Below are 57671 nucleotides of genomic sequence, written 5' to 3'. Positions count from 1 at the left end.
GCTAAAAGTTATACCTATATATATAATAGGTAGGAATACAGATAAATCTGCAATTTTAAGAAAGATAATATTAAAATAACTCAAAAATGCATTAGCAAGGCTGATATTTAAAAAAAATAGATACTTTTGTTGCAGAAAAATAGAGCAATGGCAAAGAATTTAGTAATAGTGGAGTCACCTGCAAAGGCGAAAACGATAGAGAAATTTCTGGGAAGTGATTTTCAAGTAGAATCAAGTTACGGACATATCGCAGACTTACCATCAAAGGAAATAGGTGTAGATGTTGAGAATGGTTTTAAACCTAAGTACGAAGTTTCTCCAGATAAAAAAGCTTTAGTAAGTAAACTGAAAACACTATCTAAGAATGCCGAAATGGTTTGGTTAGCAAGTGATGAGGACCGCGAGGGAGAAGCTATTTCATGGCACTTGGCGGAAGAATTAAAACTAGATGTTAAAAAAACCAAGCGAATTGTTTTTCACGAAATTACAAAATCAGCGATTCTTAAAGCAATCGAGAATCCAAGAGAAATTGATTATAACTTAGTAAATGCACAACAAGCACGACGTGTTTTAGACCGTTTAGTAGGGTACGAATTATCTCCGGTTTTATGGAGAAAAATCAAAGGCGGACTTTCTGCCGGACGTGTACAATCAGTTTCTGTTCGTTTGATTGTTGAGAGAGAACGCGAAATTCAAAACTTTAATGCAGTTGCAAGTTATTCTATCGTAGCAGAATTTGTGAATGAGGCAGGAAAAACTTTCAAAGCCAAATTACCAAAGAACTTCAATACTAAAAAAGAAGCCGAAGATTTTTTAAATAAAAATATCGGATCACAATATAAGGTAGCAGATTTAGAAACTAAACCTACCAAAAAATCTCCAACAGCACCTTTTACAACTTCTACCTTGCAACAAGAAGCAGCGAGAAAATTGTATTTGCCAGTTGGAATCACAATGCAGCTTGCACAGCGTTTGTATGAAGCCGGACTTATTACTTATATGAGAACGGATAGTGTGAATCTTTCCGCTGAAGCAATGAGTGCTGCAGAAGCTGAAATCATAAAATCATACGGAAAAGAATTTTCTAAGCCTCGAACTTTTGCAAACAAAAGTAAAGGAGCACAAGAAGCGCACGAAGCAATTCGTCCGACAGATATGTCGCGTCATACCGTAAATATCGATCGTGATCAGGCTCGTTTATATGATTTGATCTGGAAAAGAACATTGGCATCTCAAATGAGCGATGCGCAATTAGAAAGAACAAACGTAAAAATTGAAGCGAATAATCACAGTGAGATTTTTACAGCTTCTGGAGAAGTTTTACTTTTTGAAGGATTCCTGAAAGTGTACTTAGAAGGTCATGATGACGATGAAGAAGAACAAGAAGGAATGTTGCCTGCGTTAAAAGTAAACGAAAAGCTGGTTAATAACTATATTACAGCTACAGAACGATATTCAAGACCTCCGGCTCGTTATACAGAAGCTTCATTGGTGAAAAAATTAGAAGAATTAGGAATTGGTCGTCCGTCTACATACGCACCAACTATTTCGACTATCATCAACAGAAATTATGTTGAGAAAGGAACTCTTGAAGGTCAGGAACGTAATTATACACAACTTACTTTGCAAGCCAATAAAGTAGGAGAGAAGTTACTTAAAGAAAATACAGGTTCTGATAAAGGAAAATTGGTTCCTACAGATATCGGGACAATTGTTACAGATTTCTTAGTGAAGAATTTCGGAAATATTCTGGACTATAATTTTACTGCAAAAGTAGAGCAGGATTTTGATGAGATTGCCGAAGGAAATATTGACTGGGCAATTATGATGCAGGAATTCTATAATAAGTTTCACCCGAATGTAAAAGAGGTTGAAGCAAATGCAGAACGCGAAAGCGGAGAAAGAATTTTAGGAAAAGATGCTGACGGAAGACAAGTTTCTGTTCGTTTAGGAAAATTTGGACCAATGGCTCAAATTGGAGAAGCGGATGATGAAGATAAAAAATTCGCAAGTTTAATGTCTGATCAAAATATTGGAAACATTACCCTGGAAGAAGCTTTGAATTTATTTTTATTGCCTAAAAACTTAGGGGAATATAAAGGAGAAGAAGTAGAAGTTAGCAATGGTCGTTACGGTCCTTATGTACGTCACGGAAGTGTATTTATTTCTTTGCCAAAAGGAGAAGATCCATTAAGTCTTTCAAAAGAAAGAGCACAAGAGCTAATTGACGAAAAAGCAATTGCCGATGCGCCAATCGCGGTTTATAAAGGAGAAGGAGTTCAGAAAGGTGTGGGGCGTTTTGGTCCGTTCATCAAATGGAATGGTCTTTTTGTAAATGTCAGCAAAAAATACAATTTCGATAATTTATCGCAACAAGATGTTGAAGAACTGATCGAAGATAAATTACAAAAAAACATAGACAAAGTACTTCACAATTGGGAAGACGAAGGGATTTTGGTTGAGAAAGCGCGTTGGGGACGCTCGGTTATTACAAAAGGTAAAATCAAAATTGAATTAAGTAAAGATGTTGATGCGACAAAATTGACATTGGCAGAAGTTCAGGAAATGATTGCTAAAAAAACACCGGCAAAGAAAACTCCAGCAAAAAAAGCGACAACAACTAAGAAAGCTCCAGCTAAAAAAACAGCTGCTAAAAAGAAATAATAAATGGAATTTGATTTTCTAGAACCAGTTAACGACGGAATTTTAAAATTCATTAGTTCGTTGTCTTCACAAGAATTGGGCAGTAAAATAGTTTTGCATACTCAAGATCAGTTTCCGGATATTAGCAAAATAAATATTGCTATAGTTGGTGTTTTAGAAGACCGCCGTAGCAGTGATATGATTAATGAGGTTAGTCTTACGGCAGTTCGTAAAAAGATTTATAGTATGTTTCCGGGAAATTGGGATGCTTCAATTGCAGATTTAGGAGATATACTTGCTGGAGACTCTGTAGAAGATACTTATTTTGCACTTAAAAAAGTAACTTCCACATTAATTAAGAATAAAGTGATTCCGATAGTCCTGGGAGGTTCTCAAGATTTGACCTATGCTTTGTATCGCGCTTACGATGATTTGGAGCAGATGGTAAACATGGTTTCGGTAGATAATAAATTTGATTTTGGTAAAGAAAACGAAACGGTTTCGGCTAATTCTTTTTTAACTAAAATCATAATAGATGAGCCTAATAACCTCTTCAATTATTGTAATATAGGATATCAGACTTATTACAATTCGCAGGAAGAAATTGATTTGATCGAAAAACTATTCTTTGATGCCTATCGTTTGGGCGAAATATCAAATAATATAGCACTGGCAGAACCTGTTTTTAGAGATGCTGATTTGGTAAGTATTGATTTGAACTCGGTAAAGTCTTCGGCTTCAGGGAATATGAAATCTTTTGAGCCAAATGGTTTTAACGGAAAAGAGATTTGTTCTTTGGCGCGATATGCTGGAATTAGTGATAAAGTTTCCTCTTTTGGAGTTTTTAATCACAATAGTACAGTACAGGAATCAGGTATTATTGCTCAAATCGTTTGGTATTTTATAGAAGGGTATCATTATCGATCTAAAGAATATCCGTTTGGAAGCAGAACAAATTATTTAAAATATATTGTTCCGCTCGAAGAAGAAGAATTGATTTTTTATAAAAGTGATAAAACGGAACGTTGGTGGATAGAAATTCCTTACGAATCGAACGGTCACAATAAATTAAAAAGAAATACGTTATTACCGTGTTCCTACGACGAATACCTCTCCGCTTGCAACCAAGAATTGCCGGAAAGATGGTGGAAAGCACAAAGAAAAAATGCTTTATGAAGTAAAGCTTTACAATAAATTTTACGGTTTTTATGTTATAGAAAAATCATTAAGAATTATTAGTAGGGCAATGTTTACAAAATATAAAATTTAACGTTTTACGTCGATTTTTTGAATCAGTTTATCGATGAAATATTTTTTTTTTATTTTATTTAACATTATTTTTGAACGGTAAAATAAATTTCGCAACTAGTATTGTTTTTTAGATAAATAATAAATACGTTTACGAACTTATAATAATGAATAGATAATCCAAATTTATATGAAGAAGTTTATTGCATTTGCAGCAATGTTAACACTGGTAATTGGCTGTGGTAAGTCAGGAGACAAAGGTGAATTGGTTGGTGTTACAGGAGGGAAATGGCATCCTGAAAAACCTTATGGAATGACCTTGGTTCCAGGTGGATCTTTTATAATGGGTAAGGCTGATGCTGATTTAGCTAACGTGGAGGATGCTCCGACTAAAACAGTAACTGTTCGTTCGTTTTATATGGATGAAACCGAAATCACAAATAGCGAATATCGCCAGTTTGTAGAGTGGGTAAAAGACTCTACAATGAGAGTTCGTCTTGCTATTTTGGCTGATGAAACCGGGCAAAAAGCTACAGGTGATTCTAAAGGTAAAAAAGGCGGTAGTATCGCTGATTATGCATTTAATGATTCTGAGCCGGACAAAATGACGGCTTATGATAAATATATGTATGATAACTACTATAGTGTAGGGACAAAAGATGATCCTTATGCTGGAAGAAAATTAAACAAAAAAGTTAAGTTGATTAAAGATACTAAAGCTTACCCAGATGAGTATTATACTGAGGTAATGGATTCTATGTATTTGCCAATTGAAGAATCATATAATGGTTTAAGAACAATTGATGTAAATAAATTGAAATTCCGTTATTCTTGGATGGATATTCAGGCTGCTGCAAAAGCCAAAGTAGGAAAAAGAAAAGACTTCGTTAAAACGGAACAAGTTAGTGTTTATCCAGATACAACAGTTTGGATTAAAGATTTTGCTTATTCATATAATGAGCCAATGCACAATGATTATTTCTGGCACAAAGCTTATGGGGATTATCCTGTAGTTGGTGTGACTTGGAAACAAGCTAAAGCATTTTGTGCTTGGAGAACTTTAAATAAAAACAGCTATATCAAATCTAAGAAAAAAGGACGTGATTTAGTTAATGCTTTCAGATTGCCAACAGAGGCAGAATGGGAGTATGCTGCAAGAGGTGGACTTGAGTCTGCTACTTATCCTTGGGGAGGTCCTTATACTAAAAGTGACAGAGGTTGTTTCTTAGCAAACTTTAAACCTAATAGAGGAGATTATGCTGCTGATGAAGCTTTATACACTGTTGAAGCTAAATCTTATGAGCCAAATGGATATGGATTGTATAACATGGCAGGAAACGTTTCAGAATGGACGGATTCAGCTTACAACCCAAATGCATACGAATACGTTTCTACAATGAACCCTAACGTAATTGATGGAAATAATCAAAGAAAAGTTGTTCGTGGAGGATCTTGGAAAGATGTTGCTTACTTCCTACAAGTAAGTACTCGTGATCACGAATATGCGGATTCTGCAAGAAGTTATATTGGTTTCAGAACTGTACAAGATTACATGGGAACTCAAACAACCGGAAGCGGAAAAAAGAAAAGTAAATTATAATTAATATCAATAACCAAATCGAATCTATTTAAAATTAAAACCTAAAAAAAAGTATTATGGCATTATTAAGTAAAAAAGCAATGAATTTCGCTTATGGTATGGGAGCGGCAGTAGTAATTATTGGAGCATTATTCAAAATTACTCACTTTGAAATTGGACCATTAACAGGTACATTGATGCTTTCAATCGGATTAGTAACTGAGGCGTTAATCTTTGCACTTTCTGCTTTTGAACCAGTAGATGATGAGTTAGATTGGACTCTTGTTTACCCTGAATTGGCTAACGGTCAAGCTAGAAAAAAAGCGGATAAAGTTGAAACTCCATCTGATGCCCAAGGTTTATTGTCTCAAAAATTAGACACTATGTTGAAAGAAGCTAAAATTGACGGAGAATTAATGTCAAGTTTAGGAAACTCTATCAAAAATTTCGAAGGTGCTGCAAAAGCAATTTCTCCAACAGTAGATTCTATTGCAGGACAAAAGAAATATGCTGAAGAAATGTCTATGGCTGCTGCACAAATGGAATCATTAAACAGCTTATACAAAGTACAATTAGAGAGTGCTTCAAGAAATGCACAAGCAAACAGCGAAATTGCTGAAAATGCTTCTAAATTAAAAGAACAAATGCAATCAATGACTGCAAACATTGCTTCTTTGAACAGTGTTTACGGTGGTATGCTTTCTGCAATGAGTAACAAAGGATAATTAGTTTTTAACTATTGTATTAAATTTATTAATAAGAACTAATTAGAAAAAAATGGCAGGAGGAAAATTAACCCCTAGACAGAAGATGATTAACCTGATGTATCTGGTTTTCATCGCAATGTTAGCAATGAATATGTCAAAAGAAGTTTTATCAGCTTTTGGCTTAATGAATGAAAAATTTGAAAGCGCTAATACCTCTTCAGAGCAGACAAATGCAGGTTTATTGACATCTTTAGATCAAAAAGCTGCTGAAGCAAAAGGAGAATTCGCAACTGCTGCAGTTACAGCTCACAAAGTTGAAACAATTTCAAAAGAATTTTATGCATACATCGGATCTTTGAAAGGTGATGTTTTAAAAGGATTTGAAACTGATAAAGAAACTGGCAAATTACCTTATGAGTCTATGGACAAAGGTGATAATATCGACAACTGGTTTACTGGTGAAGGATATACTGCAAAAGGAAATGATGTCATTTCTCATATTGAGAAATATAAAGCAGATATGAAGGCTGCTTTGACAGATTCGAAGAATAAATATGGTACTATTATAGCTGAAATTGAAAAGAAATTTGACGTTTCAGACGTAAAAAACAAAGAAGGTTTAAAAGATAAATATTTAGCTTACCACTTTAAAGGTTTCCCGGCTGTTGCTTCATTAGCTAAACTTTCAGCTTGGCAAAATGACGTTCAAAAAGCGGAATCTGATGTTTACAGTGCTGCTTTAGGAAAAGCTGCAGTTGCTGCTGCTTCTTATAGCAATTACCAGGCAATTGTTGTTTTGGATAAAAATGCTTACTTCCAAGGAGAGAAAGTTACAGGTAAGGTAGTTTTAGGTCGTTATGACGAAAACACAAAACCAACTTCATTCCAAGGTCCTGGACAAATTGTTAACGGACAAGCTGTTATCTCATTAACTGCTGGAGCTGTTGGAGAGCAAAACATTAATGGACAATTTACTTTCTTAGAAGATGGTAAAAACATTCCACTTAAATTTGCTGGAAAATATATTGTAGTACCAAGACCAAATTCAGCTACAATTTCTGCAGATAAAATGAATGTTGTTTATAGAGGTGTTGTTAACCCAATCTCTGTATCATTCGCTGGTGTTGCTGATAACAAAGTTGTTGCTAGTGCTCCGGGATTATCTTCGGCTGGAAAAGCAGGAAAATATAACATGAACCCAGGTTCAGGTACTGAAGCTACTATTTCTGTAACTGGTACATTGCCAAACGGTGATAAAGTAACAGATAAGAAAACATTTAGAATTAAAGGTATTCCTGGGCCAACAGGAACAATTAGAGGTGAAATGGGTGTTGTTACAGGACCTAGATCTAACTTAGAGATTGCTACTATTGGTGCTAAATTACTTGATTTTGATTTTGAAGTTGGTTTAGATGTTGTTGGATTTAACTTGAAAATTGCTGGACAACCTACAGTTGTTGTTAACGGTAACAAATTAAATGCACAATGTAAACAAGTTCTTTCAAGAGCAGGTAAAGGAGATCAGGTTACTATTTCTGAAATTAAAACTAAACTTGTTGGAGCTGGTAGTTATTTATTACCAAGGACTGCACCGGTAATTTACGAAATAAAATAATATAGTAGGTAAAACTACGCTCAATATCTCATAATGATATCATGATGAAAGTAAGAAATTTTTTAATAGCTATTGTTTCTATCGCTGGAAGCTTTGCTTCTAATGCGCAATCTAATTTGCTTAATGCGAAAACACCTGCTCAGATAGGACTTAAGACTCCTGCGCAACTTATCTCAGACAATGATAAGCCATTGGCTTATGGTTATGTAGACGATAGAGATGTCTTGATGGGAAAAACTACTTGGGAAATCATTGATTTGAATGAAAAAATCAACTTCCCATTATACTTCCCAATAGATACAGCTAATATTGGTTCAGATAGACGTCCATTATATGACGTTTTGACGAAAGCTGTTAAAAACGGTAAAATAACTGAAGTTTATAGCGACAGTTATTTCAATACTAAAAAATCTATGAAAGACATCGAAGGTGCATTATCACGTATTGATACAACAGATGCTGGTAGAGAATTGATCAATCAATACCCGGATGACTACAAAACTCACGTTGTGAAGAAAAAAGTAGTTACAGGTACTGGAAAAAAGAAAGTTGTTACTTATGTTGATGAAACAGTTGGTGCAACAAGAACAGTTCCGTCTGAGTATATCTTGAAACAAGACCTTACTGCTGCAGATGTTACACAATATAAAATTAAAGGATACTGGTATTTTGACAAACGTCAAAGTGAATTGAAATATCGTTTACTTGGAATTTGTCCGGTAACTCCAGATGTATACACAATGAATAGTGACGAAAAGGACTATATTGAATTATTCTGGGTTTTCTTCCCTAATTCGAGAGAAGTGTTGCATGAAGCAAAAGCTTTTAACGATAATAATTCAGCACTTCCAATTTCATTTGATCAAATATTAAACTCTAGACGTTTTAATGCAGTAGTTTACAAAGAAGAAAACTTGTATGGAGACAGAGCAATTAGTGATTATATGAAAGATAACGCTCAAAATCAGCTGTTAGAATCTGAAAGAGTAAAAGAGAAGATTCGTAACTTCGAACAAGATATGTGGAATTATTAAGTATCTTATTACATTATACCAAAAACTCTTACTACATTTGTAGTAAGAGTTTTTTTTTGCCCCCCAAAAATTTCTACTATCTAATAAAAACTATTTTTTGATTCTGGATTAACCGGAATTTCTTTTGTAACCTGCTTTGGTAATTTATATAATCTATTATGTTTTTTTAATTATTGTAAGAAAATTACAATAAATGATATGAGTTTACGTTTAATAGTTTTAATAATATCATTATGAAAGGAATAAGTTTTTTAATCGCTATTGTTTGGGGTATAGGAAGTTTAAGTGCTAATGCGCAATCGAATTTACTTAATGCAAAAACTGCGGATCAAATTGGACAAAAGAATGCTGCTCAGCTTATTGCAGACAATGATAAGCCATTGGCTTATGGTTATATTGATGACAGAGATGTTTTAATGGGAAAGACGGTTTGGGAAATCATTGATTTAAATGAAAAAATCAACTTTCCGTATTATTTTCCGGTTGATACAGCTAATATTGGTGCTGATAGGCGTTCACTTTATGATGTTTTAACCAAAGCTATGAGAAATGGCAGGATTACGGAAGTATATTCTGATAGTTATTTTAACACGAAAAAAACATTGAAGGATATTCAGGGATCTTTATCGCGCATTGATACAACAGATGCTGGTAGGGAATTAATCAATCAGTATCCGGATGACTATAAAACTCATGTTGTCAAGAAAAAAGTAGTTACCGGGACAGGAAAGAAGAAGGTTGTTACTTATGTTGATCAAATAGTTGGGGCAACAAGAACAGTTCCTGCGGAATATATCCTGAAGCAAGATTTAACAGCAGCCGATGTTACACAATATAAAATAAAAGGTTATTGGTATTTTGATAAACGTCAAGGCGATCTAAAATATCGTTTGTTAGGGATTTGTCCTGTGACTCCGGATGTTTACACAATGAATAGTGATGAAAAGGATTATATTGAGTTGTTTTGGGTTTTCTTTCCGAATGCCCGAGAAGTACTAAACGAAGCAACAGCATTTAATGAGAGTAATTCGGCACGACCAATTTCATTTGATCAGATTTTAAACTCGAGACGCTTTAATTCTATTATTTATAAAGAAGAAAACATGTATGGAGATCGTGAGATTAAAGATTACATGAAAGATAATGCACAAAATCAGTTGTTAGAATCTGAAAGAGTAAAAGAGAAGATTCGTAACTTCGAAGAGGATATGTGGAACTACTAATTATTCAAATTACATTATAACAAAAACTCTTAGTACCTTTGTGTGCTAGGAGTTTTTTTATACTTTACCCTTTATACATGTTAGATTATTTAATTGTCGGATCTGGATTGGCTGGAATTTCATTTGCTGAAATTGCCCTTAAAAATAATAAATCTATTTTAGTAGTAGATAATATGTCCCAAGTATCCTCGAGAGTGGCTGGTGGATTTTATAATCCGGTTATTTTAAAAAGATTTAGCGAGGTGTGGAATGCACAGGAACAGTTAATTTTAATGGATGAGTTCTACGATCGTATTGAAGAAAAATTGCATAGAAAATTTAATTACAAGCTTCCAATACTAAGGAAGTTTTTCTCAATAGAAGAACAAAACAATTGGTTTGCAGCTTCGGATAAAATAAATCTTGCGCCTTTTTTATCGACTAAATTAATTTCTAAGAAATATAGCGGTATCGACTCTCCATATGATTATGGCGAAGTCCTGCATACTGGTTATGTTGATACAATGTTGTTACTAGATACCTATAGAGATTATTTGAAAAAGAATAATCTGATTTTAGAACAGTCATTTGACTGGGCTTATATTGAATTTTTGGATTTTGGAATTCAATATAAAAATATTCAGGCGCGTAATATTATTTTCGCAGAAGGTTTTGGATTGCATAAGAATCCTTTTTTTAATTATTTACCTTTAGATGGTACCAAAGGGGAAATGTTCATAATAAAAGCTCCTGATCTGGACTTAGATGTTATTATAAATACAAGCGTTTTTATATTACCATTGGGAAATGATTTGTTTAAAGTTGGTGCTACATATAACTGGCAAGATAAAACCGATTTACCTACCGAAGAAGGAAAGCAAGAACTAATAGACCGAATTAAAGAAATTGTAGCCTGCGATTTTGAGATTGTAGAGCATTATGGCGGAGTCCGTCCTACGGTAAAAGACAGAAGACCTTTGATAGGAACTCACGAAGAGTTCAAATCGCTTCATATTCTTAACGGATTAGGAACCAGAGGTGTAATGCTTGGGCCTGCAATGGCAAAAGCCTTATATGATTATATCGAAGATGAAATCCCTTTAACTCGTGAAATTGATATTAAAAGATTCCATAAAAAATACTTGAAGAGTCTTACTTCTGACCGGCCTTAGGATCGTAAGAAACAAACATGTTAATGTATAAGTTTCTCGAAAGTCTCAGAACAAACGGAAACAATACAATTAAAGCAATCACGATTGCTATAAATGATTCTTCGATAGTAGTTTTAAAAAAGACAAATGAAACAATAAATGCAGCAATTCCTACGGCAACATTTAATCCGTAACTTACATACATTGCACCGTAAAAGAATGAAGGTTCAATTTGATATTTTAATCCACAATGGCTGCAATTTTCGTTCATTTTTAGAACTTTAGACAAATGAAGTGGGTTTTTGTCCAAATACATGCTTTCATTTTGACATTTTGGACAACTTCCTGTTAAAATACTATTTAGTTTCGATCCTTTTTTTAACATTTGCAAAAAATTAAATTACCCATTGATTTGGGAGTGTAAATTTACACAATCAATTAGTTATAAAATAACATTACATGCTTAATATACACAATTTATCGGTTTCTTTTGGTGGTACTTATTTATTCGAAGAAGTAACTTTTCGTTTAGGTGCCGGAGATCGTGTTGGACTTGTCGGGAAAAATGGTGCTGGAAAATCAACTATGCTTAAAATGCTGGCAAGAGATTTTGCTCCTGATTCCGGAGTTATTTCTCAGGAGAAAGATATCCGAATGGGTTTTTTACGTCAGGATATTGATTTTGAACGTGGAAGAACTGTATTAGAAGAAGCTTATGAAGCCTTCACCGAAATAAAAATTGTAGAAAAAAAACTAGAAGAAATCAATCATCAATTGGTTACCAGAACCGATTATGAAAGTGAAGAATACGGACAAATCATCGAAGATTTATCTGATTATACACATCGTTTTGATCTTCTTGGAGGTTACAATTATGTGGGAGATACAGAGAAAATTCTTTTAGGATTAGGTTTCAAAAGAGAAGTTTTTAACAACCAAACCGAAACATTTTCAGGAGGTTGGAGAATGCGTATCGAGTTGGCAAAACTATTATTACAATCAAATGATGTGTTGCTTCTGGATGAGCCAACGAATCACTTAGATATCGAAAGTATTATTTGGTTAGAAAGTTTCCTTCGTAATTATCCGGGAGTTGTGGTGATTGTATCGCACGATAAAATGTTTTTGGATAATGTAACAAATCGTACCATAGAAATCTCTTTAGGGAAAGCATATGATTTCAATAAACCCTATTCTCAATATTTAGAATTGCGTCATGAAATTCGTGAAAAGCAATTAGCAACTCAAAAGAATCAGGCGAAAAAAATTGAAGAAACAGAAAAATTAATCGAGAAATTCCGTGCAAAAGCTTCAAAAGCTTCAATGGCGCAATCCTTAATTAAAAAATTAGATAAAGTAGAACGAATTGAAGTTGATGAAGACGACAATTCAGTAATGAATATCTCTTTTCCGGTTTCAAAAGAACCTGGAAGAGTAGTAGTTGAAGCCGAAAATGTTACTAAGGCTTATGGAGATAAAGTTATTTTAAAAGATATTGACTTGTTAGTAGAACGCGGAAGCAAAATTGCTTTTGTGGGTCAAAACGGACAGGGGAAATCGACTTTCATTAAAGCAATTGTAAACGAATTCGAATATCAGGGAAATATCAAATTGGGACACAATGTTCAATTAGGATATTTTGCTCAAAATCAAGCAGAATATTTAGATGGAGAAATCACCTTGCTTCAAACTATGGAAGATGCTGCAATGGATACGAATCGTTCAAAAGTTCGTGACATGTTAGGATCATTTTTATTCCGTGGAGACGATGTTGAGAAAAAAGTAAAAGTACTTTCAGGAGGTGAACGTAACCGTTTGGCACTTTGTAAGTTGTTGTTGCAGCCTATCAACGTTTTGCTAATGGATGAGCCTACGAACCACTTGGATATTAAATCTAAAAACGTTTTAAAAGCTGCGCTTCAAAAATTTGGAGGAACTCTATTATTAGTTTCTCACGATAGAGATTTCTTGCAGGGAATGTCGAATATTGTTTACGAATTCAAAGATCAAAAGATCAAAGAATATCTAGGAGATATCAATTATTTCTTAGAGCAGCGCAATCTTGAAAACATGCGTGAAGTCGAGAAAAAAGATGTTGCAAAAGCTGCTGCTCCAAAAGAAAGTAATAAAACATCCTACGAAGATCAGAAAAAAGGAAAAGCACTTCAAAACCGTTTAAGTAAAGTTGAAAGTCAGATCAAACAATTAGAAAAAGACATTCAGCACGACGATAAATTGCTGGCTTCCAGTTATGACAAACATATCGAAGATGCTTCATTTTTTACCGCTTACAAGAAAAAGAAAAAAGATTTAGATCAATTACTTCTGGACTGGGAAATCGTTCAGGAAGAGATTGATAATTTTAATGCTTAATATAATTTTCGGGAGCTAATCCAGCTTTCCGTTACATCCCGATAGCTATCGGGACACAAAAAAAATGCATTTCTAATGTTGCAAAAAGAGCTTCTTTCAGTCGCTTTTTTTCAGCAAGAAATGCATTTTTTTTTGCTCCGGGCTTTCCTCTGCAATCTGGGCTAAAAAAAGGTTTCAGGTTTTTTTGTTTCAGCTTTCAAGTTTTCGTAAAGTTTGTCATCTCGACCGAAGGGAGAGATCACACTAGAAATGCCGCATAGAAAATCGCCAATCTTTGTTGAGTTTCATGTGTGATCTCTCCCTTCGGTCGAGATGACAAAAATGCGGTAATTTACTAAGTCAGTTTACTTCTCACATTTTACAAATCACAAAAACTACTAAATAATTCCAATAGATTTAGAGTGCATAATAGCTTCGCTGCTGTCTCTATAATAGCAAACAGAAACTTCTAAATTCTCTAAGTTTTTCAAAATAGTTTTGGTTGCTTCTTTTTGATTTTTACCAGTTTGTCGGATATAAACAGCTTTTACAGTAACCGGAAAAATTTTGCAGATACGTTCGTATAAAATTGGATCATGTTGCGAATCATCTCCCAATAAAACATATTTAAGATTGGGGTAAAACTCTAAAACGTGTTTAATTTTGTCAAATTTATGATCGTGGTTTCCATGTCCGCTCATGAAGAAATCGGTGATGCCTCTTTTAATATCTTTCAATAAAATTACGGCTCTGGGTAAATGATGTATTTTGGTGAATTTTACGATAAAGCGATATAAATTCCATTCACTGCTCGAAATATAAAAAAAAGCATTTTCCTCTTCTTTATTATGCCGTCCTGCCGAACTCAAAGCCTGATAGTGTGGAACAACATCTTTAAAAACCTTACGGTCATTTACATTTTTAAACAATAGAATGTATATTTTTCTAAAGAAGTTCTGAGTATGTGAAATCAAAAAAGTATCATCAATATCAGATATAATTCCGAGTTTTCCTTTGTGAGGCCTTATATAACTGCCTTTTTCGGTTATGATTTCCCCTTCAAGTTTAATGCTAACCTCATATTCGATCCACCCAAAATGAGTTTCCTTTTCTAGCGGTATACAAAATTTAAAATATCCGTCGTCCAGTGTTTTAGTATGGATCTCCTGATTGTCACATTTTAGATAAACATCAAAATTTTTAAGCGTTTTTATCCTAAATTGATTAATGATCGAAGTGGCGTTTTTGAAGTTTTTCTTCTGAAAATCATAATCATACGTTCTTCTAAAAACATGCCCCATCACAATTAGTTCCTCCTCGTTGGCATAACCTCGATATAATTGTAAGATTGGTTTCATTAATTACGTATATTTATGAATGCTGTAAATTAATTATTTTAATTGATTTTAAAAATAAAAATTTGAAAAAGAATATCCTATTTGTTGTAAACCCTATTTCAGGAGATCTGGATAAATCAGATTTGATTGAGGCTGTGGAAGAGTTTGCGACTACAAATCATTTTGACCTGGAAGTTTATGAAACTACGGGCAAACAAGATCAAAAAAGAATACAAGCACTTTATAATCAGTATTTACCGGAACGTATTGTAGTGGCCGGCGGCGATGGAACTATAAAAATGGTTGCCGAAGCTATGGAGCAATACGATGTAATTATAGGTATTTTGCCTGCAGGTTCAGCAAATGGATTGTCTGTCGATTTGAATTTACCGCCAACAATTGAGGAGAACCTAAAAATCGCCTTTTTGCACCATTATATCGAAATGGATATGATTTGTATCAACGGCAAAAAAAGCATTCATTTAAGCGATATCGGAGTCAATGCAAACCTGGTTAAGAATTACGAAGAAAGCAATTTGCGTGGTTTTTGGGGTTATGCTCTGCAAGCCTATTCGGCCTTAAAAGAATCCGAAGAACCTTTTGTAGCAACAATCTCGGCTAATAATGAAATTGTCGAGCATACCGCACGAATGATTGTAATTGCTAATTCTCAAAAATATGGAACAGGCGTTATCATCAACCCAAATGGTGCGATGAACGACGGGAAGTTTGAATTGGTTATCCTAAAGAGCCTTGATTTATTATTAATTGGAAAAATTATTACCGGAAATATGCCAATTGATTCTGATGATATTGTGATTATTTCAACAGACAAAGCCACAATAAAAACAGATTATCCTGTGAACTTTCAAATAGATGGTGAATACTGCGGAGCACAAACGGATCTGGAAATTCATATTCTGCATAAGCAAATGAAAATTGCGATTCCTTAGAGTTTGGAATCAAAAATCTGGAAAGCTTTACGAAGATTTGCCCATAAGATAATTATGCTTGTTTTGTCATCCCTATTTTTATGATAAAAACTATTTTTTTATTCGTTTTTTCAACAGATTAATCCCCAAGTCTCGGGACGTCGCTACAATATCAATCATTCCTCTGGAATTTTTTCGAGCAGTTCCGTAGGAACAAAATATATTGTAGGGATGGATTTTAATCCATCCATTCGCAATCGAAACGCAATCTTATCATTCCTCGTTCCTAGAGATAACAATGATTATGGTAACTTTAGGTTGAGCATTTTTTAAATGTCCATCGAAATAACAAGTTAAACGAAAAAGTTCTTATGAAAAAGATTGCCTAGCCTCAATAGAAGTGGAAATCCTTTTGTGTTCGCCGCGGCGGACATAAAAGATTGAAACGGATTGCTTCTCCAGTTCGTACTTTCAGGCTCGGGTGTGGGATTAGCTCCAAAAAATATTTAATTTTATTGTAGAAAGAAGCGTAATTACCTTATCAATGAGCTTTTTTCAAATGATTTTATTTAAAAGGATTTCGTTCCTGCCAATCGGTTTTAGGTTCAAGATAATTGAATAGTTTGGCAATGTTATGATTGATTAAAGTATTGCTGTGCGTAATTAATCCGTACATTTTTACTGGTTTTGCTCCAACAGAACTTTTAATTTCAAGTGCAGTTCTGGCAAAAACAATTTCTCTAAAACCTTGATTGATCGAGTAAGCAATCATGTCGTATAACATATTTAAATACAGCATTTTTTCGCGCTGAATCGTTTCGTCGTAGCCTAAAAAATAAGTATCCATTGTATTTCCGTTTTTAATCAATGTATTGAAACCTATTAGTTTATCTTCTATGAAATAGCCGTAAAATAAGAAATTATCTTTCATGATTTCTTTAAAAAAGCTGAAATGATTTCGGGCTAAGAAAAAGGTATTGAAAGGGGCATTTTTTGCCACATGAAAATATAAATCATAAATAATATCTTCATATTTTTTAATGTCAGCCAGAGACATTTTTTGTTTCACGATTCCGTCTGCCTTTTTTCGTGCACGTTTGTATTGATCCCTGTATTTTTTTGATAAAGCATCAATATAATCTTGTTCAGACTTCCAGTTTTTATTGATTTCGAAAACCATATTTGGTTGAGTCGAAAACGTATAGTTATTTTTAAATTCGGCTTGTAGCGGTTCGATTTCTGTCGCAGTAAAATCTTTTATACTGGTAATATGAACTTTCTTTCCGTTTGCTTTTAAGTCCTTCTTAAGCTGATTAATTGCTTTATGAAGTGTTTTTATTACTTTGGATTGAATGGCTTCTTTATTAAACGCAAATGCATTTTGTCCAGTAAGCATGTTGTTGCCAACAAATAAGACATGAGAGGCAAAATTTTTAAAAGCAAAATTACGCACAGAAGTTTTTAAACATTGATCACGTTCTCCAAAAGATTCCAATTTTTCTGCAAATAGAAATTGTGTTAAGGCGATTCCTTCCAGTTTATTGTCGTTAAAAATTCCAATAAAATGGCAAATCATATTTACAGGACAAGAGTTTTCCAGTACTTCGAGATATTCTCTGGTCAAAAAAATATTATTTACAGCCAACGAATTCCATTCTAAAGGCAGTAAGGGGGTGCTGTTGTAAATTTGGAAAGTATAAGTTGTAGTCAAAAGTGTGAGCTAATTTCTTCAAAATTAGATAATATTTATAATAACTCACTTTCTTTAAGTTATTATTAAGAAAAACCCGTTTAAGTTTAGAGCTCAAACGGGTTTTGTTTTTATGATTTAAGCAAATCCGCAAATAATTCCTCCCATTAAAGTAAGAGAAACAATCCAGAATCCGGCATGAATAAAGATGTATTTCCATGATTTTCTCTCAAACAAACCATTGATTCCAATTACAGGAAAAGCAAAGAATAAACCCGACATGAATCCATGAAGTGCCCCATGTTTAAAAGTACGATAAGCAGTTCCGTAATCTGCCATAAAAGCTGCAAATGATGGTTGTGCCTTGTCTAATAATGGAGGTCCGCCTACCATTCCTATGGCACCAGTTTGATGAATAGTTAATGCCATCAGGATTACAGTGATCATTAAAGAAAAAACATAAGTCAAACCGAAGATTTTAAGCATATTTCCTGTTCGAAGTTCTTCCTGAGTGAGATTATTTTCTCTCATCCAGATTGTTCCGAACACTTTTGGGTTATACCAAATAAAACCAACAACAAGTGTTACAACAGCTGCCAAAAGCAATGCAATAGGGTTAATTTCCATAATATGAGGTTTTTAGGATTAGTTGTTCAAATGTAGAAAAAAAAATGAAAATAGTTGATTTTTATACTAAGTAAAACAATTCGTGTTAAAAAATTACTTATTAACACTTTATCGACATTATACGCTTTATAGCTATGAAATGCATAATTTTATCGAAGATAACAAAACCCCAATCTGTTATGAAATGCCTAACAACTCTTTTGCTGGTATTCATTTTTTCGATGAATATTTTTGCAGATACTGTATCCGATAAAGAAAAAGAAGCCCTGATAAAATTATACCACGCAACAAACGGATTGCAATGGAAAATTAAATGGGATTTATCATTGTCAGTGTCGACGTGGTACGGAGTTAAGGTTGAAAATGGCAGAGTAGTTGCGCTTAATTTAGCCGACAACAATTTGCAAGGAGAATTGCCTGCTGAGTTTTTTGATTTAGTGAATTTGACTAATGTTGATTTGCACAAAAATAAGCTGCAAGGTGAGTTGCCCAAAGCAATTAATAATTTTAAAGAGCTTGAAGTTTTAGATGTTTCAATGAATGAAATTTCAGGAGCGATACCTGAAACGATTTGTGAGTTACAAAAGCTAAAAGATCTGGAACTTTTTAAAAATAAAATTTCAGGAGAATTACCTTTAGAAATTGGAAAATTAAATCAGTTAGAAGTTCTTGCGTTATTTGATAATGAGATTGAAGGTCAATTGCCACATTCAATTTATAATATTCCTACATTAAAAGTTTTACTTTTAAATAGTAATAAATTATCAGGGAATTTAAGCTCAGAAATAGTGAATTTTAATGCTTTGCAAAATCTTAGTTTATTTAATAATGATTTTGAAGGTGAGATTCCGAAGGAACTTGAAAAGCTGCACAATTTGTCTGAGATGAATCTCTCGTACAATAAATTTGTAGGAGAGGTTTCAAAAAATCTGGCACTATTAGATAGTTTAAATATGACGATGTTCGATCAAAATGGAAACTTGATTTTGTTAGAACTAAATGCTGAAAAAGATATTACAGTAATTACCGAAAATTAATCGTGTTTATGAATGAATTTTTATAATCGTTGAAAAAAGTTGATTAAATATATTTAGTTAATTGTCAAAAACCGTAATTCGTTACGGTTTTTTTATGTCTTGATATTTCGATGAAAATCAGTTTATTAGTGTTATATCAAGAGTTGTTTTTGTTTAATGTGTTGATAGTCAGTAGTTTGTTTTTAGGTTTGGATTTTGAAATGAAAAATCAATGTATTTTAACCATTAAAAATTGAAACTATGAGTACTTATCAAAATAACAGAACCGCACTAATACTGATTGATCCGTTTAATGATTTTCTTTCGGATAACGGAAAACTTTGGCCCTTTGTAAAAGAAACGGTCGAAAGTGGAAATGTCGTTCAGAACATGAAAAAAGTTTTGGCAGCAGCCAGAAAAAACAATATTAAAGTTATTTACGCACCGCACAGGCACACTCAAAAAGGAGATTATTTGAATTGGAAATTTTTTTCGCCTTCGCATAACGGAAGTAAAAATTTGACTCTTTTTGAAAAAGGAAGCTGGGGTGCAGAGTTTCATCAGGAGCTTTTGCCTATAGAAGGAGATCTGATTGCTCAGAACCACTGGACAGCAAGTAGTTTTGCCAATACTGATTTGGATTTTCTGCTTAAAATGCACGATGTAGATCATATTATTATTGCCGGAATGCGTGCCAATACTTGTGTCGATTCGACAGCGAGATATGGTGTAGAACTAGGTTACCATGTAACATTAATCAAAGATGGAATTGGCGCTTTTAATCAGGAAGAAATTAGAGCCACTGTAGAAACCAATTTTCCTAATTATGGGCATTCACTTTTGTCTGCCGAAGAATTTGTAAAAACTCTAGAGTCTTAAAAATGGAAGTTCTTGCTGAATGCACCGCAAAAGCAATGATTCATTGCGCGGCAAAAAAAATAGATATCACAGATTGGCTTTTTACATTAAAAGATCAGGAATATCAATCGTGCTCGGTTGGTCATATAGCGGGTGGAATCTCGACATCAATAGAAGGAAAAAAGATGTCTATAAATGTTGAAAAAGTAGCCGATAATCTGTTAGTTCAACATTATATTGAGGAAATTGGAAATAAAGCGCATTGCAGAGTAAACTCAGTTTCAGACTCTTTTTCTGGTTTGGGAAGCACTAAATTAGGAATTATTTGGGAGCTTAAAATCAATGTTTTAACAGCCGATACTTGTGAGTTAGAAAATAGGGTAGTAATCTCTTCAACTGATGAATTTTTAGCTTTATTAAAATCGATGAATATTACAGATTTGACTCTCGTAAAAAGTCAGATGCTTAAAAATGTAGAAGAACATAATGCCGAAGAAACGCCTTTGTTTGCGGCAGATATTTACAATAAAGTTTTGGTTGGAAGATGGGATTAAATTTGATTTTGAAAAAGAAAAAAGAAGCTTTGAAAGAAGAATTTGTTCTAACTTTGTATCGAATTAATAATTTAAGGTAAGTTTTTATAAGGACTTACTTTTTTTTCATAACTTTAATATTGAATTCAATTTATAAATGTGTTGAAGTTCAAAAAATAATAATTTAACCTTTTTAATAATAAGATTATGGTAATACAGTATCAAGGTGAACAACACGGAAAAAAAACAAACTTTACAATAAGAATAATCGGAAACAATTTGTCGAAAAGCAGTTCTAATTATCAAATTGATTTATTGGTAGGAGACAAGCAATTGCCAACTTTTACAACATCAATTCATCAGAGTTTGTCAAATTGTTTAAAAGAGATTTACTTGTTTAGAAAACATAATGGAATCAAATTTGATGCTTCTTCAGAGAAAGTTTCACCGCTTTTGGTACCGTACGATCAGGTTTTGTACAACTACAACAAGTACGCATTGTTTATGGCATAAACAGTAATACTGCAAAATAAAAAAAGACTGTTTGGTTGATTACTGAACAGTCTTTTTTTGATATAAAATCTTAAAATTGGGATCAAAGAAACTAAGCACTCAGAAGCACATCTTTATGGTATTTTCTTTTATATTCTAATGGAGACATGCCTGTGATTTTTCGAAACACTTCCCGAAATGCTTTTACATCAGAATAACCAACTTCGTACATAACTTCATTAATTGTTTTCCGGTTAGTTTCAAATGCTTTTTTTGCGGCTTCTATTTTTACTCTTTGAGAATATTCAATTGGAGTATTTCCGGTAGCTTTTATAAATCTTCGATCAAAATTTCTTCTTCCCACATTAAATTTTGAGGATAATTCTCCAATGGATATTTTTTCTTCTAAATTCTTTTCGATGTACAATTGTGCTAGTTGTACCATTTCGTCATCATGCTTTTTTTGACCTGTAAAAATGGCAAATTGAGACTGCGTATTTCTGTTCATTTCGATCTGAAAAACTTTCGAACAATAAATAGCGGTATTTCTATCGAAGTATTTCTCAATTAGATAAATCATCAGATTCAAAAATGAATAAGCTCCGCCATTGGTATAAATTCCTTTTTCATCGGTAATCAATTCATCGATCTGTAAATTCACTTTCGGGAACATTAATTTGAAATTTTCGGTAACAGACCAATGTGTAGAGCAGCTTTTTCCGTCCAGTAATCCAGAAGCGGCGAGTACAAATGCGCCTGTACAAATGGTTGCAATTTCGGCACCGTTATGATATTGCTTTTCTAACCATGGCAACAATTGCTCATTATCTTTTAATGCTACATTATAATTATGATTTAATGAAGGTATAATGATAAGGTCCGTTTTAGAAATTTCCGATATATTGAGATGTGGCCTGACGGTAAATAATCCGCCATTAAAATCTATTTCTGCAGAAATTCCGGCCAATTGTATATTAAACAACTCTTTTTTGCCATTTGCCTTATTGTAGGCATTTGCTCTACAAAAGATTTCGTAAGCGCCCGTAATACTCGGAAGATTATTATCTCCATTGGGAACTATAATGGTAAGATGTTTCATCGCTTTTTTTTATAGGTAAAGATAAGAAATGTTTTTGTCCAAAACTACCCCATACAATGTCTGATTAACACCCTATGAATATGGATATTAGATGATAATTTTACAGTAGTAAATTCAAAGAGAGCTATTTATGAATAATTTAAGCAAAAAACCACCATGGCAAAAATGACCGTGATTTACATCACACCAAAAGATAAGGAATTTTTTGAAAAGCATTATTTTGAAGTACATATTCCACTTGCAAAACAATTACCGGGATTACTAAAATATGAAATCAATAATGGACCAATTGTTTCGCTTACAGGACATAATGACGTTTATCGTGTAGCCAATTTGTATTTTGATTCACTTGAAATTATGATGGAATCTTTTAAGTCAGATATAGGACAGCAATGTGCAGTTGACAGAAGGATTTTTGCAAGCGATGATGAGGTTCAGATTTATGTATATGATTCAAAAAATACCTGAAATACCAACAAAAAACTATTATAAATTTTACAACTATTAAAAACTAAAAAAAATGACAACAGCAACAGTAACAACAGTAACACCGACATTATTCGTAAAAATGATATTGGACAGATGGTACGCATCTATAGAAAATTGTGACACATTATTAAGTTCGTTAACAGACGAAACTTTGCAAAAAGAAATTGCTCCGGGAAAAAACAGAGGTATTTATTTGTTAGGGCACCTTATTGCGGTTCATGATGATTTGTTAATTCTATTGGATATGGGCGACAAATTATATCCTGAATTAAATGAACCATTTATAAAATCTCCGGATAAAACTGTCGAAAAACTGCCAACTGCATCAGAATTACGAACTTTTTGGGCAAAACAATCTGAGGCAATAAAACAAAAATTTGATAAACTAAAACCGGAAGAATGGTTCGAAAAACATACAGCCGTAAATGCCGAAGATTTTGAGAAAGAACCACATCGCAATAAATTGAATATTGTAGTAACAAGAACATCGCATTTGCAATACCATTTAGGGCAATTGCGATTGCTTAAATAATATTAAAAAACAACAAAATGGCAACATCAAATTTTAGTACCACAATCTTGGTCGATAATTCTAAAGAAGAAGTTTTTAATGCTATCAATGACGTTCGAGGTTGGTGGCAAGGCGAAATAGAAGGAAATACAGATGCGCTAAATGACGAATTTAGTTATAGTGTTCCGGGTATTCATTTTTCGAAACAAAAAATAATTGAGTTTATTCCAAACGAGAAAATCGAGTGGCTTATTACAGATAGTAAACTAAGTTTTGTGAAAGACCAAAGTGAATGGACGGGAACAAAAATTGTATTCGAAATCTCTGAAGTAAATAATAAAACGCAAGTCCGTTTTAGTCATTTAGGTTTGGTTCCTGAATTTGAGTGTTATGGTGATTGTTCAAATGCCTGGAGTAAACTTATAGTAGAAAGCTTATTTAGTTTGATAACTACCGGAAAAGGAGTGAATGTTTTCGGGTAAAAACACACATTTATTCTACCGTATGGATACAAGGATAGAAAATAACACGAGTTGCACGAATTGCCACTAATTTGTTTGTGAAATTAATTTCACAAACTAGCCTATTAAAATTAGTACCAATTCGTGCTCAAAATTGATTTATAATATTTGTATCCAGAGAGTAGCATTTATTAAGCTATTAAAATGGATTTAAATGTTTGATTTAATGGAGATTTAGATTTGTATTTGGAAGATTTGGCTAATCCGAAAAATGAACTTATTTTAGTGCTAAATTTCTTGCAGCATAACTGAATTATCCAAATAGCTAAAATATAGAAAGTTGAACGAGACTTCTGAATTTCACATTTTTTATAAACACATTGCAAAATTCTCTTCTATTACAGAAAAAGAATTTGAAGATATAATACCTTATTTTGCAAAGGTTATCTTTAAAAAAGGAGATAACCTTGTAAAATTGGGCGATAAAGTAAACCACACTTATTGGGTCTCTAAAGGCTTAGCCGTGTCTAACTATATAGACAATGCAGGCAAAGAGCATATTATGCAATTTGCCAATGAAGGCTGCTGGATTACAGATCAGCAGGCTTTTTATAATCAATCCACAGCCATTTTTGATATTGTTTGCCTCGAGCAGACAGAATTGATTTCGATTTCATTTGAGGAAAGGGAAAAACTATGTTTAGCCATTCCGAAGATGGAACATTTTTTTCGTAAAAAAGCCAATGACAGTTTTGTAAAACAACAAAAAAGGTTGTTGACCTACATGACCAACGATGCAACAGAGAGGTTTAATCTCTTACTCAAAGAGTATCCTGATTTGATACAAAGAATTTCTAAAAGAAAATTAGCGGCTTACTTAGGTGTATCAAGAGAAACATTGAGCCGTTTGAAAAAATAATTTGTCTGTTTTAAAAAAGTGACATACATCACCACTTCTTTATCTGCATAAGCTGAATTTTGTACTATAACATTAACAATAATTATCATGCACAACAAATTATTTATCTCAGCACTTGTTCTTGCGATGCTATTGTCTTGCAAGGATCAAAAAAAAGAAATTCAGAATATAGGTTTAGAAGAAGCTAAAAAAGCAATCGCCGAAAGTAATGCCATTTACTTTGAATCATTCGTAAAAAATGACTCTTCAATTTTTATCAATCGTTACGCAAAAGATGCTTGTATTATGGCGCCAAATGCAGTACGAATGTGTGGTCCTGAAGCTGCAGCAAAATTCTTTAGGGCGGCTTATGATAGCTATGGCATGAGAAATGGTAAATTCATAACAACAGCCGTATATGGTGACGGAATTGAATACGTGACCGAAGAAGGTCTTTGGCAGTCTTTTAATGCAAAAGGAGAATTGTTTGATGACGGTAAATTTCTGGTACTTTGGAAAAAAGCTCCCGAAGGCTGGAAAATGTTCAGAGATTCTTTTAGCAGTAACCGTAAATTATAAAATACATTAACTAACAATAAAAAACACCAAAATCCCCATTTATGGAAAACAAGATTGTAATATATGGTGCTTACGGGCACACAGGAAAATTTTTGGTTGCTCAGCTTTACCAACAAGGTTACAGACCTATATTGAGTGGGAGAGATGCTGATAAGTTGAATGCTTTAAGTAATGAATATTCGGATTTAATAACAAAAGTAGCCGACATTAATAGTCCTGAAACTTTGGATAAGGCTTTCGCCGATGCAGAAATAATAGTAAACTGTGCCGGTCCGTTTTTAGATACAGCAGAGCCAATAATTAAATCTGCGATACGATTAGGTAAACATTATCTTGATGTGAGCGCAGAACAAAAAGCGGTTCTGGACATTTTTGAACAATTTTCTGAAGAGGCAAAAAGTGCCAATGTAACCATAATTCCCGCTGCTGCATTTTATGGCGGATTGGGAGATTTATTAAGCACAACACTTACTAAAGATTGGGATAAAGTAGATGAAATTTCAAGCTATATTGGTCTGGATTCCTGGCATCCAACAAAAGGAACTCGTTTGACAGGTGAGCGAAATCATTATCAAAGATTTATGTTTGAAGACCATCGCTTGCAACCGGTTCTGGAAGTTAAATCAAAAACCTGGGAGTTTCCGGATCCAATATCGACACAGCAAGTCGTGACTGTTCCGCTTTCGGAAATCATTACAATTTCACGTCATATAAATGTCAACACAATTAATACCTATCTGAGTCAAAATTCTTTGACAGATATAAGAAACGAGGAAACTCCGGAACCTAAAGCAGCCGATAAAAAGAATAGATCATCACAGATTTTTTGTATGGAAGTCGTAGCGGTAAAAGGCAATAAACAAAGAACAATTACAGCTCAGGGAATTGATATTTATGCTGTAACCGCACCTTTAATTGTTGAAGCTTTAAAAAGAATTTTGACAGGAAGAATACAAAAACAAGGTGTTACAACATTAGGAGAAGCCTTTGATGCAACAGATTTTCTTAATGCGCTCGATGTTGATGATATTGTGATTTCGGAGATTAAAGAAACTGATTTATAATTCCGAAAAGGGTTTTTCGAAATTATGTGCAACGGTGATTCCTGCAAGGTTTTTTTCAACCTTGTAGGTATTTAATATATTCAAAATCTATATTTTTTTTCAAGTTTTTGAATGTCACTAGTTAAACCTACAAGGTTGAAAAAAACCTTGCAGGTTGGATTACTAATAAAAAAAGTAAATTACTATTATTTAATTATATGAAAAATAATTTTCAAAAATTTAAAGAATTACATACTCAGTCTGAGCCATTGTTGATTGGTAATGTATGGAATGTACAAAGTGCCGGGAAACTGGAAAATTTGGGTTTTAAAGCAATCGGAACATCGAGTTATGCAATTGCCGAAACATTAGGATATGCTGATGGTGAAGAAATGAGTTTTGATGAATATCTGTTTATTATAAAACGTATTGCTGCTACAGCAAAAGTGCCGCTTTCAGTAGATTTAGAAGCGGGTTACGGAAAAACTACGGCAGAAATTGTTGCCAACATAAAAGAGCTGTACAAAATTGGTGTTTCGGGAATTAACATCGAAGATTCTGTGGTGGAGCAAGGAGCAAGAACGATTGTTGCTGCAGAAATATTTGCTCAAAAAGTTAAAGCTGTGGCAGAAGAACTTTCAAAAGAAAATATTGAAATCTTTATCAATCTTAGATCTGATGTTTTTTTACTTGGATTACCCGATGCTTTGGCTGAAGCCAAGAGAAGAATAAGTATTTATGAAACAACAGGTGTTCAGGGATTATTTTTTCCTTGTGTTATAAAAACAGCAGATATAGAAGCTCTTACAAAAGCAACGAATCTTCCTGTAAATGTAATGTGTATGCCGGATCTTCCTGATTTTAATATGCTGCAAAATGCAGGTGTAAAACGAATTAGTATGGGAAATTTTTTAAACAATAAAATATACGAATACCTGGAATCTGAAGTTGAAACGGTTTTGAAAAATCAGAATTTTAGCAGCGTGTTTTAAAAAGCTAAATAAATAAGTTTATTTAGCTTTTCAATGTAAGACAGAATTTTTGTTCCATCGGAACAATTCATCGGTAATCCCAATAATGACGCATTTTTTTTCGTTGCGTAGGAACGTTTGGTTGCTGACATTAATAAATAAAACATATATGAAATTTACCCAAACGTCCCGATGGGACGATATTGAACTGTAAACATTTTTTTTCTACCGATGAAATGTTCCCATGGGAACAAATTTTTGATGGGGATATTTTTCTTGAAACAAAATAAAATAAGGATGAGCATTATTGCTCATCCCTTCTGTTTTCTACACTAAATAGTATATTAAAGATTGATATTTACCGTATCTCCATCTTTAATTACTTTGTTGACCAATATCTTTTTGCCCTCAGATATTGTGATTTTTAGTTTCTTATCAGCCCTTTCAACGGTAATATCAAAATCTTTTTCGAATGCATTGATACGACGCATCTTCATTGAAGGCCATGATTTAGGAAGTCGCGGCGTGAAATCGAAACTGTGTAAACCTGTCGGGCGAATACCAAATAAACCTTCAGTAAAAATCCTGCAATACAAACCGCTTTCAGCCGAAAGATGTCTTTGATCTCCTTCAGGATACGCTTCTACAGGATAAGGAACATGGTCGCCCAATAAACGACGGTTCGAATAATAATGTAAAAAGTCGAGCGCTTTATCAGTTTCTCCTGCTGCCAATACACCTCTTAGTGCATATAATGTAGAACGATCCCAGAATATTTTGTCGCCTGCAACACTGGCAAGACCATCTTTTGTCCATAATCTTGGTGAGAACAAAGCATTTATAGTTCCGTCTTTTCTATCGTAAATTCCCATAGTAAGCGGGGTGCAAATCCAGGCTCTTAGAACATCGTTTTCTTTATAGTATTTGTAGGTTTCAAAACCTTCTACTTTGGCACCAAAATATTTTTCAATGGCAATTTTTAATTTTTCAGCTTCAGCTTTGTACACTTTAAGTTGCGATTGATCTTTCCCTAGAGCTTCACCAAGATATACAGTTGAGTTAAGGGCATCATAATATAAAGATGAGGTATTTAGATTGGCTTTTCCGGCAGGAAGACGACCTTCAAGTTCATCAGAATCTGACGCAACAACACCATCAGCATTTAATTTTCTATGGCAATATTCTAAACACCATTCAATTAAAGGCCAAAGCTGTTTGGCTTCATTTGTATTTCCTCTTGAAAGTGCATATCTCGAAGCTCCGTAAGCAATCATTGCTCCATCGCCACGATCTCCGGCTCCAGCCCAAATATCAGTTCCTTCGGCTACAATAGAACTTGGGATTGGTTTATACTCTTTGTTCATGAATTTGGCGAATTGCAAATAAGCATTTAATGACGCCTGATTGCCATATTCATATCCTAAATAAGGGAAAAATGGTCCAATATATTCTGCCTGATCATTTGCCCAAATAGCAGCATAATACGATTCTCCTCCCGGACCGTGCATTGGACCTCCTTTAGTTTCAAAAATACTTTCGGAAGCTCTGATTTTCGCGAAAGCAAATTCTGTATTTAAAACCTCATCAGGTGTTTCCAAGATAAGTTTGTCCCAGATTTCATGAATTAATTTCAGACGTTTGTTTTTCTCCTCGTCAACATTTACGACAGGAGTTTGCTCGTTTGCTTTAACGCCTGAATAGAAAACCGAAAAGCTAATAGTTTCATTTGCCTTAAGATTAAAATTTCCGGGATTAGAAAGGTATACATGTAAATCATAACTTCCTTCGGTTCCTTTTGCCGGATCTGTAGTATAAACTGTATTTGATTTCGGAATTTCGACTGCATAGGTTTTTTCGGAAATGTTTTTGAGAGTGTAAATTTCGCAATAACCTGCCAAAGTTGTCGACGGAAAAAACTGTCTTGTTAATTCAAGCGTATTGGTCTTACTTTTTACAAGCAAAGTTCCGTTTAGGGTTAGCGAAACCACTTTTTCTGCAGTAATAGGTTTATAATTTACCGTTATCAGATCAAAAGCATCTTGTGAAAATTGGCGCGTTAAACTTGCATGCGTATTATTAGGGATTGTTCTAAGCATTGGCCAAACCAAACTGCGGGTAGCATGAAACGAACCATCGGCAGCAACTCCGTATCTTAAAACGCAGGAGATTTTTTTACCGCTCATTTCGATATGATCGTCATGCGGAATGTTATTATTTATTTGCCAGGAAATAGAGCCATCCTGATCCATTTGCCAACGGCGATCTTCTTGCGAAAAGGTTTTGCCTGCGATGAAGCAAAAAGCGACAACGACAAATAGAATATGTTTTCGTTTTTTCTGAAATGATCTCTTCATTAAATTTATTTTTAGTTTACAATTAGTAAGTAGAATGTCTTTTTTTGAGTCTGTGTACTTTGTTTTTCTACAGGTTAAAATTACCGCCAACAGTTTTTTATCTATCGTATTTGGTAGTGTTTGTTGTGTTGTTTTTTTTGATAAATATTTTGCTTGCTCTTTAGTACTAGAGAGATGCATTTATTTTTTGTCCCGAGTTTACAGGGACATCAACAAATGTATAGGAAATCCCGTTATCATCTTTCTTGTGGTTGGCGGTAATTTTTTTATTGTTTATAAATATCGTATCATAATTTCCGGAGAACACAACTTGCCATTTTATGGGACTGTTACCTTTATTATGAAGCGTTGTTTTTTTGTTTTCTTGTTTTATAAAAAGCACTGTATTTAAAACAGGCAAATTATCCAGTTCAGATGTTGTATCGTTTTTCCCGCGGTACAAAGTAGTAATTGTTTTTGTTGTAGCATCAGGTTCAATTCCCATATATCCGTGAACAATACCTTCGATTACACCGTATGAAACTTCAGGATATTCCCTTCGTTTTGTTGTGGGATCTGTTAGATGTGAAATATATTCGTAGCCTTTATCTCCATAACCATATTTGTAAAGTAAAAAAGGGAGATAGGATAAGCTTTCGACATTGGTTTTTTGAGAAATAATATGTTCAATTGTTTTTTTAGTTCGGGTTGCGTCAGTCAAAGCATCAAACCATAATAGAAAAAGTTCACCGCCATCTTTACTGAATTTTCCATCACTGGTATAAATTACATTATAAGTTGAGGTAGTATTATCCCACCATATTTGTTCGATTTGATGTTGGTATTTTGCTGCTTTTTTTTCGAAGAATTCAGCTTTCTGAAAATCTCCTTTTTGTTTTAAAATAGAAGAATAGGTTTTTAATCCGCGGTAAATTGCAGCGACTAAATCAACGCCCATTTTTAAGCCCGGAATTCCTTCGGAATAGGAAGCAAGTCCGCGGCATTTATGAAAATCATCTTTTGCATTAAAAGGAACCGGACTGTTTACAAATTCAGGTCTTGTTAGTAAGGAATCTGTTTCAAGCATCCAACGTTCGATATAGTTGGTTGCTGATTTCTCAAAGAAATTTTCAAACTCAGGATTTTTGATATAAGTTTCGTCACCAGTCCATAAATATAACCTCCAACAAGCATACATTACATCAAAATTGCTGTTTAGATTGTACCAGAATTCTTTATCGTTTCTGTAATCTTCAGGAGCGGGTTTTTCGTATTTATTGATTTCCCAATAGGAACACCAATCTTTGTTTTCAGAAATGTTTTGGGCAAAAAGAGAAAGCATGTTCTTGTTTTCTTTATTTAATCCGAGGATTTCTGCGCCAATACTTTGATGGGATACATCTCGCATACAAAAAGCAGATCTTGACGGAAGTGCTGCTTCATACCAAGGTCCAACAGGATCATTTGAATCTCCTTTATAACTCAAAGCCATAGTTTTTGCACGATCAAAAGCAAGTTCTATTGCAGAATCTGATGATTTGAATGTTGTTGTGTTTTGACCAAATGCATTAAAAAAGAAACAGCAATTGGTAGCTATAATTATAAATCCGTTTTTCATGCAGCTATTTTCTATTTATGAATAGGTTTTTTAGTTCGTATTCTATTTAAGATTGTAACTAAAATTTTAAAAGCAAACCCACACAATTAATATGGCAGGTTTGCTGTTTTAGTAGATTTTTAAAGTAATACTTTAAGATTGGGGCAAAAAGCAGAAAGGTTAATTTTAATTATAACCCGGGTTTTGAACTAAACTTGTTCTATTAGTTTCATCTCTCGGAATAGGCAATAAATAATGTTGAGGTTTGAAAATTCTATCCTGAACTTTGGTATAGGTATAGGTTTTTGATCCGTCACCATTTTTGGTAATAACCACTCCCATCAAAGGTTTATTCTCGGTTTCTTCAGCAATTTTCCAACGGCGTACATCGTAATAACGGAATCCTTCCAGACATAATTCAACTTGTCTTTCATTACGGATTTTATTTTCTAATGCAGTTCCTGTCAAACCTGCTAACGGAACTGTTATTCCTGCACGTTGTCTGATTAAATTCAAATATTGAATTGCTGTACCTTCATTACCAAGTTTAAATTGTGCTTCGGCATAGTTAAGATAAATTTCGCCCAAGCGAGAAATAATCCATGCTTTATTGGTTTGCGTTTCGCTGTTGTAATTGTAGGTTGTATCACAATATTTACGGAAAGTGTAACGTGTTTTACTGGCATTCCACGTATCCCATCCTTGTGGAGAATCTAATCCGCCTTCATAAAACTCAGCTTTATTGGAACTTCCTGCATCATAACGATCCTGGCAAAACTCAGGTTTTCCGTAAGCACGCCCGTCGTATACTATATTTTTGTAAAAACGTGGATCTCTGTTTACATATGGTTTTTTAGGATTATATCCAGATGATGGATCTGTAATATCTTTTCCGTCTGCCGTTCCGTAAGCATCGATGTGACTTTGACTTGGCGCAAAATTTGCCCAACCGTGAAAACCGCTTGGCGAATTGAACATTTCTACACCATTAAAAGCACTCCATTGCGGATCTTTACTGGACAATCTGGAACAAATAATTTCTGAATTATTAGTCGTAAAAAGATCTTCATATTTTTTATCATAAAGCTGATAAATATTCAAATCAATAACGGCTTTTGCAGCATCAGAAGCTTTTTTCCATTTATTGATATCATTAGAAGTATTCCATTGTGGACTTGCTGCATAAAGCAATACTCTTGATTTGATGGCAAGCGCAGCACCTTTTGTAATTCTTCCAAGGCTGGAAGTTGTTAGTGGTAATAACTCAGCTGATTTGTCTAATTCTGTTACGATAAAATCAACACATTGATCATACGTGCTACGATCCACTTTAAAATTACTGTTCAGGTCAAACGGTGTAGTAATTAAAGGAACTCCTCCGTAATCGCTTGTTAATTTAAAATAAGCATAAGCTCTTAAAAATGTCACTTCGCCTTTTAATCTGCTGCGGGTGGCTTCATCTCCCGGAACTCCGTCGATTCTGGATAAAAATATATTGCAATTTTGAATCGTAGCATAAGTAGGTTTCCAGACATCAAAATTTCCTGCATTGTCCGGAGTTAAAGCTCCTGAATTTAGGTTCCAAATATCATAATCATTAAAATTATTAAAAGCTTCATCGCATGCCGTAGACAAGATCCAGCTTCTATTTGTTCTGTCATTCCAGTTGTGCTGTGTGCTGGGTAATACGGTATAAAGATTATTTGCGAAAGCTTCAGCAAGTTTCAAGTCGGTCCATACTGATGCATCTGTATAAGAATCCAAAGGAACTTTGTCCAGAGGATCTTCGCTACAGGAAGTAAAAGATATAATTGTGATGAAAGAGGCAAGGAGGAATGCCATCTTTTTTATTAGTTTATTGTTTCTATGATTTTTCATAACCTGATCTTTGTTTTTTTGTTAAGATATTATAATTGAATACTTACACCTATTCTGTAAATACGAGTTTGCGGATAATTTACTCCTGTTTTATTGTCTGTTTCAGGATCAAGGTTGTACTTTTTCATGTGGTCGATAGAGAATAAGTTTGTTCCTCCGGCATAAAACCTCACGTTTGATACTCCAAATCTTGAAAGTGATTCTTCAGGTAAAACATAAGATACTTCCAATGATTTTAATCTAAAGAAAGAAGCGTCTCTTAACCAGAAGTCAGCCGGAATATTGTTTCTATTATCTGAATCATTGAATGCTACAGGATATTTAGAATTAGGATTATCTGCAGTATATCTGTCGTTGTACAACCATGTTGGTGGTGCTACAATTGCTCCTTGTGCTTGCGGAAGAATCATTTGTTTTGCTTTTGATTGTCCTGTCCAAAGCATGTCGATAGAGAATCCTCTGTACTCGGCTCTTATCGGAATACCGTAAGCAATTTTTGGCGTAACCGATTCTGGAATTCTAACCTGATCATTAGTAGTTATACTACCATCACCGTCTGTATCTTTTACCCATAAATCTCCAGGTTTTGCTCCTTCAAAATGAGCCGAATTATCAACATCTGCCTGTGTACGGTAAATACCATTTGTTTGATACACTAACCAGGAATCGATAGCTTTTCCGGTTGATTTTTGCCATTGAGGAATATTAGGAGCTTCGTCACGAAACAAAACTTTACTTTGAGCGTAGGTAAGATTAAAACCAATGCTGTATTTAAATTGATGTGTCATATCAGCATAATTTACAGACCAGTCAGTACCTCTGTTAACCGTTTCACCAATATTTTCTTTAGGAAGCGCTAATCCTGTATATAAAGGCACAGATGCATTTCTTGCCGTTAAAATATCAGATCTTTTATTACTGAAATAGTCAAAAGTTGCTGTCAATTTGTTGTTTAGAAATGCAAAATCAAATCCTATATTTTTAGAATCCTGAATTTCCCAGGTAATATTAGGGTTTGGAGAAGCAGAAAGATAAATACTGTTGTTTAATATGTAATCTGAACCAAAATAGCTGTAAAGCTGTTGATCTGTCATTAATTGGTATCTTGTAAGGAAAAGGTATTGGTTTAGAATTATCTTTCCGTCGATTGTTTCTCTCATGTCATCATTCCCCATTTTCCCCCATGAAGCTCTTATTTTAAGCTGATCAATTGCTTTGATGTTATTTTTGAAAAAGTTTTCCTCAGATATTTTCCAACCTCCGGATATTGAAGGAAATAACCCCCAACGCGTAGCAGAAGGAAAATTGAATGATCCGTTGTAGCGAGCAGAAACTTCAGCAAAATATTTGTTATCAAAGTTGTAAGCGACTCTTCCTAAGTAACTTTCTCTTCCGTCCTGATAAGCGCTGCCACTTGCATTTTGCCCTTTAGTGCTTCCGGTAAAAATCTGATCTAATTTATCGCTCAGTAAATCTCTTCTATAAGCAATCGTTTCTGTTTTGTCTGTTGTAGTTTGTTCATAACCAACAAAAGCATTAAAGGAATGTTTGTTAAATTTACGATCGTAAGCTAATTTTAAGAAGTACGTATTTTGATTGGTAATTTGCTCGTTTTGCAAAACACTTGTTATACTTGTACTGTTTTTTACGTTATTATAACTGTCATTTACTTTATCATAAGAATAAGCATCCCATGGTTTAGTGAATTTCTTTTCACTGCGAACATTATAATCAAATGCACCGTATCCGCTTAAAGACAAGCCTTGCGTAATTTTTGGTAATTTTAGTTCGAATCCTATTTTTGGATTTACGATTAAGTTCAAAACCTTGTCATAACCAGCAGCCGAAGAAGACATTAAAATAGGGTTTCTTCCGTTTGCAATTCCTGAAGATGGAGAACCATTTTTCCAATATGCCGGAATAAAAGGATACATACTCACCGTTTCATGCATAATACTGGTTATACTTACTGCCGGGTAATCCCTGTCTTCTCTGCGAACACCAATATCAAGGTTTACTTTGAAATTAGACGAAATATTAACATCAATATTCGATCTAAGATTGAACTGCCTGTATCGTTCATCGCTATTTCTAAGATTACTTTCCTGATTTAAATACTGACCTGAAAAGAAATATTTCACTTGTTCAGTACCACCATTTACCGACATAGAAACAGTAGATTGCGGTGCATCTTTTCTATAGACTTCTTTAAGCCAGTTTGTACTGGTGTAATTAGGGTCATTTCCGGCTTTGTATTTATCAATATCAGACTGAGTGTATGGAAGCGACATTCCTTTGTGGGCATTTAGTTCATTGTAATACGTCATGTATTGCCATGAATTGACTTTTTCGTCCATTCTTGTTAATTGCTGAATTCCGTAAGATCCATCAACTTTGATTGTTGGCTTACCAACTTTTCCTCTTTTGGTAGTAACCAAGATTACTCCATTTGCAGATCGAACCCCATAAATTGCCGCCGATGCATCTTTCAAAACCGTAACCGATTCAATATCATCGGGATTGATCCTGTTTAAATCACGATCCGGAATACCATCTACAACTACAAGAGGACTTGTGCCGCCTCCAAAAGAGTTAAATCCCCTAATTAAAAGGCTCGAGCTATCATCACCAGGTCTTCCGGAACGGTTATTGGCAATTACCCCAGACATACGCCCGGCAATAGCGTTTGAAACGTTTGCAGAAGCATTCGTTGTTAGCACAGTACCTTTAACAGACGCAATTGCTCCTGTTGTAGAACCTTTTTTCTGAGTACCATATCCTACAACAACAACTTCGTTTAAGGTTTGATTTTGTTCTTCAAGCTGAATAACTGACGCATTAGCAGCCGAAACCTCCTTAGTTACAAAACCTGTAAATGAAACAACAAGAATACTATTTCCGTCTGGAACGTCGATTGTAAAATTACCATCGAAGTCAGTAGTAACGCCAACTTTTGTTCCTTTGATAACGATATTCACCCCAGGAAGCGGTTCTCCTTTAGTTCCCGTTACTTTACCTTTAATCGTTTTTTGCTCTGCAAATAAAATACTTGCACCTGTTGTTTTTGTAAGCTCAGTTATAGACAAATTTGTACTTGTTACATTGCTCCCCGTGATAGGAGTGTTACTTAACTTCAAGAAAAATTTGCTGTCTTTAGTTTCTGTCGCGGCAGAAACTTGTAAGGTCATAGCCAATAGAAGTCCGGATGTTAATTTGGTAACATTCCAGATTTCGGCATTAAGCCAATCGGTTATTGGTTTGTCTTTGGTTAATAATTTCATTTTCTAAATAATGGTTTTTGGTTAGTAATTTATTCTCTAGTTTCTCCCATTTTATCCCTCGCCCTCATTTAGAGAAAGCAAATAGAAATGCATGGAGTACTTGCAGATCGTTTATGAAGAAGAGATAAATGTGAGATTCAAAAGTATAAATGTTCTATACTAGTCCCATACCAGTGCCTACCAGTTTTTTGAGATATGTTTAAAAAATTAGCCTAAAATAAATTAATATTAAAAATAAAGTGGATAATATATGAATATAATTTACATATTGTAAAACTGACTATAAGATTGTATTTTTCTGATATTTTTGGAGTAATTAAAAACATCTAAATGTAAATTGAAGAGACAAAAAGATCAGATTTATTGCTTAATAGAACTCAGAATAGTATTTCGTGAATTTTTGCCTTTATTTTTTTGATTAAAAAAGAGTGATTTTTTAAAATTTTACAAGTGGATAATATAGTATCAAAATTAATTTTTGCAGAAATTTTGTTTTCATTTCCGGGAATTTGAATTTAAAAACCATACCAGTCACGAAATGATATTGATCTGTAAGAGTAAGCTTGCTTAAATTAACTTCGGTTTAACTCCGTTTTTGGTTTTTTAGATAATAAAATATCAAAATCATAAGAAACACAGTTATTTTGATAAATATACTAATCACGAAAACGATTTTTACATACAACTTTTTGAGATATACATATTGAGAATTAAATTGTATTTCATCGAATAAAGTGTAAAAAACACCTTTATTATTTTCTGAAAGGACGATTTTTTTTGATTAAATATTAAAATAACATTCACTGGTAGGGTTTTTTATAACCAATTTAAGATTGGATAAAATTTTGGAGATTATTTTCTGTGGAGATTAATTACCCTAATTTTTGAATAGTATTTTTCAGAATATTTCCGAATTAAAATGATGAGGTAAAAATGCCATTTAAACATTTTTAGAAATGCTTTTTTTTAATGATTTATTGATATTCTTTTTTTGCGTTTTTAATTTATTAAATACTACGAAGTTTTTATTTTTTTAATGTCTTTCAAACTTTTTATGCAATAGCTTTTATTAAGGACGAGCCCAAATAATTTTTCTTTTATTTTTGAATCTTTATAAACTCCTAATAACTGATTTTGAAATACAGAAAATGACATTGAAGATTTTGTTTTAACCGAATATTTTTATTGCTTTTTTCGGTTCCGTTTTTTGATCAATTGCTTTTAAAAGTGTATAAAAAGGGGATCTTCATTTTGGTATTTCTACATTGTTTTAAACGCAAATTATGATTGTAATAATTAGTGTTTTTTCAAAGTATAAAAAAATAAACCGGTAGGGACTGGTATGAATAAAAATTGGATTGTCATATTTTTGGATTTCATTTTTCATAAGTAAACAGTAGAAATAGAAAATATTCTGCATTTTATTATGAATTCTACAATATAATAGCTCAAATTATTTTGTACGAATCTTAACTTTCATCGTCGCGGATTGATTGTTAAACGTTAGGCAAAAGATATTAAAATACAATTGTAAGCCCCAATTTTAAATTAGATAAACGGAAATCAGCTATTTCTAACTTAGAAAAGATTTTTTAATACCAAAGAAATTTTACAAACTACAAATACGAAACAACCACTTTACTATTACTAACTAATTTTTATGAAAAGAATAATATTTCTGTTAGCGCTTACAACCTTGTTTTGTAAAGCTAATGCACAAGATGGAGAAATTAAGATTGAAACTCAAAGTAGCGCTTTGATTCTAAAAGCAGCTAAGAATGGCTTGCTTTATCAATCGTATTTAGGAAAAAAACTGGAAAATGCTTCAGGATATAGTCTACTTTCGAAAGAAAACACAAAATCATTTGTTATAAACGACGGAAATCCATTAGTTAATTTAAGGCATCAGGCATATCCAACATACGGAACCGAAAATTTGTTTGAATCGGCGATTCGAATGACTCACAATGATGGAAATCCGTCTTTGGAATTAAATTATGTAAGTCATCAAATGGAAAAAATTGATGCTAATACGACTGAAACTATTATAAAACTAAAAGATCCGGTATATCCCGTTGAAGTTACGCTTCATTATAAAGCTTTTTACAATGAAAATGTGATTGAACAATGGACAGAAATTGTGCATCACGAAAAGAAGCCGGTTATGTTGTACAATTATGCGTCGTCAATGCTGCATTTTGATGCTGATCATTATTGGTTGACACAATTTCACGGAGATTGGGCAAAGGAAGTTCGAATGCAGGAAAGCGAATTGACCAGCGGAACAAAAGTAATAGACTCAAAATTGGGAGTTCGAACGGATATGTACCAAACGCCGGTTTTCTTTTTAGCATTGAATGAAAAAGCCAATGAAAATTCGGGAGAACTTGTGGCGGGAACAATTGCATGGTCCGGAAACTTTAAGTTTGCTTTTGAATTAGACAATAAAAATTCACTCCGAATAAGTTCAGGAATCAATCCATTTGCTTCAGAATATAGTCTTGAACCAGGAAAAATATTTACAACACCGTCTTTTATTTATACTTTTTCAAATCAGGGAAAAGGGCAGGCGAGTAGAAACTTACATACTTGGGCGAGGAAATACGGTGTTAAAGATGGAGAAAAAGCACGTTTGACCTTATTAAACAATTGGGAAACTACATTTTTCAATTTTGATGAAAAGAAATTGACGGACATGTTTGCAGATGCAAAAACATTGGGAGTTGACATGTTTTTATTAGATGATGGTTGGTTTGGAAACAAATATCCAAGAAGCGGCGACAAATCCGGTCTTGGAGATTGGCAGGCTACTAAAACGAAATTGCCAAACGGTTTGGGTTTCCTAATGCAGGAAGCTGAAAAAACAGGCGTTAAATTCGGAATCTGGATTGAACCGGAAATGGTAAATCCTAAAAGTCAATTGTATGAAAAACATCCGGATTGGGTTTTGAAATTACCAAACAGACCAGAGAGTTATTATCGTACCCAATTGGTTTTGGACTTATGCAATCCACAAGTGCAGGATTTTGTGTTCAAAACCGTAGACGATATTATGCAGACAAATTCGGGTGTTGCGTTTTTCAAATGGGATTGCAACCGAATGATGACCAATGCTTATTCGGCTTATTTGAAGAATCAGCAATCGCATTTATTCATTGAATATACCAACGGTTTGTATAAAGTTCTGGACCGAATTAAAACCAAATATCCAAATTTACCAATGATGCTTTGCGCAGGTGGAGGAGGAAGAACGGATTATGGTTTCCTTAAATATTTTACAGAATTCTGGGCAAGTGACAATACAGATCCTTTTAATAGAGTATTTATACAATGGGGATATTCGCAGTTTTTTCCGGCTTTTGCGATTTGCAATCACGTAACATCATGGGGAAATCAGTCGATCAAATTCAAAACCGATGTAGCGATGATGGGAAAATTAGGCTTTGATATTAATGTAAAAGAACTGAAAGAAAAAGAACTAAAATATTGCCAGGATGCAGTTGCCAATTACAAGCGATTGAGTCCCGTAATCTGGCACGGAGATATGTACCGAATGATCTCGCCTTATGACGAAAGTCGCGCTGTATTAATGTATGTAAATGAGGCAAAAAGTAAGGCTGTATTGTTCTCTTATACACTTCATCCGCTTTATGATCCGCAATATAATTCGGTTCGTTTTCAAGGTTTAGATCCTAATAAAACCTACAAAGTCGAAGAAATAAACGGAATGCCCGAAGCAAAGAAAACCCTCGAAGAATCCGGCGAATCCTTCACCGGAGATTATCTAATGAATGTTGGTTTACGAGTTTCTTCGTCTAAAGTAGAAACTAGCGTCGTTCTCGAAATTACAGAAGTATAGTTGAATTAGTTATATACCCAAGAAAGCCTTTCTATGAAGAAATTCATTTGAAAGGCTTTTTTTATGGTTTGGAATTGAGCAAAGATTTAGACATTTGTGCAGCTCTTATAAGGAATTCTTATGAGAGCGGAGTAAAAGATTAAAAGCTTTTAAAGTGTTTTTATTTGTTTTTAATGATATTAACACGAGGATAATTTATAATCCAGTCCATACTATCCAATTCTCTGATTAAATATTTATCAACATAGAAGTTTTTATTAAATATTATAGTATTTTCGTTTTTATAGACGTAGTCCCTATCTTTAACATTAAAATATACAATATACAAAGTTTTATCATAAGAATTTTTATTCATTTCATGTAAAATTGTACCTCTTATACCTGGAGAATCATAAGTATTAGGTTTTATTTTACCGCCAACAGCTGGTCCATAATATGTATTCTCATCTCTGTATTTGAGAATTATATGGTAATAGATGTCTTTTGTAGAGTTATTCTTAATTTTTAGTTTGTCTTTTTTATAATTACAGCTTAGAATTATAAAAGTTAGCGTTAAAAATATATATTTTAGTTTCTTCATTTGTCAAAAAAATATCTTGGGTTTGATTTATGATGTTCGCCTGTGTAAAGATACCACAAAGTATTGGCAGATTTTTCATGGTAATGGTCATTTGTCGTTGGATCATTCACATGTAACATACTTGGTATTACTATTGCTGCATAATACAAAATAGGGCCTAATTTACGATATTGTAATACATGTCCAGGCTCATGAGTTGAAAGACCAGGTAAACTAGAACCACCAGTTGGGTAAAGAACGAAAGGTCCAGGTGTAGCTGCTGCATTAGTACTATCTAAAAAACTCGTTTCAAATTCAGGAACACCATAATGATATCCTTTAAATTTTAAGAAATCAAATCCAATATCAGCTTTAAAATTTAATGTTGTATTCCTATTGTACCATTGATATACACCAAGTAAATCAATTCCATTAGATGAAGAATTATTTAAGCTTACATAACTACTTCTATTTGGTGCAGGTGCAGGTGTAGAATTTTTATTACTGCCTCCACCTCCAAACATATTATTAAAACTTACTTTCTTTTTCCACCATTTACTGAATTTATCACCATTAATATTTTTGTTTGCCCAATCTTTAATTCCCCATTCATCCCAATTGGTTACTACAGTCGAGATAAGACCACCTATTAACGTTTGTTGTCCATTACTTAGTTCATTAGATGATCCGCAGTTTGCACAATCTTTACCATCCTGATAAGTGTTTCCACTTGGATCACTATATAATAATGGATTATTTAAGACATAACCATACTGGTTGTAGTTCTGAGTACTGGTAGGATCTTGTATGTAATTATCTACCTGTAAAAATCTATGAAGTATTGGGTCATAAAGCCTTGCATTCATATTGATTAAACCTACACTTTGCAAATGTTCATGTCCTGTATATCCTCTGTCTAATACCGTTAATCCGGCTAGTGTATTACCAGCTCCGTCTTGTACTTTTATAATGGTTCCCCAGGCATCAAACAAACGTTTTTCGACTAATGCACCATTGGCATCCGTAACTGCTAGAATTGTCCCTTGATAATCTCTGTGTAAATATAAATAAATCGGAGTATTTATTCCGTCACTTTTTGCTATTATTGGTGCGGTGTATCCATCACCTCCAATGTAGGTTATAAATTCAAATGTATTTGTTAGTGTATTTTCCTTAACCTCCACCATTTAGAATATAGTGGCGTTTCATAAAATCGGTACAATTTATAAAAAAAGTACTGATAGGCTTTTAATAAAATCATAATTATATTGTTATCGTTTTTGGATAATCTGATCATTTAGGTTTGATCCAATTATAAAAAAATCACATTATAAAAACAGTTACTAAGAAAAACACTAAGCTAAAAATCATAAATCTTATCATATAACTTCCATTTTGAGGTTTATACATCACTAATAATTTTTCATGTTTTTTGTTATAGATTATTAAAAAATAATTTATAATGACAGAAGGAATGAAATAAACTACAATAGATTCCAATTTAATATCCAAACTTTTCATAGTATAGTTTTCAGGATATATCGAAAAATATGTATGCTCTGGGATTATTTTTGTAATAATAATAGTTAAAGAAATTAGTATTAAGCTTAAGAATCCAGATAAGAACGTAATGCTGACAAACTTCCAGTCCCCGTTATTTGTATTTTGAGATTTAAAAATAGTGTCTGCACATATTTTATAATAAATTTTTAGCATTTAATGATGTATAAGTTAATGATTCTATTAGTAATAATGATGAGTATGGTCTCACGAAGTATTCCCGCAATCGCTATGTAAGTGGCTTTAATGTTGCATCAATTTTTTGTTTATTTAGAAAATATAAATCTAATAAAGTCTTCTGACTTTTTTTCGGTTAGGTTTGAATTAATATTGTTTCGAATTTATTACATTTAAGAAAGTAATATTCACATTCTAAGAAAACTAGTTTTAAAGTGAAAGACATTTAGATAGCGTTCAGCAGAATATCTTGGAGAGTTTTAGAATTGTTTCTACAGTAATTAATTTTAAATTGTAAGTATATGAATGTAAGCATGAATCTTAGAACTCCGTTTTTTCTACTGTTTTTAGTTGTGGTAGCTTTTGGCTGTTCAGATAAAAAATCAGAAAAAATTCAAGAAGAAGATCCTTATTTAAAACAATTGACAGAAAAGCAAATAGGAGACAGTAATTATTATATCTCCATTCCCAAAAAGTATACAATTAAAGAAAATAGAGGACCTGACTTTTCAGTTTATTATTTCTATTCGGCAGACACTACTGCAAAAGCTACTTTTTCAGGCGGTTTGTATTTTGGCAATCATCCCAGTCAGTTTGAAGTAAGCAGTGATAGTTGTAAAACGGCAAAAATTAAAAGTAAAATACTAAATAAAAATGCAGATTGGACAAGTTATAATTGCAAAGGGAAATTTTCGATACAAACAATAGTCAAAAGCGGAAGTGGAGAAGGTTGGAACGAATACATTCATGCTTTTGCCGGCGCAGCTTCAACAGCAGATTTAAAAAAGGTTTTAACAATTTTTAAAACAATAAAAAAGAAGAAGCAAAAAGTAAATTGATATTTTGCTACGCAAAGATTTCTAATGAAAATTGCAAAATGTCTCTAACTTTTTGCAATTTTTCTGTTTTTTATGGTCAGTTGGTGATTAATGTTGTTTTGAGTTTATCACATTTAAAAAACCACATTTTACATTCTAAGAAAATTAGTTTTAAAGCCAAAAAACATTTGCGACAATACCTTGGAGAACGAGTTTTTGCCTTCAATTTTTTTATAAAAAGTGTATATATTTTCTATCTTCATACTTTTAATATGTTTGAAAATTATGTCTGTAAAAATTAAAAGCCGCAAAACAATCAAAAATGCTATTGTTCAACGAATTGAATACTATAATACAGAAGGTAAAATAGTAAGAGTTGAAGAATATGAAGAAGGAATAGTGGAATCTGTGGCAGTTTACAAGTATGAAAATCAATACAGCTTGATGGAACGATTTAATAGCAAAGGAATATTATGTAGAAGAGAGGAAAAATGGTATAATGAAAATAATGAAATAGAAAAAGAAGAGTTCGGTTTTGAATCGTATTATTATCAATATGAAGCGGATAAACGGCTTCTGTCTATGAAGAAGTTTGATTCAGAAAACAATATCGAAAATAGTATAGAATACAGATATGTTGAAGATTACGAGTACAGAAAGTTTTTTAATTCTTCGGGTATTTTGCTCTCGCTTTACGTTACCAGATATAATGATGCTAAAAAGCCTCTAAGAACAATCTATTTTGAGATACCACATCATGATTTTATTGGCGCAGACGAATCTGAAGGATATAAAGAGTTTTTTGAAATGATGAAAGTCTTCGGTTTTGATATAGACGGAAACAAGGTAGATACCAAAATCTCTATGTACTTTTTAGTAGAGGAGACCGTTTTTGAATACGATCAATTTGGAAATACAATATCAGAAGAAATGTATCATTATGATAGAGAAAGTGTAGAAGATAAATTAGTGTTTAGAGGTGGAGTCTATAATTATTATAATGAAAATAACTTGTTGATCAAGTATCACTCTTTCGAAATAAAAACAGATTGGGACGATGAGCTTTGTTGTTTGTACGACTATGTTCTGGATGAAAAAGGAGTAATTATAGAAAAATCAACAGACAGTGGTTTCAATAAAGTAATTGAGAAATTTAATTATAACAGCGAAGGAACTTTAATCAGTTATGTTGAAAATCGAAATGAGGGTGAAGAAATAAAAGAAATTCTTTATGACGATTTTGGGAATAAGGTTTCTGAAATTGCAGAGTCAAATTTTGAAGGTGAATATGAAAAAGACATTAAAGAATATCAAATTGAGTATTACTAATTCTTTATATAGGTAAAAAGGCATTAAAAATATGGTGTTTATAATTTTAATAATAATATCGTTTATATTCATTGCAATAGCGGTTAGCAAAGAAATGTCTAAAAATGAGCACAAAGAGGAAGATGAAAATTTGATGGATGATTTTTATCCGATAACGGAGAATAATACGGCTGAAATTGATCGTTTGCCATATCAAATTTATTATAAAGAAAAGAGTCAAAAAGAAGATTTTTATAAAGATGCAGATTTCGTAAATAAGAATTGCGAAAGCTTAGATGACTTTATAATTAATGATGATATAAACGCATTTGATTTAAGAAAACTAGCAGATTTAAATGGTATTGGACTGCAAATTTCAAAAGCTTGGTATCCGTTAACAATCAAACTGATACAGAAATTACATGATAATGGATGGGATAAAAGAGTTTACTGTATTAAATCGAAATATGCATCTTTAGAATTTTATGCTTCTAATGAAGATCATCTTCGTGAAATTATTCGGGATTACGGATATCGTTCTCAAACCGTTTGTGAGACTTGCGGAGAAAATGGAGAAATGAGAAGTTATTCAGGATGGGATTATATAGATTGCAGAAAGCATTATTTAGAAAAAAGAGGAAAAATTACAATTGATAGTGAAGGTTTTTGCTATAACGATTTTTATTATTATTGGAACACTATAACAGACAGATCTTTTGAAGATCTGGATTTTAATGGGAAGTACAGAATCTTAATAATTGAATTCAAAAAAGATACAGCCGAAAATGAGGATTTAATATATGGCAAATTGTATATTTCAAAAAACGCAATTGGATTTGGAAATTTCCTTAGTTATCTTTCAAAAAACTTCTTCAGATTGGCTAATAGTTATGTAACAAAATTTGAAAATGTAGAGTTTTGCGAAATCTGCGGTTATAAAGCCGTTTATTTGGATGAATGTGAATGTTGCGAAAACTATACACGCGAGGGGTATTTGAAAACGTGGAGAAATGAAGAAAATAGTGAAGAAAAAAAGTTTCAATATATTAAGGATCGTCAAATTTCCTGGATAAAAGATGAAGGAGAAATCTACGAAACGAAACAAAAGAATTATATAAAAAATCCCGATTACAAAGTATTATTTAATGAAGATGAACTTAACAAATGGGATTTAAATTAAACATGTAAAAGATAGATTTTTGATTAACAAATTTGGTATTGTTTCATATTAACTAGATTAAAAAAAGAACATTTTTTACATTCGCTTGAAGAAAAGGCTGCGACAATTTTACCTGTGCTTAAAGGACTAAATTATGGAAATAATAATACGGAAATCATATTTATTTTGGGACGGAGATGCATACAAATATGCTGGATTTGGAGAAATAATTGACAAATTTCCGTCTGTTTCTGAGGCTGAAAAATTAGTCGAAAAACTGACCGTTGATTTTTTGAGAAATATCAATCCTATTATTAAAGATTATGTTTTTTCAAATAATAATTATGATAAAGATGTTGAATTAATTGAAAAGGTATCTGCTTTTTTTGAACAGGAATTTCAATTAGACTTCAAAACTGAATTTTGGTTACCTGGAAGCGCAACTGATAGACAAGTATGGGAATTATCAAAGCTTTTTCCATTCCCTTTTTATTCCATAATTGAGAAGGCTAATGATAATTTTTATATCAATGAACTCAATAAAACATTTTGGAGTGACAGCGAAATAGCTGAAATAAAAAAAAATGATTGGGACTTTACAAATCTTTGCCCGGGAATGAAAGGATCAATAAAGCAACTTTACAATGATATTGAAACTGCTAAAAAAGACGGAATTAAAAAACTGCTTTCAAATCTTATGAGTGAAAGTTATCATCAGCTTTTTAGCAAACTTACAAGTTTAAAAGAACAGCAATTAGTGTATGAATGGTATAACGAAATTGACTATTACGCTGAAATTTTACCTAACAATATAGAAAGTGAAAAGACAGAAGAAGTTATTAAAAGAATTAGAAGCATTGTTACTATAGAAGACATTTTTGAAACGAAAGAAATTTCATTTGGAGAGGCAATATCATTTGAAAACACTATGTAAAACGAACATGCTCTTCAAAGAACTCTCATGAAGTAATATACAAATGTGTCTGACTTTTTTATTTTTTTATTTCTTCGAAATTCTAAATCTGATAAAATTCTTTCAAGTTTTTATACTTAGTTTTATTCCTTTTAATTAATTCACGCCCTCAATATTAGAACGATTATGAAAATTACGCTTAAAATATTAATGTTATGTTTTCTGTTATTTTCTAGTGAGAAAGCAACAAAATCAATAAATAAAAATTTAAATGATAAAGAAGTTTCAATCGGACAAGAAGAAAACTTAGCATCTACAAAAAAAGAAATTGCAGGTAATTCAAAGGATGATATGAAAATTAAATTCTCTGATTTAACTATTTCTATGAAAGATTATGATTTGAGTTGGGGAGATGAACATCCAAATGATAGAATTTATGAAACTAAACAAGATACAGTTTTTTTTACCCTTGATCCAGGTTATATGCTTGACCAACCATTTAAAATTCAAGAAAGTGCATTTGATGAAATAGAATTATATGGGCAATATGAAATAAAAATAGGAATGAATACACATCAAGATGTTGAAGAGTCATTATGTGTTTTGGAAGACTGGAAAGGTTATGCTTCAAAATGGAGCAAGCTTAAAATTGACAGAGAAGACATGAAGTTTGTATACATTGAATCAAAGACAGACTATCCAATAAACTTTACTATTGAAGAATTAAAACTCGCTGTAGAAAAACATTGCGGACCTGAATGGTCAAATGAAATCAAGAATGTTGAATCGGTTGACAAATCACTCATTACATTTTTTCTAACCAAATATGTTTACAAAATTAAGGCTAAAAATAGCCAAACAAATAAAGTAATTGAAAAATACATTGTATTTTATACACCAACAAGTTGTTAGAATTAGTAAAATAACAAATAATCCCACGTTGCAGCTCGAATACTTTTGTGTGACACAAAGTGAAGCGACAAAGGATTAAAAATACTAAGACAACAAACAATATTTATAAATTACTATTCTATTTATACTTACTCAAATCCAGATTAAGAATATTACCTACTCTGCTAAACTCTTCATTAATCTTTGCATTCAGAATTAGTTGTTCATTTTTTATTGGATGATTAAAAACTAACTGATGTGCATGAAGCATCATTCCTTTGAGGTCATAATTCTCCAACCATAATTTATTTTGTTTGTTACAACCATGTGGCCGACTTCCTAAAATGGGATGAAAAATATGTTTGAAGTGTTTTCGTAATTGATGCATACGTCCAGTTTCAGGAATCGCTTCGACCAAACAGTATCGTGATGTTGGTTTATTATTAAATTCTAACTCAACTTCGGCATTTTGCAAACGGTGAAAGTATGTTATTGCATTTTGTGTAACGTCATCATCATTGGTTAAATCATAATCAATCGTGAGTTCTTCTGGTGACCAACCACGTAAAATTGCTAGATATTTTTTTTCGACTTCGCGTGTGGCAAAACGATCATTCATAATTTTCAGAACGGTTGTATTCAACGCAAATAATAAGACACCGGATGTTTTGCGGTCTAACCTATGAATAGGATAAACGTGTTGCCCTATTTGATTTCTTAATTCCTGAATAGCATACACTTTTGCATCGCGCGCATAAAATGATTTGTGAACCAACAATCCGCTTGGTTTATTAATTGCAATAATATATTCGTCTTGGTAAAGAATTTCTAACATTTGGCAAAAATAGAAGAGATTTCGATTAAAATCACTTTTATCATTTATTTGTTTCTATGCTTTTCTTTTTTTTAATAAAAGTCCCTATGATAATTTGTATTGGAAATATTATATATTTGAAAATAAATGATCGTGTAATACTTATCACACATATAAATAAGGTGGTTGCAATTTAGAGAAACAACAATAATAAAAAACAAACTAAAAAATAATGACTTTCATTAAAACAATTTCTACATTTTTAATTACGCTTTTGATTGTAACAACAACTTTTGCACAAGAATCTAAACAAAAAACCAAAATCTTATTAATCGGGACAATTCACTTCGAAACACCTCATTTAGATGCGCATGAATTAAAGACAGATGATTTTCTCGCTCCTAAAAGACAGCAGGAATTGGAAGAATTGACTGGAATTTTAAAACGGACAAATGCTGATAAAGTGATGATAGAAAAACCATTTAATCAACAAAAGGTAATCGATAGTTTGTATAATGCGTATTTACAAAATAAGTATAAATTAACCGTTTCTGAACGAGAGCAAATTGGTTTTAGATTAGCTAAAAAATTAAATTTAAAACATATCAATTGTGTAGATGTTTTTTATGGAATGACACATGATAGTTTAGTTTCTGTAACTGCTAAAGAAAAAAATCAGTTGTATTTATTAAGCGAATTAGGTACTACTGCAAACAACTTAAAACTTGAATTCGATAATGTAGTAAAACGAAATTCAATAACAGAAATATTAAAATATATAAACAAAAAGGAACTTTTGCAGAAAAATTTATCATTGTACTTAAAGTATTATGCAAAAATAGGTGCAGGAGATAATTATATTGGTGCAGAAGCAGTTTCTGATTGGTATTTGAGGAATTTAGCGATTTACTCTAATGTAATTACTCAAATAAATGCAAATGACAAATACGTTATACTAATATTTGGACAAGGACATATTCCTATATTAAAACACCTGCTGCAAAATAATGACGACTTTGAAGTCGTTGAATTAAATAGTGTACTAAAATAAACTGCCACCAATAGCCAGAGTTAAAATTACAAAACCAAAATATGCAAGACGAAATAATAAAACACACAAAAAATATATATTCAGAGATGAACAATGAAAAACATTCTTTCAAAGAAAAAGCAAAAGAAATACTTGCTGAAATTTTAATTATTGTATTTGCAGTTTCACTTTCAATTTGGCTTCATTCCTGGAGCGAAGAAAGACATCAGCATAAAGATGCACAAATGTTTTTAATGGGGTTGAAAGAAGATTTACAAAATGACATTTCAAACCTGGAAGACACAAAAAACACACTAAATAAAACGCAGCAACAAATATCAGTTGCTTTGCATCTTACACCAAAAAAAATAGATAGTATTAAAGCGAATCATCAACAGATTAACTCAGGGACAAATTTCATTAATACAGTAGTAAATAATGGACGATATGAAGGCTTTAAATCTAGTGGAAAAATAAATACCATAGAAAATGAAAACATAAGAAATAAGATTTTGACTTATTACCAGCAAACTGTTCCACAGATAGGAATTGTCGAAAAAGCATACGAAAGACTCACTTCAAAATACGTAGATGTATTACTGAGTGGAAAAGAAGATGAAGATATAAATGCAACTATCCTAAAACAGAAGACAAAGATTATTTTATCAGGTATTGATAATTTTACCAAAGACAGTCAAACATCTTATGAAGACGCTATTAAGCAAGCAAGAGAAATTATAAAAGAAATTGACAAGGAAAAAGAATAAATAAAAAAAACGTACGCATAACCGGCGTTTGGCAATATGGCGGGTTTTGGACTAAATTAAAGTTGGCTTTGTATTTGGGATGATTTTGCAAATCTAAATAATGAGTTTAATTTAGTCCAAAACCCGCTTTATTATTTAGAGCGTTAGTTACAGATTTAACCAAAAATCTCAAATTCTATGAATAACGAATTTCATGACGTAATTAAGGATAGTCTTTGTAATGTTGAAAAAAAATACATTGAACAAATAACAGTAACATCTAGAACAAAATATAATGAACGTGTATTTTGTTACGAATTATATCATCAATTAAGACGTAAATCAGAAGAGTTTAAAAATTTGACAATTTCAGGTGAAGCGGTGAAATCTGAATTTCAATTTAAAAATTTAGGCAAAAATAAAACTCCCGACATTCTAATTCATAATTTTGGTACAATAGAAAATAACGAAGTTGTTATAGAAGTTAAAACCTCAAAGAATAAACAATCGGTTCTTCAGGGATTAAAAAAAGATATTTTAGTTCTTGACCTTTTTACGGATAATACAACTTTGAAAATTGATTATAAATTAGGGCTTTATATAGTTTTTCATTTTGATTTTTTTGAATTACTAAATGAAAATGAAAAAATTAAAAAAAGTGTAAAGAGAATACTTTGTAAAAATAAAAGAATTGTATTGTGGAATATACCAGAACCTAAATACTGCAAAGACAACAAACTTGATGTTGCAAGTTTGAAAATTTATACAAATGAAGACTTAAAAAAGAAAATTGGCTGCTAACAGACATCTATAGAAATGGCTTAGGTTTAATTTTTCTTGTGAAAATGCAGACAACCTTAACCTGGTTTTTATCTGTATAGTTCAATCTTAAAAAACCTGTTGGAGAGAGCCCTCGCTCGTGAATACAACAGGATGTTGAAAAAGAGGGGTAAAATAAATAAAGCTCCAGATTTCTCTGAAGCTTTGTTTTGATATTTTTTATAAATGATTATTTCTTAATTTAATATTTCAAAATATGAATAAGAAATATTCCGAAATTATTTATTGATTAATTTTTCAAGTCTTGCCATCATTTCATCTTTCTCTTTCAACATACGCTCGTATAAAGCAATCTTTTCTTCGTGCATCTTTAGTACTTGTTCTATAGGATTAAAAGTAGGATTATCATTTCTCTGATATCCAATACCATTATTACCAAAAGTATTTGCAATTACATTCACCGCCTGTTCTTCATCAAAATTTTGAAAAGCTTCAACAGGAATTCTCAATGCATCTGAAATTTGTTTAAGCAGACTATCTTCAATTACATCCTTTTGCTCCAGCACAGAAATTTTCTTCTGATTCCAGTCATTTCCCAGATCATAAGCCAATGCTTCTTGTTTGATGCCAAGCATTTCTCTAAAACGTTTAACGTTTCTTCCTTGATGTACTTTCTGTTCCATAATGATTATCAATTTTTCTAAAGGCTCAAAGATAAAGCCATTTGGATTAAAAAATCCTGAATTTCAAAGATAAAAAATTTCCTCTAGATTTTCACGCTCTCGCATGAATCCTTTCGTGTGACACAAAGTGAAGCGACAGTTATGGTTATATTATTATAGTATTATCGGATGCGCATCTTTCGTGAAAGTAGTATTGAAAAAAACGCTTTCATAACTATAACAATGCTGTAGATAAACTTTAGAATTAAAAACCGAATTCGTATATTGTTCTGCTAAAATCAGCTATGCCAGATATATACATTTTAAAATATCTGCCTTCAAACGTTTTTTAGTTCATTTTAATAGAAATAGTCCAGATTATGAAAAACTCATTAATGCTCTTCATTGCATTCTTAGCTTTTACAGCGTGCTCAAAACATGAAGGGAAAAAAAACATTGCGATCACCGGAATAGATTCCACTTTGCGACCTGGTGATGATTTTTTTAAATATGTAAATGGCAAATGGTATGATTCTGTATCAATACCTGCATCTCAAGCCGGAGTTGGGGCCTATATGTTTATGAATTATCCGCAACGAATGCGCCTGCAGGGAATATTGGACAGTCTTTCGCAAAGCAAAAATTCAGCGGGAAGTATAGCACAAAAGGTAGGAGACTTTTATGCATCAGGTATGGATACTGTAACCATTGATAAACGTGGTTATACACCTATCAAACCGATACTTTCAAAAATTGAAGCAATTAGCGATTTACCGTCTTTGATGAACTTTGTGGTTAATGAAGAAAAAGTGGGCAATTCTTCGATTATAGGTTTTGGAGTGTCACCCGATGAAAAAAACAGCAGTATGAACATTGCCCAAATTTATCAAACGGGTATTGGTTTGCCTGACAGGGACTACTATTTCAAATCAGATTCATCAACTGTTGCCATACAGGAAGCGTACAAAAAATACCTTACCACCTTATTTCAGCAAACAGGCAGTAATGCCATAGAGGCTAAAAAGAATGCCAATTTGGTTTACGATATTGACAAACAACTTGCCGTTTCTCATAAAACAAAAGTTGAACTTCGTGATGTACAGGCAAATTATAATAAAATAGATGTGTCGGATCTTGTTAAAAGACATTCAAACATAGACTGGAATACTTTTTTAAATAAGTTAGGTGCTAAAACCGATTCTATTAACGTAGGCCAGCCTGCCTATTATGATGTTCTTAATAAGCTTTTAAAAACCATTCCGATTACTAATTGGAAAATTTACCTGAAAGCAAATTCTATAGAAAGATATGCAGATGATTTAAGTAAGCCTTTTGCCGATGCCTCGTTTGAGTATACCAAAGTGCTTTCTGGTCAGGCTGTTCAAAAATCACGTGGCGAAAAAATGGCTAGTGTTCTTGACACATACTTAGGCGAAGCATTGGGTCAATTGTATGTAAAGAAATATTTTTCTGAAGATGCCAAAAAACGTATGTTAACTCTCGTGAATAATCTGCAAAAAGCTTATGCCACAAGAATTGATAAATTGGAATGGATGAGTCAAAGTACGAAACAAAAAGCTAAAGAAAAATTGGCAGCCATGACTAAGAAAATAGGATATCCGGATAAATGGAGAGACTATAGCAATGTACATATAGCGAGGAATACCTATTTTGAAAATATGGTATCGGCGGCTACAGCTGCATATCAATTTGATTTGGCAAAATTGGGCAAACCAGTTGATAAATCCGAATGGTATACTACAGTTCCGACAGTTACGGCATATAATAACCCAACAGCAAATGAAATTGTTTTTCCTGCAGGTATTTTACAAGCCCCATATTTTGATAATAATGCAGATGATGCACTTAACTATGGAGGTATTGGAATGGTTATAGGTCACGAAATAACCCATACTTTTGATGATCAGGGCGCTCAATATGACAAAGATGGAAACTTAAAAAACTGGTGGACAAAAGAGGATTATGCCAAGTTTAAAGCAAGAATACAACAGGTTATCAATTTGTACAGTACATACACCGTTTTGGGCGATCTGCATATTAATGGCGCAATGACAGTTGGCGAAAATACCGCAGATATTGCCGGAATAGCAGTTGCTTATGATGCTTTTAAAATGACCGAGCAAGGACAAGGAAATACAAAAATTGACGGTTTTACTCCAGACCAGCGCTTCTTTATTTCTATAGCCAAAATATGGAGAGTAAAAATGAAAGACGAGTTCCTGCGTCTATGGATTAATAATAACCCACATTCTCCACCAAATTGGCGTGTTAATGGCCCTTTAATGAATACGACACCTTTTTATGAAGCATTTAATATAAAAGCTGGAGATAAAATGTTTTTGCCTCAGAAAGATAGAATAACAATTTGGTAATTTCGCTCTTCGAAATTTGATCATGAAACCAAAAATATGGCGAGTAGTTTTATAGAAATTAAAGGTATTGGATATTGGGCAAAAGATGGGTTTGTCGAAGCCATGCAACTTTGTTTGATAAATGAAATAGAAATACAAAATCTTGATTCAATAGAATGGATTAATGAATATAAAAATGAGTTGGCATTGGAGTCATTACCGATGATTTATGGCGGAATGTCAATGAGGCTTAACGAGTTTTTAAAAACAGATGAAAGAAAAGCAATTTTAATTGAATTGATTAATGTGATTATTAAAAAAATAGATGTAATGGATAATTATTTAACTGGTTCTAATCTACATGAGATGAGAAAAAGAGCCATGAAAATACTTTCTGAAACAAACATGTTAGAATTTAAGAATCAAGAAGATTTTGAAACGACGGTTAGTGATTCTGGATGGAATATATCTTTAGGAATTAAAGATGTGAAAGACATATATCAACATTCATTTAAACTTTTGAAAGTGCTAATTAATGGAGAAATGAATTCAACAGCATCATCACCAGAGACTTATTGGAACTACTAAAAAAAAAGCTCTACGAAGAGTGTTTCTCATAAAAAACTGCGCAAATGTCTCTTTGAACTTTGTGCAATTTTTTTTGGTTTCGTATAAAATTAACGGGATATTATTATAGCCCTGGAGTATGAATCACATAAACATAACAAGTTATGCCATCAAATATCCTTAAAACAAAGATAGTAGTATGTATTTCTATAATGTTTTTTTTAATTTCAAGTTGTAATAAAAAGAATGATTTAGAAAACCAAATTACTATAAAAATAAATTCAATTGATAGTAAAACCAAAAAGCCTAGAGTTAATGCGTTTGATACTATTGAAGTTAGAATGCAGGGTATGGGGTATTTAATGAAGACTTTTAAAAAAGTTGGAGAATATACAACAGATTCTACGGGTTCGGTTAAAATTAAACTTGACTCTACTGAGCAATATATATTTCTACTTAGAGGGCAAAATATTTATGGTTCAGCAGAGTTTACTGAGGCATTCACGAAAGAAAGGTTAAAAGATGGTCAAGAAGTAAATATAGAAGTTATATCTCATATTTCTGAAGATTTATAAAGTGTTTCAAATGTGTTTTTCAGTTTGTAAATGAAAGTGAAACTGTAACTGTAAGATGGTTAGGTATAGATCTTATTTTAAATAAAATTTTACAACAATGTGGATTATAGAAAAAATAAAAAATAATATTGGGACATCGATTATTTTAACGTTTATATTATTTTGTATTGTTTCAAGTTATTTTGGTGATAAAAAATATAAGGAAAACAGGTTAATGGACTATTATTCTAGTTTTACAGGTATTATAATAAAAAAATATCGACAAAAAGGAGGAGTTTTAATTTTTTATAAAGATTTAACAACTTTTAAAAGTTATCAAATAAACCCTTCAGATGAACTAATAGAAAATTGTAATGTTGGTGATACGATTACAAAATTAACCCAAACCAATAAATGTATACTTAAGAATAAAAGTAAAAATCTAAAAGTTGAATGTTATTATGTAGAATAAGTCGTCATAATTTAGATTGATCGCAAAGTCAGAGACATTTGCGGAGCGTGGATTTTTGGCTTAAAGGAAAGTTGGTTTTATATTTGGAAAATTTGTATTTAACCGAAAAATCTCGCATCTTTATTCCTCAACCCCGCCAAGCGCCAGAACGTTAGCAATCATGGTAAAAGACATACCCCAACAGACAATAAAATGAATAGAATAATTTACATTTTGGCATTAGCACTTCTGACAAGTTGCTCAACACTAACAAAATCAGTTGAAAATGAATCGGTACTCAGCGTTGCTTTGGACACCTTGACTTTATTAGACCAATCAAGAAACAGGGAAATTCCAATTGCGATTTATAAGCCACAAACTAAGCATCCGCAAATTGTACTCATTAGCCATGGTTATAATCAAAACGAAGGCAGGCCCTATTTAAACTATTCGGACCTCGCCAACTTTATGGCATCAAAAGGGTATTTTGTGGTAAGTATTCAGCACGAACGTCCTACAGATAGTTTAATTCCTGAAAAAGGAATTCCGCAAATTGTAAGGCGACCATTTTGGGAACGAGGAGCAGACAATATTTTGTTTGTAATAAACGAACTAAAAAAATCAAATCCTGAAATAGACTTTAAGCATATCACACTCATAGGGCACTCAATTGGTGGAGATATGACCGCGTTATTCCCTCAAAAATATTCAGGCATTGTTTACAAAATTATTACGTTTGATAATAGGCGTATGGCTTTACCGAGAACAACTAATCCAAAAGTATATTCATTGCGTTCAAGCGACCAACCTGCCGACCCAGGTGTTTTACCTACAGAAGCAGAACAGAAAAAATATGGAATAACAATTATAAAGCTGCCTAACACTATTCACGGCGACATGTGCGATAATGCAACTGATAAGCAACGTGAAGAAATAAGAGATTATGTATTGACGTTTCTGAATGATTGAAAAAAAAAGAATAAAAAACTGATAATTTGAGCAATGATTAAACCTCGCTCCCCGAAGAGTTTCAAGCTATGCATTCTATGATAAAAAACAAATAAATAAGGTTAAAATTCAAGATGCAAATTTATAAGTATTGATATAAGGAGTTTCTCTATTTATAACAGCGAAAACTCTGCTTATAAGTTTGCATCTAATATTATTTAAAACCAACATTGAGTTTTTACCATCCGCTTTTTTCTTATTGTAATATTCTTTTAATTGAGGGTCATATTTTAATGTTGTCATAGCGCACATTTGCAATAATGACTTCATTTTTTTATCTGCCATATGATTTACTCTCGTCCTTCCTTTTACACTGGAACCCGAACTATATTCAAAAGGAGCAACACCTGAATAACAGGCAAATTGTCTCCAATTTTTAAATGCCGTAAATCCTTTTGTAGCAATTATCAAATACACACTAGTTTGTTCCCCCAACCCTGGAATTGATTTAATAAGTTGAGCTTGTTTGCTTAATTGCTCGTTTGATTTTATTACTTCTTTGATTTTTAATTCGATTTTACTTATTGAATTTTTAATAGATTTGACTAACGATTGATTGACCTGAGATACTTCTTTGAAAATTATTTTATCAGTAAAAGCTTTGCTTTCCTTAGTCGTTTGTATAAGCAATAGGGCTTTTAGTATTTTTTCTCTCTCTGTGTAAAGGATTTTTAATTTCTGAATATCTCTACTTGATAAAGTAAATAGTTTTAATTTATCTATGTTTCTATAGCTGTAATAAGAAATATCTTTAGCATCAGTTTTGTCATTTTTTCCTCTTGAAATTCCTTTAGATTTTTTTATTTCAATAGCGGGAACAATCCATAAATCTAAATTAAGTTTTACTATAACACTTGATAAATGATTAGTATAAACACCTGTGTTCTCGCAACAAAAAAGAGTACATTCTTTATCAACTTTTCTATCCAGTTTTTTAATAAAAATAGAAATACTCTTAATATTGTTTTCTATGATAAAATGCTCTGATTTAAGAGTTAAAGCGTCAAGAATATTAATGTCTAATTTAGCTTTTGATACATCGATACCAACATAAAATAAATACTTTTTCATAACTTTGAATTTAAGATGAATAAAAATGTTGAACTTCTTTAGAGCCTTTATTAGACCGTCATGTCTATCATTCTATTTGAAGCAATTCAACGAGATTCAAGGAGAAGGCAGAGGACTAATGCACAGCATGGTTCTTAACTAGCGAAGTCTAAAGTTCACCTCTGCTTTCCTTTGAATAAAATTAAAGTTTTTTATCTAATCCAAAGTAAAGGCGAA

Annotated in this window: 49 protein-coding genes; 35 read left to right on the top strand and 14 right to left on the bottom strand. The window is 32.7% G+C overall.

Translation table 11 applies throughout. The features are described 5' to 3' along the window. Positions 1-147: 147 nt before the first annotated feature. The 8 genes from topA to CHB81_RS18975 all read left to right on the top strand — a co-directional run bounded on the left by topA (position 148) and on the right by CHB81_RS18975 (position 11200). Positions 148-2664: a type I DNA topoisomerase gene (gene topA, locus CHB81_RS19010; protein ID WP_089353423.1), complete on the top strand. Its 2517-nt coding sequence runs from the start codon at positions 148-150 to the stop codon at positions 2662-2664. Between the two features lie 3 nt (positions 2665-2667). Continuing rightward, positions 2668-3819, top strand: a complete 1152-nt coding sequence (locus tag CHB81_RS19005) for a formimidoylglutamase (protein ID WP_089353422.1) — start codon at positions 2668-2670, stop codon at positions 3817-3819. A 262-nt stretch (positions 3820-4081) separates the two neighbouring features. Next, positions 4082-5491, top strand: a complete 1410-nt coding sequence (gldK, locus tag CHB81_RS19000; protein ID WP_089353421.1) for a gliding motility lipoprotein GldK — start codon at positions 4082-4084, stop codon at positions 5489-5491. Between the two features lie 56 nt (positions 5492-5547). After that, entirely contained in the window at positions 5548-6195 is a 648-nt protein-coding gene (gldL, locus tag CHB81_RS18995) for a gliding motility protein GldL (protein ID WP_089353420.1), read from the top strand. A gap of 52 nt (positions 6196-6247) precedes the next feature. Next, positions 6248-7792 (top strand): gliding motility protein GldM, encoded by a 1545-nt coding sequence (gldM, locus tag CHB81_RS18990; RefSeq protein ID WP_089353419.1) that lies wholly within the window; start codon positions 6248-6250, stop codon positions 7790-7792. A 44-nt stretch (positions 7793-7836) separates the two neighbouring features. Continuing rightward, the gene (gene gldN, locus CHB81_RS18985; protein WP_089353499.1) at positions 7837-8826 is read left to right on the top strand and encodes a gliding motility protein GldN; all 990 of its coding nucleotides are present in this window, start codon (positions 7837-7839) and stop codon (positions 8824-8826) included. Between the two features lie 233 nt (positions 8827-9059). Further along, positions 9060-10049, top strand: coding sequence for a gliding motility protein GldN (gldN, locus tag CHB81_RS18980; RefSeq protein ID WP_089353418.1), 990 nt, complete (start codon positions 9060-9062; stop codon positions 10047-10049). 77 nt (positions 10050-10126) lie between these two features. Continuing rightward, positions 10127-11200: an FAD-binding oxidoreductase gene (locus CHB81_RS18975; protein ID WP_089353417.1), complete on the top strand. Its 1074-nt coding sequence runs from the start codon at positions 10127-10129 to the stop codon at positions 11198-11200. On the opposite strand, the gene CHB81_RS18970 is transcribed toward CHB81_RS18975, so the two are convergent. Continuing rightward, on the bottom strand, positions 11181-11564 hold the full coding sequence (locus CHB81_RS18970) for a DUF983 domain-containing protein (RefSeq protein ID WP_089353416.1): 384 nt from the start codon (positions 11562-11564) through the stop codon (positions 11181-11183). The genes CHB81_RS18975 and CHB81_RS18970 overlap by 20 nt on opposite strands. A 74-nt stretch (positions 11565-11638) precedes the next feature. Here CHB81_RS18970 and CHB81_RS18965 point away from each other — a divergent pair, with 74 nt between their 5' ends. After that, the gene (locus CHB81_RS18965) at positions 11639-13552 is read left to right on the top strand and encodes an ABC-F family ATP-binding cassette domain-containing protein (protein WP_089353415.1); all 1914 of its coding nucleotides are present in this window, start codon (positions 11639-11641) and stop codon (positions 13550-13552) included. Between the two features lie 377 nt (positions 13553-13929). Here the strand turns inward: CHB81_RS18965 and CHB81_RS18960 are convergent, their stop codons facing one another. Continuing rightward, complete coding sequence (locus CHB81_RS18960) at positions 13930-14889, bottom strand: App1 family protein (protein ID WP_089353414.1); 960 nt, start codon at positions 14887-14889, stop codon at positions 13930-13932. Between the two features lie 62 nt (positions 14890-14951). Between CHB81_RS18960 and CHB81_RS18955 the strand changes: the two genes are divergently transcribed. Next, positions 14952-15821 (top strand): diacylglycerol kinase family protein, encoded by an 870-nt coding sequence (locus tag CHB81_RS18955; RefSeq protein ID WP_089353498.1) that lies wholly within the window; start codon positions 14952-14954, stop codon positions 15819-15821. 544 nt (positions 15822-16365) lie between these two features. On the opposite strand, the gene CHB81_RS18950 is transcribed toward CHB81_RS18955, so the two are convergent. Both CHB81_RS18950 and CHB81_RS18945 read right to left on the bottom strand, forming a co-directional pair. Further along, positions 16366-17511: a GNAT family N-acetyltransferase gene (locus tag CHB81_RS18950; RefSeq protein ID WP_089353413.1), complete on the bottom strand. Its 1146-nt coding sequence runs from the start codon at positions 17509-17511 to the stop codon at positions 16366-16368. A gap of 117 nt (positions 17512-17628) precedes the next feature. Further along, positions 17629-18117, bottom strand: a complete 489-nt coding sequence (locus CHB81_RS18945; RefSeq protein ID WP_089353412.1) for a DUF1761 domain-containing protein — start codon at positions 18115-18117, stop codon at positions 17629-17631. A 179-nt stretch (positions 18118-18296) separates the two neighbouring features. On the opposite strand from CHB81_RS18945, the gene CHB81_RS18940 reads away from it, so the two are divergent. The 4 genes from CHB81_RS18940 (at position 18297) to CHB81_RS18925 (ending at position 21037) form a co-directional block, all read left to right on the top strand. Next, positions 18297-19154: a Two component regulator three Y domain protein gene (locus tag CHB81_RS18940; protein WP_089353411.1), complete on the top strand. Its 858-nt coding sequence runs from the start codon at positions 18297-18299 to the stop codon at positions 19152-19154. Between the two features lie 240 nt (positions 19155-19394). Further along, positions 19395-20012 (top strand): isochorismatase family cysteine hydrolase, encoded by a 618-nt coding sequence (locus CHB81_RS18935; protein ID WP_089353410.1) that lies wholly within the window; start codon positions 19395-19397, stop codon positions 20010-20012. A 2-nt stretch (positions 20013-20014) separates the two neighbouring features. Next, a complete protein-coding gene (locus CHB81_RS18930; RefSeq protein ID WP_089353409.1) occupies positions 20015-20545 on the top strand; it encodes a hypothetical protein in 531 nt (176 codons plus the stop codon). A 186-nt stretch (positions 20546-20731) separates the two neighbouring features. Then, complete coding sequence (locus CHB81_RS18925) at positions 20732-21037, top strand: hypothetical protein (RefSeq protein ID WP_089353408.1); 306 nt, start codon at positions 20732-20734, stop codon at positions 21035-21037. A 91-nt stretch (positions 21038-21128) separates the two neighbouring features. On the opposite strand, the gene CHB81_RS18920 is transcribed toward CHB81_RS18925, so the two are convergent. Next, positions 21129-22115 carry a GlxA family transcriptional regulator gene (locus tag CHB81_RS18920; RefSeq protein ID WP_089353407.1) on the bottom strand — a complete coding sequence of 329 codons (987 nt, stop codon included), beginning with the start codon at positions 22113-22115 and terminating at the stop codon, positions 21129-21131. 156 nt (positions 22116-22271) lie between these two features. Here CHB81_RS18920 and CHB81_RS18915 point away from each other — a divergent pair, with 156 nt between their 5' ends. The 7 genes from CHB81_RS18915 (at position 22272) to CHB81_RS18885 (ending at position 27088) form a co-directional block, all read left to right on the top strand. Continuing rightward, positions 22272-22583 (top strand): EthD family reductase, encoded by a 312-nt coding sequence (locus CHB81_RS18915; protein ID WP_089353406.1) that lies wholly within the window; start codon positions 22272-22274, stop codon positions 22581-22583. A gap of 52 nt (positions 22584-22635) precedes the next feature. Beyond that, entirely contained in the window at positions 22636-23136 is a 501-nt protein-coding gene (locus CHB81_RS18910; protein WP_089353405.1) for a DinB family protein, read from the top strand. A gap of 17 nt (positions 23137-23153) precedes the next feature. Next, entirely contained in the window at positions 23154-23597 is a 444-nt protein-coding gene (locus tag CHB81_RS18905; protein ID WP_089353404.1) for an ATPase, read from the top strand. A gap of 319 nt (positions 23598-23916) precedes the next feature. Next, the gene (locus tag CHB81_RS18900; protein WP_089353403.1) at positions 23917-24495 is read left to right on the top strand and encodes a Crp/Fnr family transcriptional regulator; all 579 of its coding nucleotides are present in this window, start codon (positions 23917-23919) and stop codon (positions 24493-24495) included. An 87-nt stretch (positions 24496-24582) separates the two neighbouring features. Continuing rightward, on the top strand, positions 24583-25053 hold the full coding sequence (locus CHB81_RS18895; protein ID WP_089353402.1) for a DUF4440 domain-containing protein: 471 nt from the start codon (positions 24583-24585) through the stop codon (positions 25051-25053). Positions 25054-25094: 41 nt separating this feature from the next. After that, on the top strand, positions 25095-26117 hold the full coding sequence (locus CHB81_RS18890; RefSeq protein ID WP_089353401.1) for a trans-acting enoyl reductase family protein: 1023 nt from the start codon (positions 25095-25097) through the stop codon (positions 26115-26117). Between the two features lie 197 nt (positions 26118-26314). Further along, the gene (locus tag CHB81_RS18885) at positions 26315-27088 is read left to right on the top strand and encodes an isocitrate lyase/phosphoenolpyruvate mutase family protein (protein WP_089353400.1); all 774 of its coding nucleotides are present in this window, start codon (positions 26315-26317) and stop codon (positions 27086-27088) included. Positions 27089-27411: 323 nt separating this feature from the next. On the opposite strand, the gene CHB81_RS18880 is transcribed toward CHB81_RS18885, so the two are convergent. The 4 genes from CHB81_RS18880 to CHB81_RS18865 form a co-directional block, all read right to left on the bottom strand. After that, positions 27412-29421: a hypothetical protein gene (locus CHB81_RS18880; protein ID WP_089353497.1), complete on the bottom strand. Its 2010-nt coding sequence runs from the start codon at positions 29419-29421 to the stop codon at positions 27412-27414. A gap of 166 nt (positions 29422-29587) precedes the next feature. Continuing rightward, positions 29588-31018: a hypothetical protein gene (locus tag CHB81_RS18875; protein WP_089353399.1), complete on the bottom strand. Its 1431-nt coding sequence runs from the start codon at positions 31016-31018 to the stop codon at positions 29588-29590. 165 nt (positions 31019-31183) lie between these two features. Next, positions 31184-32839, bottom strand: a complete 1656-nt coding sequence (locus CHB81_RS18870) for a RagB/SusD family nutrient uptake outer membrane protein (RefSeq protein WP_176427549.1) — start codon at positions 32837-32839, stop codon at positions 31184-31186. 65 nt (positions 32840-32904) lie between these two features. Then, a complete protein-coding gene (locus CHB81_RS18865; protein WP_089353397.1) occupies positions 32905-36156 on the bottom strand; it encodes a TonB-dependent receptor in 3252 nt (1083 codons plus the stop codon). A 1660-nt stretch (positions 36157-37816) separates the two neighbouring features. On the opposite strand from CHB81_RS18865, the gene CHB81_RS18860 reads away from it, so the two are divergent. Continuing rightward, complete coding sequence (locus CHB81_RS18860) at positions 37817-40015, top strand: alpha-galactosidase (RefSeq protein ID WP_089353396.1); 2199 nt, start codon at positions 37817-37819, stop codon at positions 40013-40015. Positions 40016-40175: 160 nt separating this feature from the next. Here CHB81_RS18860 and CHB81_RS18855 read toward each other — a convergent pair whose 3' ends face one another. Then, positions 40176-40595 carry a hypothetical protein gene (locus tag CHB81_RS18855; protein WP_089353395.1) on the bottom strand — a complete coding sequence of 140 codons (420 nt, stop codon included), beginning with the start codon at positions 40593-40595 and terminating at the stop codon, positions 40176-40178. Beyond that, on the bottom strand, positions 40592-41761 hold the full coding sequence (locus CHB81_RS18850; protein ID WP_089353394.1) for an RHS repeat domain-containing protein: 1170 nt from the start codon (positions 41759-41761) through the stop codon (positions 40592-40594). Before CHB81_RS18850 ends, CHB81_RS18855 begins: the two co-directional genes overlap by 4 nt. A gap of 852 nt (positions 41762-42613) precedes the next feature. On the opposite strand from CHB81_RS18850, the gene CHB81_RS18840 reads away from it, so the two are divergent. From CHB81_RS18840 to CHB81_RS18815, 5 genes are all read left to right on the top strand, one after another. Beyond that, the gene (locus CHB81_RS18840; protein WP_141130425.1) at positions 42614-43150 is read left to right on the top strand and encodes a hypothetical protein; all 537 of its coding nucleotides are present in this window, start codon (positions 42614-42616) and stop codon (positions 43148-43150) included. A 264-nt stretch (positions 43151-43414) separates the two neighbouring features. After that, on the top strand, positions 43415-44458 hold the full coding sequence (locus CHB81_RS18830; protein ID WP_089353390.1) for a hypothetical protein: 1044 nt from the start codon (positions 43415-43417) through the stop codon (positions 44456-44458). 94 nt (positions 44459-44552) lie between these two features. Then, positions 44553-45617: a hypothetical protein gene (locus tag CHB81_RS18825; RefSeq protein ID WP_089353389.1), complete on the top strand. Its 1065-nt coding sequence runs from the start codon at positions 44553-44555 to the stop codon at positions 45615-45617. Positions 45618-45750: 133 nt separating this feature from the next. Then, positions 45751-46530 (top strand): hypothetical protein, encoded by a 780-nt coding sequence (locus tag CHB81_RS18820; RefSeq protein WP_089353388.1) that lies wholly within the window; start codon positions 45751-45753, stop codon positions 46528-46530. Between the two features lie 165 nt (positions 46531-46695). Continuing rightward, on the top strand, positions 46696-47421 hold the full coding sequence (locus CHB81_RS18815) for a hypothetical protein (RefSeq protein ID WP_089353387.1): 726 nt from the start codon (positions 46696-46698) through the stop codon (positions 47419-47421). A 118-nt stretch (positions 47422-47539) separates the two neighbouring features. On the opposite strand, the gene CHB81_RS18810 is transcribed toward CHB81_RS18815, so the two are convergent. Continuing rightward, positions 47540-48235 (bottom strand): pseudouridine synthase, encoded by a 696-nt coding sequence (locus CHB81_RS18810; protein WP_089353386.1) that lies wholly within the window; start codon positions 48233-48235, stop codon positions 47540-47542. Positions 48236-48446: 211 nt separating this feature from the next. On the opposite strand from CHB81_RS18810, the gene CHB81_RS18805 reads away from it, so the two are divergent. The 3 genes from CHB81_RS18805 (at position 48447) to CHB81_RS18795 (ending at position 50791) form a co-directional block, all read left to right on the top strand. Further along, positions 48447-49265: a DUF5694 domain-containing protein gene (locus CHB81_RS18805; RefSeq protein WP_089353385.1), complete on the top strand. Its 819-nt coding sequence runs from the start codon at positions 48447-48449 to the stop codon at positions 49263-49265. A gap of 41 nt (positions 49266-49306) precedes the next feature. Then, entirely contained in the window at positions 49307-50011 is a 705-nt protein-coding gene (locus CHB81_RS18800; RefSeq protein ID WP_089353384.1) for a DUF6090 family protein, read from the top strand. Positions 50012-50188: 177 nt separating this feature from the next. After that, on the top strand, positions 50189-50791 hold the full coding sequence (locus tag CHB81_RS18795) for a hypothetical protein (protein WP_089353383.1): 603 nt from the start codon (positions 50189-50191) through the stop codon (positions 50789-50791). Between the two features lie 257 nt (positions 50792-51048). On the opposite strand, the gene CHB81_RS18790 is transcribed toward CHB81_RS18795, so the two are convergent. Beyond that, a complete protein-coding gene (locus CHB81_RS18790; RefSeq protein ID WP_089353382.1) occupies positions 51049-51453 on the bottom strand; it encodes a helix-turn-helix transcriptional regulator in 405 nt (134 codons plus the stop codon). 359 nt (positions 51454-51812) lie between these two features. Here CHB81_RS18790 and CHB81_RS18785 point away from each other — a divergent pair, with 359 nt between their 5' ends. The 5 genes from CHB81_RS18785 to CHB81_RS18765 all read left to right on the top strand — a co-directional run bounded on the left by CHB81_RS18785 (position 51813) and on the right by CHB81_RS18765 (position 56345). Continuing rightward, on the top strand, positions 51813-53825 hold the full coding sequence (locus CHB81_RS18785) for a M13 family metallopeptidase (protein ID WP_089353381.1): 2013 nt from the start codon (positions 51813-51815) through the stop codon (positions 53823-53825). A gap of 36 nt (positions 53826-53861) precedes the next feature. After that, the gene (locus CHB81_RS18780; protein WP_089353380.1) at positions 53862-54392 is read left to right on the top strand and encodes a hypothetical protein; all 531 of its coding nucleotides are present in this window, start codon (positions 53862-53864) and stop codon (positions 54390-54392) included. A gap of 143 nt (positions 54393-54535) precedes the next feature. Continuing rightward, positions 54536-54946 (top strand): hypothetical protein, encoded by a 411-nt coding sequence (locus CHB81_RS18775; protein WP_141130424.1) that lies wholly within the window; start codon positions 54536-54538, stop codon positions 54944-54946. A 97-nt stretch (positions 54947-55043) separates the two neighbouring features. Next, positions 55044-55397: a hypothetical protein gene (locus CHB81_RS18770; RefSeq protein WP_089353378.1), complete on the top strand. Its 354-nt coding sequence runs from the start codon at positions 55044-55046 to the stop codon at positions 55395-55397. A gap of 192 nt (positions 55398-55589) precedes the next feature. Then, the gene (locus CHB81_RS18765) at positions 55590-56345 is read left to right on the top strand and encodes an alpha/beta hydrolase (RefSeq protein ID WP_132022549.1); all 756 of its coding nucleotides are present in this window, start codon (positions 55590-55592) and stop codon (positions 56343-56345) included. Positions 56346-56453: 108 nt separating this feature from the next. Here the strand turns inward: CHB81_RS18765 and CHB81_RS18760 are convergent, their stop codons facing one another. Beyond that, positions 56454-57455 carry a transposase gene (locus tag CHB81_RS18760; protein ID WP_089353376.1) on the bottom strand — a complete coding sequence of 334 codons (1002 nt, stop codon included), beginning with the start codon at positions 57453-57455 and terminating at the stop codon, positions 56454-56456. Between the last annotated feature and the right edge of the window lie 216 nt (positions 57456-57671).

Source organism: Flavobacterium sp. ov086 (assembly GCF_900187965.1).
GTDB lineage: Bacteria > Bacteroidota > Bacteroidia > Flavobacteriales > Flavobacteriaceae > Flavobacterium.
The sequence above is the reverse complement of the archived record's forward strand: the minus strand, read 5'-3'. Positions and strand labels throughout refer to the sequence as shown.

What these genes read in the sequence shown, in the direction of transcription:
- gldM (WP_089353419.1), top strand. Translation starts at nt 6,248, where the DNA reads ATGGCAGGAGGAAAATTAACCCCTAGACAGAAGATGATTAACCTGATG.
- CHB81_RS18795 (WP_089353383.1), top strand. Translation starts at nt 50,189, where the DNA reads ATGAATAACGAATTTCATGACGTAATTAAGGATAGTCTTTGTAATGTT.
- gldK (WP_089353421.1), top strand. Translation starts at nt 4,082, where the DNA reads ATGAAGAAGTTTATTGCATTTGCAGCAATGTTAACACTGGTAATTGGC.
- CHB81_RS18935 (WP_089353410.1), top strand. Translation starts at nt 19,395, where the DNA reads ATGAGTACTTATCAAAATAACAGAACCGCACTAATACTGATTGATCCG.
- CHB81_RS18855 (WP_089353395.1), bottom strand. Translation starts at nt 40,595, where the DNA reads ATGAAGAAACTAAAATATATATTTTTAACGCTAACTTTTATAATTCTA.
- topA (WP_089353423.1), top strand. Translation starts at nt 148, where the DNA reads ATGGCAAAGAATTTAGTAATAGTGGAGTCACCTGCAAAGGCGAAAACG.
- CHB81_RS18945 (WP_089353412.1), bottom strand. Translation starts at nt 18,117, where the DNA reads ATGGAAATTAACCCTATTGCATTGCTTTTGGCAGCTGTTGTAACACTT.
- CHB81_RS18890 (WP_089353401.1), top strand. Translation starts at nt 25,095, where the DNA reads ATGGAAAACAAGATTGTAATATATGGTGCTTACGGGCACACAGGAAAA.
- gldN (WP_089353418.1), top strand. Translation starts at nt 9,060, where the DNA reads ATGAAAGGAATAAGTTTTTTAATCGCTATTGTTTGGGGTATAGGAAGT.
- CHB81_RS18885 (WP_089353400.1), top strand. Translation starts at nt 26,315, where the DNA reads ATGAAAAATAATTTTCAAAAATTTAAAGAATTACATACTCAGTCTGAG.
- gldL (WP_089353420.1), top strand. Translation starts at nt 5,548, where the DNA reads ATGGCATTATTAAGTAAAAAAGCAATGAATTTCGCTTATGGTATGGGA.
- CHB81_RS18760 (WP_089353376.1), bottom strand. Translation starts at nt 57,455, where the DNA reads ATGAAAAAGTATTTATTTTATGTTGGTATCGATGTATCAAAAGCTAAA.
- CHB81_RS18780 (WP_089353380.1), top strand. Translation starts at nt 53,862, where the DNA reads ATGGCGAGTAGTTTTATAGAAATTAAAGGTATTGGATATTGGGCAAAA.
- CHB81_RS18905 (WP_089353404.1), top strand. Translation starts at nt 23,154, where the DNA reads ATGGCAACATCAAATTTTAGTACCACAATCTTGGTCGATAATTCTAAA.
- CHB81_RS18805 (WP_089353385.1), top strand. Translation starts at nt 48,447, where the DNA reads ATGACTTTCATTAAAACAATTTCTACATTTTTAATTACGCTTTTGATT.
- CHB81_RS18775 (WP_141130424.1), top strand. Translation starts at nt 54,536, where the DNA reads ATGCCATCAAATATCCTTAAAACAAAGATAGTAGTATGTATTTCTATA.
- CHB81_RS18925 (WP_089353408.1), top strand. Translation starts at nt 20,732, where the DNA reads ATGGTAATACAGTATCAAGGTGAACAACACGGAAAAAAAACAAACTTT.
- CHB81_RS18800 (WP_089353384.1), top strand. Translation starts at nt 49,307, where the DNA reads ATGCAAGACGAAATAATAAAACACACAAAAAATATATATTCAGAGATG.
- CHB81_RS18815 (WP_089353387.1), top strand. Translation starts at nt 46,696, where the DNA reads ATGAAAATTACGCTTAAAATATTAATGTTATGTTTTCTGTTATTTTCT.
- CHB81_RS18920 (WP_089353407.1), bottom strand. Translation starts at nt 22,115, where the DNA reads ATGAAACATCTTACCATTATAGTTCCCAATGGAGATAATAATCTTCCG.
- CHB81_RS18785 (WP_089353381.1), top strand. Translation starts at nt 51,813, where the DNA reads ATGAAAAACTCATTAATGCTCTTCATTGCATTCTTAGCTTTTACAGCG.
- gldN (WP_089353499.1), top strand. Translation starts at nt 7,837, where the DNA reads ATGAAAGTAAGAAATTTTTTAATAGCTATTGTTTCTATCGCTGGAAGC.
- CHB81_RS18930 (WP_089353409.1), top strand. Translation starts at nt 20,015, where the DNA reads ATGGAAGTTCTTGCTGAATGCACCGCAAAAGCAATGATTCATTGCGCG.
- CHB81_RS18940 (WP_089353411.1), top strand. Translation starts at nt 18,297, where the DNA reads ATGAAATGCCTAACAACTCTTTTGCTGGTATTCATTTTTTCGATGAAT.
- CHB81_RS18895 (WP_089353402.1), top strand. Translation starts at nt 24,583, where the DNA reads ATGCACAACAAATTATTTATCTCAGCACTTGTTCTTGCGATGCTATTG.
- CHB81_RS18915 (WP_089353406.1), top strand. Translation starts at nt 22,272, where the DNA reads ATGGCAAAAATGACCGTGATTTACATCACACCAAAAGATAAGGAATTT.
- CHB81_RS18840 (WP_141130425.1), top strand. Translation starts at nt 42,614, where the DNA reads ATGAATGTAAGCATGAATCTTAGAACTCCGTTTTTTCTACTGTTTTTA.
- CHB81_RS18875 (WP_089353399.1), bottom strand. Translation starts at nt 31,018, where the DNA reads ATGAAAAACGGATTTATAATTATAGCTACCAATTGCTGTTTCTTTTTT.
- CHB81_RS18820 (WP_089353388.1), top strand. Translation starts at nt 45,751, where the DNA reads ATGGAAATAATAATACGGAAATCATATTTATTTTGGGACGGAGATGCA.
- CHB81_RS18860 (WP_089353396.1), top strand. Translation starts at nt 37,817, where the DNA reads ATGAAAAGAATAATATTTCTGTTAGCGCTTACAACCTTGTTTTGTAAA.
- CHB81_RS18965 (WP_089353415.1), top strand. Translation starts at nt 11,639, where the DNA reads ATGCTTAATATACACAATTTATCGGTTTCTTTTGGTGGTACTTATTTA.
- CHB81_RS18825 (WP_089353389.1), top strand. Translation starts at nt 44,553, where the DNA reads ATGTCTAAAAATGAGCACAAAGAGGAAGATGAAAATTTGATGGATGAT.
- CHB81_RS18830 (WP_089353390.1), top strand. Translation starts at nt 43,415, where the DNA reads ATGTCTGTAAAAATTAAAAGCCGCAAAACAATCAAAAATGCTATTGTT.
- CHB81_RS18870 (WP_176427549.1), bottom strand. Translation starts at nt 32,839, where the DNA reads ATGGCATTCCTCCTTGCCTCTTTCATCACAATTATATCTTTTACTTCC.
- CHB81_RS18770 (WP_089353378.1), top strand. Translation starts at nt 55,044, where the DNA reads ATGTGGATTATAGAAAAAATAAAAAATAATATTGGGACATCGATTATT.
- CHB81_RS19005 (WP_089353422.1), top strand. Translation starts at nt 2,668, where the DNA reads ATGGAATTTGATTTTCTAGAACCAGTTAACGACGGAATTTTAAAATTC.
- CHB81_RS18765 (WP_132022549.1), top strand. Translation starts at nt 55,590, where the DNA reads ATGAATAGAATAATTTACATTTTGGCATTAGCACTTCTGACAAGTTGC.
- CHB81_RS18910 (WP_089353405.1), top strand. Translation starts at nt 22,636, where the DNA reads ATGACAACAGCAACAGTAACAACAGTAACACCGACATTATTCGTAAAA.
- CHB81_RS18850 (WP_089353394.1), bottom strand. Translation starts at nt 41,761, where the DNA reads ATGGTGGAGGTTAAGGAAAATACACTAACAAATACATTTGAATTTATA.
- CHB81_RS18975 (WP_089353417.1), top strand. Translation starts at nt 10,127, where the DNA reads ATGTTAGATTATTTAATTGTCGGATCTGGATTGGCTGGAATTTCATTT.
- CHB81_RS18960 (WP_089353414.1), bottom strand. Translation starts at nt 14,889, where the DNA reads ATGAAACCAATCTTACAATTATATCGAGGTTATGCCAACGAGGAGGAA.
- CHB81_RS18790 (WP_089353382.1), bottom strand. Translation starts at nt 51,453, where the DNA reads ATGGAACAGAAAGTACATCAAGGAAGAAACGTTAAACGTTTTAGAGAA.
- CHB81_RS18810 (WP_089353386.1), bottom strand. Translation starts at nt 48,235, where the DNA reads ATGTTAGAAATTCTTTACCAAGACGAATATATTATTGCAATTAATAAA.
- CHB81_RS18880 (WP_089353497.1), bottom strand. Translation starts at nt 29,421, where the DNA reads ATGAAGAGATCATTTCAGAAAAAACGAAAACATATTCTATTTGTCGTT.
- CHB81_RS18970 (WP_089353416.1), bottom strand. Translation starts at nt 11,564, where the DNA reads ATGTTAAAAAAAGGATCGAAACTAAATAGTATTTTAACAGGAAGTTGT.
- CHB81_RS18865 (WP_089353397.1), bottom strand. Translation starts at nt 36,156, where the DNA reads ATGAAATTATTAACCAAAGACAAACCAATAACCGATTGGCTTAATGCC.